Below are 44,603 nucleotides of genomic sequence, written 5' to 3' on the forward strand. Positions count from 1 at the left end.
TTGGCGGGGGTCTTGGCAGCCGCCTTCTTGGCCGTGGCGGCCTTGGCGACGCCCGCCAGCACCTCGGCGGGGGCCTTCACGGCCGGCTTGACCTCAGCCTTGGCGCGGCTGGCGCGGGGCTTGGCCACCGGGGCGGACGCCGCCTCGGTCTCGACCGGACGGAGCGCAGCGGCCTGTTGCAGCTCGGCCTCGGCCCGCAGCCAATGGGTTTCGGCCCGGCCGAAGACCCGGCCCTCGTCCTCCCAGATATAGTAGGCGCGCTCGCGCACGCTCGTCTCGCACAGCACCATGAAGCTCTCCTGAGGTCGTCCGACGCGAGCCCGAACGATGGAAGCGCATGGTTAAGGGAGCGTTAATCGCGTTTCGCGGGGCGCGAGAGGCGCCGCTGGTTCGCCCGGACCTTGCGGCGGTAGCCGGCCACCACCGCACCGTGGGAGGCGCCGGTGGCGATCTGCATCGCCGCCTCTCCGGCCGCGAGCACCTTCTCGCTCACCATGCGCTGCGCCTCCGCCTGCGCGCCGCTGCCGCCGGCCGCGAGCTTGGCCATGCGCAGGGCGATCACCGACTGCGCCTCGAAGGCGAGCAGGGTCGTGTCGAATCCAAGCTTCCACCACGATGCGAACATGACACCTGCTCTCCGTCCCGTCCCGATTCGCGATCCGACTTCAGTCGAAGCTGCGGCCCTTGGCGGCGGAGCCGCCGAGGCTGATCTTGACCTTCTTCGGCTGAGCGGCCGGCGCGGCCCTGCCCCGGCCGACGGGAACGGCCGCCTCCGGCGCAGGCGCCGAGGGCTTGAGCCGGGACTGGCCATAGATCACCGAGCCGATTTCGCCGACCGCCTGAATCAGATCCTCGCGCTCGCAGGCGAGGGCCACCTTCAGGCCGAGCTGGTGCATGTGGCTCTTGCCGTAGAGGTAGGCGGCGAGCTTGGCCCGGGTCAGCGCCGGAATGCGCTCCAGGATGTAGGGCAGGTCGTAATCGTCGGCGCGATAGACCTCGCCGAGGAGTTCGAGGGAGACCGGGCATTCCGGATCGACGGTGGCGCCGGTGGTCGGGTGGGCCTGGGTCATGGATCACCTGCTGTCGGTGGTGCGGGCGGAGAGAGGTCGGCGGCGAGCGCGCCGGATGTCGACGAGCCGGAGGCGGCAGCGCCGGAGGCAGGCGCGTCCGTCACGGACGAGGGCATGAACGCACGCACGGCGGAGCGCGTCGCCAGGCAGCCGTCACAGACCGAGGCGATCGCGATCCGGGCACGCCTGTCGCTGCGCTCCCATACGGACTCGCGGGCCGTATCCGCAACCGCCGATCCGGCCGTCGGCGCGGTCCTTTGCCCTTGCCCTTGCCCGGCTCCGGCGGCTCCGTCGAGGCGGGCGGCGGGATTGGCGCGGATGCGCAGGTAGAGCGGTTCCTCGGCGCGGACGGCGTCGGACGGCGCGAGCAGAGCCACGGCGAGGAGCGCGGCACGGCCCCAGGAAATGCCCGATGTCATGCGGATGCGCGGCCTTCGCGGTGGCGGTTGCAGGACACCGAGCCCGCGCATGCGGATCTCCGGGCCGAACAGGATCGGCCGGGATGGTAAACGCGAGCTTAACCGCGAGGTTTCCGGATCGCGAGGCGCACAACGCGAAAAAGCCCGGCGCGGGGCCGGGCTTCTCCGAGCGGTCCGGCGGCTCCTTGCGAGCCGCCGGAGCCTGTCGGTCCTAGTACGAGCCGAACTTGTAGTTCAGGCCGGCGCGGACGACGGCGAACTCGGTGTCGCGAACCTGCTGGCCGCCGCTGACGAGCACGACGCCCGGGCTGGTCACGGTCACGGTGCGGCCCTGGTTGTCCACCGCGAAGGCGCCACGGCCACCGGTGCCGCGGTCGAGGTTCACGTAGAGACCTTCGACCTTCAGCGTCACGGCCGAGGACTTGAAGAAGTTCAGGAAGGAGTCGGTCGGGAGAGCGTACTCGATACCGCCACCCGCGGCCCAGCCGGTCTGGAAGTCGTCGCTCGACACGCCGGTGCCGAACTCACGACCGCCGCCGGAGCCGTAGGCGAAGCCGCCGGTGCCGTACACGAGGGTGCGGTCGAAGGCGTAGCCGAGACGGCCGCGGACGGTGCCGAAGAAGTCGAGGCCCGACAGGCCACCCGGGTTGAACACCTGCTGCGCGGCCAGCGGGCCGGTGGCGAGGAAGCGGTTCCGGTTACGGCCGAAATCGGCGTACTGGGCGTCCGCCTCGACACCGATCACGAAGCCGGAGCCCGGGGTGAACTGGTAGTTGTAGCCGATCTGACCACCGCCGACGAAGCCCTCGTTGGACTCGCGGTTATTGAAGGCGATCACGGTCGGGGCGGTGACGAGCAGGGAGGCCGGGCCGACGCCGAGCACCGTCGGAGCGCGGTCGTCCTGGGTGCCGAAGCCGTAACCGGCGTTGAAACCGGCGTAGAAACCGGTCCAGGTGAAGACCGGCACCGGCTGGAACACCGGCGGGGGAGCCGCGCGGCGCGGAAGGTCGGCGGCCGAGGCGGCCACGGTGGCGGCGACGAGCGCGCTGGAAGCGAGAAGCAGGCTTTTCATCGTGTCGTGTCCTGGTTTGGCGGGAGCCGGTGCTGGTTGAATTGGCCGGGGGACCTCCCCGGTATCCGTCGCCCTCCTGCGATGGAGCGATGAATGCACCGGAACTCGTCAACGAAACGTGAAGCTTACGCGGCCGTGATGCACCGCAACAGATCGATGTGTCGTTCCGCACATCGATCCGCGACTGTGCCGACATCCTGCAACAGTCAAACTGATCGATACGATTTGCGTGGAACAGGGTTAATAACTCGTTAGGGCGCCGAGAAAGACTGCATTAACTCTGTTGGTTCACCCTGCGCGGGCGCCGGCGCTTCCGCTTCCGGAGACATCGGCCCGACGGGTGCGCTCTCGACATGTCCCTCGATTCCGGCTCGCCGACGCCGCGCGGCCCTCTCGCATGGTCGATCAAGACGACGCTGATCGTCGGGCTCGCCGCCACGGCGTTCGCCCACCACATCGCCAAGCCCGTCGACAAGCCGGTCGACCGGGCCGCCGCACCGCGCCCGCAGGCAGCCCGGCCGATCGCCGACCCCGAGACGACGGGCTCGATCGGCCCCCGTCTGCAGGACCGCGCGCAGGAGACGCATCTCGATCCCTGCGCCCTGCGCAGGGGCGGCCGGGATTGACGGAACGGGTCCGCCGGCCGAAAACCGGTTGGAGCGTGCGGCACCGATGCTCCGGGCGCAACCGTGCCCGGACCGCCTCGGCATGTCCCGGGCGCCCGCAATCGATTGACAAGCGGGCGCGTGTCTCTAAGTGTCCCGCGCGTTCGGACGCGTGACGGCGTACCGCGCACGGCTCTCGCGTATCAGCCGCCGGCGCGAGCCCTAGAGCCCCTGCTCGGCCCACCCCACGCGCGCATATGGTTTCCCGTACCCGATGTCTTTCGCCGATCTTGGACTGAGCGACAAGGTTCTCCAGGCCGTGACCGCGGCCGGCTACACCGAGCCGACGCCGATCCAGGCTCAGGCGATCCCCCACGTGCTCGCCCGGCGCGACGTGCTCGGCATCGCCCAGACCGGCACCGGCAAGACCGCCGCCTTCACCCTGCCGATGCTGACCATGCTGGAGAGCGGGCGCGCCCGGGCTCGCATGCCGCGCACGCTGATCCTCGAGCCGACCCGCGAACTCGCCGCCCAGGTCGAGGAGAATTTCGAGCGCTACGGCACCAACCACAAGCTCAACGTGGCGCTGATCATCGGCGGCGTCTCCTTCGCCGACCAGGACGCCAAGCTGACCCGCGGCACCGACGTGCTGATCGCCACGCCGGGGCGCCTGCTGGACCATTTCGAGCGCGGCAAGCTGCTGCTCACCGGCGTCGAGCTCCTCGTCATCGACGAGGCCGACCGGATGCTCGACATGGGCTTCATTCCCGATATCGAGCGCATCGTGAAGATGGTGCCCTTCACGCGCCAGACGCTGTTCTTCTCCGCGACCATGCCGCCGGAGATCGAGCGGCTGGCCGACATGTTCCTCTCGAACCCCCAGCGCGTCGAGGTCGCCCGCCCCGCCTCCACGGCGACGACCATCGAGCAGCGCCTCGTGGCCACGAGCGCCGAGGGCCACGAGAAGCGCAAGATCCTGCGCCACCTCATCCGCTCGGCGGACGAGCTGCAGAACGGCATCATCTTCTGCAACCGCAAGCGCGACGTGGCGCTGCTGCAGAAGTCGCTGGCGAGCCACGGCTTCAACGTCGCCGCGCTGCACGGCGACATGGACCAGCGCGCCCGCACCGCGGCGCTCGACGGCTTCCGCAGCGGCGAGGTTCCCCTGCTCGTGGCCTCGGACGTCGCCGCCCGCGGCCTCGACATCCCGGCGGTGAGCCACGTCTTCAACTTCGACGTTCCCCACCACCCCGAGGATTACGTCCACCGGATCGGCCGCACCGGCCGCGCGGGCCGGGCCGGCAACGCCTTCACCCTGGCCAACCGCTCGGATGAGCGCTCGCTCGCGGCCATCGAGAACCTGATCGGCCAGCCGATCGCGTGGCTCGACGGCGATCTCACCAGCGTCACCGCCTCCGACGAGACGGAGGGCGAGGAGCCGCGCCGCCGCCGCGGCAGCCGCCGGGCCAAGGAGCCGCAGAAGGCGAGCGAGACGAGCGTCGAGCGCGGCGGCGACCGTCCGAGCGAGGCCGCCCCCCGCAGCGGGAGCCGCTCCCGCGGCGGTCGCCGCCCGGCCGCCGAGCGCGGCCGCTCCGATGAGGCGCGGCGCGAGCCGGCGGCGGCCCGCGAGCCGCAGCCGGTCGCGCCCGTCCGCGAGGCCGCCCGGAGCGCCCCCCCGCGCGGCGAGCGGCGTCCGCCGCGCCGCGACGAGGAGGACGACAACACGCCCGTCGGCCTCGGCTCGCACGTGCCGGCCTTCCTGCTGAAGCCGACCGGAATCCGGAAGAGCAAGTAGCGTCTCCCACCCGCGCGGCGGCACGGCTTTGTCGGAGCCGCCTTAACGTCCTGGCGAGATTCTGGAGCGACACTCCAGCCAGCGGACGGTCCCCCCGGTGGGGCTTGCCCCGTCCGGCGGAGCGTACGTCACAGGATGAGCCAGGGCCCCGATCCCGATCGTGAGCGGAGTCTCGTCCTCGCGCAGCGCAGCTTCGAGCTGATGCGCGACTACTGCGCCTGCGCGACGCCGCGGGCCTACGCCGTGTGGTATCTCTACGTCGCCGGCACGCAGCCGCTGATGAACGACGCGATCAAGCGCCTCACCACGCAGAACGGCACGCTGACGGCCGCCGACATCGACGGGCTGCACGACGCCTACATCGACGCGCGCCGCCTCGCGGTCGAGGTGGATCGGATGAATTCCGGTCTCATCGCCGAGGTCGAGGGCATCATGGAGATGATCGACGTCTCGATCCACTCCACGACCCAGTACGGCGAGTCGCTTCAAGCCCTCTCCCACGACATCGCCAACACCTCCACCAGCCGGACGCGGCTGCGCGAGGTCGTCACCACGCTCATCGCCAACACCCGCGACGTCACCGCCAACAACCGCACCCTCGAAGCGCGCATGCGCGAGAGCCGCGGCGAGATCGAAGCCCTGCGGGAAACCCTGGAGGCGGCTCGCCTGGAGAGCCTGACCGACGCCCTGACGGGCCTGGGCAACCGGCGCTGCTTCGAGGAGGCTCTGCAACGGGCCGTCGATGCGCCGACCTCCGGGCGCCGGCCGACGAGCCTGATCGTGGTCGACATCGATTCCTTCAAGCGCTTCAACGACACCTACGGTCACCTCACCGGGGATCAGGTGCTGCGCCTCGTAGCGATCGTCATGCGCGAGCATGTGGGTCTGGCCGGCGCGACGCTCGCCCGCTTCGGCGGGGAGGAGTTCAGCATCGTCCTGCCGGAGACGGGGCTGGCCGAGGCCCGGGCCATCGCCGAGCGGGTGCGCGCCGGCGTGACCGGCCGCGAACTCGTGAAGCGCTCGACCGGTGAGTCGCTCGGCAAGGTCACCGTCTCGCTCGGGGTGGCGACCCAGCACGGGGACGACAACGCCGTCTCCCTCTTGGAGCGGGCGGATGCCTGCCTGTTCGCCGCCAAGCGGGCCGGCCGCAACCGCACCCTCGACGAGACCGAGGCCGCCCTGCGCGACGTGGCGTGAGGCGGGGCGAACGCACCGGCCGTTTCCGGCCGGCGGCTTTGGATATGGGGCGTGCCTCGCCGTGACCGGGGGCGGACAACCCTCCCCGATCAGGCCGGGGCGCCCGCCCCGAGCCGGTCCGGCGTCGCGGGGGTGATCGCCACGGACTCGCCGCAGCCGCAGGCCGACGTCTGGTTCGGGTTGTTGAACACGAACTGAGACGACAGCTTGCTCGTCTGGAAGTCCATTTCGGTGCCGAGCAGGAACAGCACCGCCTTCGGATCGATGAACACGGTCACGCCCCGGTCCTCGATCATGTCCTCGCCGGCCTTGCGCTCCTCGGCATATTCCATCGTGTAGGACATGCCGGCGCAGCCGCCGTTCTTCACGCCGACGCGAAGCCCCGCGATGGGGCGCTCGGCATCGGCCATGATCGCCTTGATCCGGTCCGCAGCGCGGTCGGTCAGCGAGATCACCTTGAAACCTGACATCGTCGTCTCTCTCCTGCGGCCGGGTTCAAGGCCCGGGCGGGTGAGGGGTTTTGGTACACCGCAAAAGATAAGCACTCCCCCGGCGCCGGTCCACCGCCAGACCCGATGCGCCGGCCGATTGCAGCCATGCTATGCTGAATCGGTGACGGAGGCTGCGATGGCCGATCCTGCGCGGCGCCTGATGACGCCGGAAGAGTTCTTCGTAGGGCAGACCGCCCAGGACGGGCTCTACGAGCTCGTCGATGGCATGCCGGTGCCGCACGTCGAGATGATGAAAGGTGCGAGTGCCCAACACGACCGCGCTACCGTGACGATCATCGCCGCGCTTCACGCCCAGTTGCGTGGCTCCGGCTGCCGGCCGACCACCGACGACTTGGCGCTCCGCACCGGCATCGCGACGATCCGGCGGCCCGCCGTGACGGTGGAGTGTGGGGACCTCGTCCGCGACATCGACGAGAACCGCACCCCGCGCCTCGTGGTCGAGGTCCTGTCGCCCTCCACCACCGACATCGATCGCTTTCGCAAGCTCGACGAGTACCGGCGCCACCCGAGCCTCGCCTACATCCTCCTGGTCGAGACGCGCTTTCCGAGCACCGTTCTCTACCGGCCGGGAGGGCGGCGGCTCGCGCTCGCCGACCTCTACGAAGGACGTGGCCTTCGAGCCGGACCGACCGGTCCGCTGAGGCGCCGCTACCACATGTCCAGGGCGACGCGGGCCTCGTCGGACATCCGGCTCTGGTCCCACGGCGGGTCGAACACCATCGTGACGGAACAGGATTGCACGCCCTGAACCGCCGAGACCGCGTTCTCGACCCAACCCGGCATCTCGCCGGCCACGGGGCAGCCGGGAGCGGTCAGGGTCATGTCGATGAGCACGCGCCGGTCGTCCTCGATCTGAACCCGGTAGATCAGACCGAGCTCGTAGATGTCGGCGGGAATCTCCGGGTCGTAGACGCTCTTGAGCGCCACGACGATGTCGTCGGTCAGCCGGTCGATCTCCTCGGGCGGGATCGCGGAGGCGGCCGCGAGGGCGGGGGTGTTGGTGCCGCCGGTGATGGTGGCGTCGGTGCTCATCGGGTTTCTCCTTCGGCCGCCGCGCGACGGCTGAAACTCCCAAAAATCAGGCGAACAGCATCTCGGCCTTGGCCAGAGCCGCGGCCAGGACATCGATTTCCTGCGTCGTATTATACAGACCGAACGAGGCGCGACAGGTCGAGCTGACACCGAAGCGCGTCAGCAGCGGCATGGCGCAATGGGTGCCCGCCCGCACCGCAACGCCCTGGCGGTCGATCACGGTGGCGATGTCGTGGGCATGCGCGCCCTTCACCTCGAAGGCGATGACGCCGCCCTTGTCGCGGGAATTGCCGATCTGGCGGATCGAATTCATCGCGCCGAGCCGCTCCTGGGCGTAGGCGGTCAGCATCGCCTCGTGCGCGGCGATCTTGTCGCGGCCGAGCTTCATCATGAATTCCAGCGCCGCGCCGAGGCCCACCGCCTCGATGATCGCCGGCGTGCCCGCTTCGAAGCGGTGGGGCGGATCGTTGTAGGTGATCGCGTCCTGGCTCACCGTGCGGATCATCTCGCCGCCGCCCTGGTAGGGCGGGAGCCGGTCGAGCCACTCCTTCTTGCCGTAGAGCACGCCGATCCCGGTCGGGCCGTAGACCTTGTGGCCGGTGAAGACGAAGAAGTCGCAATCGAGCGCCCGCACATCGACCGGGCGGTGCACCGCGCTCTGCGCCCCGTCGAGCAGCACCGGCACGCCGTGGGCATGGGCGATGCGCACGATCTCCTCGGCCGGCGTCACCGTGCCGAGCACGTTCGACATGTGGGTGATCGCCACCATCTTGGTGCGCGGCGTGAAGAGCTTCTCGTATTCCTCGACCAGGAAGTTGCCGTCGTCATCGACCGGCGCCCACTTGATGACCGCTCCGCGCCGCTCGCGCAGAAAATGCCAGGGCACGATGTTGGAGTGGTGCTCCATGATCGAGAGGATGATCTCGTCCCCCTCCCCGATCAGCCCGGCCCAGCCCATGGAGGACGCCACGAGGTTGTAGGCCTCGGTCGCGTTGCGGGTGAAGATGATCTCGTCGGTCGAGGACGCGTTGAGGAACTGGCGCGTGGTCTCGCGCGCACCCTCGAACCCTTCGGTCGCGGCATTGGCCATGTAGTGCAGGCCCCGGTGCACGTTGGCGTAGCCGGTCTCCATGCAGGAGACCATCGCGTCGATCACGGCCCGCGGCTTCTGCGTCGAGGCGGCGTTGTCGAGATAGACCAGCGGCTTGCCGTAGACCTTCTCCGAGAGGATCGGGAATTCTCGGCGGATCGCCTCGACGTCGTAGGGGGTGGCGGGGACGGGTGCGTTCATGAAAAGGCGCTCGCGAATTCCCCACCGGCGAGGGAGGGTGCCTCGCGCAGCGAGGCAGGAGAGGGAAAACCCCGATCCGCGATGGCCGCCCCGATGGCGTCCATCACCACACCGAGATTGCTCAGAACGAGATCGGTGGAGAAGCGCAGGATGAGGAAGCCCTGGGCTGCCAGCCACGCATCGCGGGCCTGGTCGCGCCGGCGACGCTCCTCCGCTTCGTGCACCGGTCCGTCGATCTCGACGATCAGACGAGCCGATGCGCAGTAAAAGTCAGCGATGAAGGGTGCGATCGGCACCTGACGCTTGAACTTGACGCCATGAAAGCGACCACCGCGCACCTGCTCCCAGAACAAAGCCTCGGCGTGCCGCATGTCTTGGCGCTGCGCGCGAGCGAAGCGGCGCAGGCGGGGGGATACCTTGTTGAGCTTGGGACGCTCGTCCATCGCCAATCCCCCATCGTGCGCATCGCCCTCTCCCCTCCGCGGGAGAGGGTGGCCCCCGAAGGGGATCGGGTGAGGGGCTGGCTCAGGTCCGTCCTGAAACGTCGCTCCCCTCTCCCGCCTGCTTCGCAGACACCCTCCCCCGCAGAGGAGGGAGGGTTTCTCTCACCCCCGCGCCTTGAGCCACGCCTCGATCCCGCCGATCAGCACCTCGCGGGCACCCTCGTGCGTGACCGTCTCCACCGCCTCGCCGACGAAGGCCTGGACCAGCAGGCTCTCGGCGGTGGCGCGCGGCAGGCCGCGGGCCATGAGGTAGAACAGCAGGTCCTCGTCCGGCGCGCCGCAGGTGGCGCCGTGGCCGCAGGCGACGTCGTCGGCGAAGATTTCCAGCTCCGGCTTGTTCATCATCTGACCGTCGTCGGTCAGGAGCAGGCAGTCGGACTTCATCTTGCCGTCGGTCTGCTGCGCGACCTGGCGCACGATGATCTTGCCCTGGAACACGCCGGTGGAATCGCCGTCGATCACCGTCTTGAACATCTCGCGGCCGACGCCCCCGGTCGCCGCATGGTCGGCGAGCAGGGTCGAGTCCGCGAGCTGGCCGTGGCCGAGCAGCGTCGCGCCGTTGACCACGGCGTTGGCGTCCTCGCCCGCGATGTGCAGGTAGATCTGGTGACGCGAGAGCTTGGCGCCGGTGACGAGGTTGACGGTCTCGAGCTGCGCGCGCGCATCGAGGCGCACCGACAGCGTCGAGAGGGCGACGGCCGCGTCCCCTTCCCGGTTGAGCCGGGTGTGGCGGAAGGCGGCCTCGGCGCCGATACGCACGTCGAGCGCGTCGTTGGGCTGGTAGGTCAGCCCGGACGGTCCCTCGTGGCTTTCCAGCAGGAAGAACTCCGCCTCGGCGCCGACATCGACCAGAACGCGCGTCGCGGTCGAGAAGGCGGCCTCACCCGTACCGACGAAGCGCAGATGGATCGGCGTCTGCGGCTTGGCGCCGGGCGCGACCGAGATCAGGGCGCCGTCCGCCAGGAAGGCGGTGTTGAGCTGATAAATCGGGTTCTCGCGCACCTGCTCGACGGGGGCGAGAAGCTTCAGGCGGGCGTCGCCCTGCGCAAGCGCCTCGTTGAGCGGCGTGACCGTCACGCCCTCGGGCACCCGGTCGAGATCCGACAGGGACGCGACGAGATGGCCGTTGACGAAGGTGAGGCGGACGGCCTCGACCGCGTTGAAGCCCGTGGTTCCGGCGACAGCGGCCCGGGCCGCGTCCTCGCTCGGCGCCTCGGCGGGCGGGGCGGCCTCGGTGATCGCGGCGCGCAGATCCGTGTACTTGAACGCCTCGACCCGGCGGCTCGGCAGGCCGGTCGCCTCGAAGAAGCGGAACGCTTCCTCGCGGCTGATCGCCTGCTCGCTGGCGAAGCCTTTGCGCGCGGACTCGAACAGCTTCGAGAGGCCGGCCTCGGCGGGGGAGCGGAGATTGGTGACGTCGGCCATTACGCAGCCTCGCTCGTGCGGTACTCGGCGTAGCCGGAGGCCTCGAGTTCCAGCGCCAGCTCCTTGCCGCCGGTCTTCACGATCTGGCCCTTCGACATGACGTGCACGGTGTCGGGCACGATGTGGTTCAGGAGCCGCTGGTAGTGGGTGATGACGAGGAACGAGCGCCCTTGCGCGCGCAGCGCGTTCACGCCCTCGGAGACGATGCGCAGGGCATCGATGTCGAGGCCGGAATCGGTCTCGTCGAGCACGCAGAACTTCGGCTGCAGCAGCGCCATCTGGAGGATCTCCATGCGCTTCTTCTCGCCGCCGGAGAAGCCGACGTTGAGCGCGCGCTTGAGCATCTCCTTGTTGATCTCGAGCTTGTCCGCGGCCGTGTTCACCGCGCGGATGAAGTCCGGGGTCGAGAGCTCGGCCTCGCCGCGCGCCTTGCGCTGCGCGTTGAGGCAGGCCTTGAGGAAGGTCATCGTGCCCACGCCCGGGATCTCCAGCGGGTACTGGAAGGCGAGGAAGATGCCGGCGGCGGCGCGCTCGTCGGCCGCCATCTCCAGCACGTTCTGCCCGTCGAGCAGGATCTCGCCGTCGAGGACCTCGTAGTCCTCCTTGCCGGCGATGACGTAGGAGAGCGTCGACTTGCCCGAGCCGTTCGGGCCCATGATCGCGGCGACCTCGCCGTCGTTCACGGTGAGGTTCAGGCCGTTGAGGATGCGGTTGTCCTCGATCTGCACGACGAGGTTTTTGATCTCAAGCATGTTCCAGTAGTCCTGTTCGTGTCCGACATCCCTCCCCCCTCTGCGGGGGAGGGTGGCCCCCGAAGGGGGTCGGGAGAGGGAAAACCCGCTTCCGGAGATGGCTGGTCAACGGCGGCCAAGCGGCACCGTCGCGCTGCCCCTCTCCCGCCTGCTCCGCAGGTACCCTCCCCCGCAGAGGGGGGGAGGGCCTTGTGCTTTTATTGAACCGTCAGCCCACCGAGCCTTCGAGGCTGATCGAGATCAGCTTCTGGGCCTCCACCGCGAACTCCATCGGCAGCTGCTGCAGCACGTCGCGGACGAAGCCGTTGACGATGAGCGCGGTCGCCTCCTCCTCGGAGAGGCCGCGCTGCAGGCAGTAGAACTTCTGGTCCTCGGAGATCTTCGAGGTGGTGGCCTCGTGCTCGAAGACGGCCGACGCGTTCTTCGACTCGATGTAGGGCACGGTGTGCGCCCCGCACTGGTCGCCGATCAGCAAGCTGTCGCAGTTGGTGAAGTTGCGCGCACCCTTGGCCTTCTTGTGGGCCGAGACGAGGCCCCGGTAGGTGTTCTGCGAGCGGCCCGCCGAGATGCCCTTCGAGATGATCCGGCTGGTCGTGTTCTTGCCGAGATGGATCATCTTGGTGCCGGAATCGACCTGCTGCATGCCGTTCGACACCGCGATCGAGTAGAACTCGCCGCGGGAATCGTCACCGCGCAGGATGCAGGACGGGTACTTCCAGGTGATCGCCGAGCCGGTCTCGACCTGGGTCCACGAGATCTTCGAGCGGGCGCCGCGGCAATCGCCGCGCTTGGTCACGAAGTTGTAGATGCCGCCCTTGCCCTCGTTGTCGCCGGGGTACCAGTTCTGGACGGTCGAGTACTTGATCTCGGCATCCTCCAGGGCGACGAGCTCGACCACCGCGGCGTGAAGCTGGTTGTCGTCGCGCTTCGGGGCGGTGCAGCCCTCCAGATACGAGACGTAAGAGCCCTTGTCGGCGATGATCAGCGTGCGCTCGAACTGGCCGGTGTCGCGCTCGTTGATGCGAAAATAGGTCGAGAGCTCCATCGGGCAGCGCACGCCCGGCGGGATGTAGACGAACGAGCCGTCGGAGAAGACGGCCGAGTTGAGCGTGGCGAAGAAGTTGTCGGTCACCGGCACGACCGAGCCGAGGTACTTCTTCACGAGGTCCGGGTACTCGCGGATGGCCTCGGAGATCGGCATGAAGATCACGCCGGCCTTCTCGAGCTCCTTCCGGAAGGTGGTCGCCACCGAGACCGAGTCGAACACCGCATCGACCGCGACGCGACGCTCGGGCGCGATACCTTCCAGCACCTCGACCTCGCGCAGCGGGATGCCGAGCTTCTCGTAGGTCTTCAGGATCTCGGGATCGATCTCGTCGAGCGATTCCGGCCCCTTACGCTTCGGCGCGGCGTAGTAGTAGATGTTGTTGTAATCGACCCGGTCGTACTCGACCCGAGCCCATTCCGGCTCCTTCATCGTGAGCCAGCGCTTGTAGGCGTCGAGGCGCCATTCGAGCATCCATTCCGGCTCGTTCTTCTTGGCCGAGATGAAGCGGACCACGTCCTCGGAGAGGCCCTTCTCGGACTTCTCCATCTCGATCACGGTCTCGAAGCCGTACTTGTACTGGTCGAGGTCGATCGAGCGGACCCGATCGATGGTCTCCTGCACTGCAGGCATTCAGCGTCTCCTGACCTACTCCGGCGTCAAGGACCGGGGGTTTCCAACGACACGGCGGGTTTGCCGCCGAAAGAATGGCTTGGGCGGGCGGCGCTCAGGCTGCCTGCCCTCGCCGCTGATATAGGGACGACGCGACCCGTTCGAACCCCGCGGCGAAGCGTTCGAGGTCTTCCGGGCGCGAATTCCAGCCGAAACTGACGCGCAGCGCCCCCGCAGCGAGCGCAGGGCTCACGCCCATCGCCGCGAGCACGGGGGAACGGGCCACCTTGCCCGAGGCGCAGGCCGAGCCCGACGAGACGGACAGGCCGGCGAGATCGAGGGCGATCAGGGCCGTGGCGGCCTCCAGCCCCGGCAGGGCGAAGCTGAGGGTGTTGGGCAGGCGCGGCGCGCCCTCCCCGAACACGACGATGTCCGGCACACGCGCCCGCAACCGCGCTTCGAGCGCATCGCGCAGACCCGCGAGACGGGCGGCCTCGCCGTCGAGGGCCGCGCGAGCGATCGCTGCCGCCTCGCCCATGCCGACGATCCCCGGAAGGTTCTCGGTGCCGCCGCGCAGGCGCGCCTCCTGGCCGCCCCCGCGCAGGAAGGCGGCCTCCAGGCTCACGCCGTCGGCGAGCACCAGGGCGCCGACCCCCTTCGGCGCGGTGAACTTGTGCCCGGACAGGGTCAGGGCGTCGAGGCCGAGGGCGGCGACGTCGAGCGGGATCTTGCCGACCGCCTGCACCGCGTCGCTGTGGACGAGGGTGCTGCCGTGGGCCCGGGCGAGCCGCACGATCTCGGCGAGCGGCTGCACCACCCCGGTCTCGTTGTTGGCCGCGTGGACCGAGACCAGCACGCTCTCGCCGCGACAGGCGTCGAGCCGGGCCGCCAGCACGTCGAGCCGCAGCAGGCCGGCTCCGTCCACCGGCAGCACCTCGATCGTCTCCGCCGCGAAGCGGTGGCCCGCGGCGACGCAAGGATGCTCGGTCGCCGAGATCATCAGCCGGGTGGGGGCGGGAAGACCGGCCTTCCGCAGCGCGCCGGAGAGCACGGCGTTGGCGGCTTCCGTGCCGCCGCTGGTGAAGGTGACCTGTTCGGGGCGCGCGCCGACGAGGGCGGCGAGCTGCGCCCGCGCCGTCTGGAGGGCGTGGCGGGCGGCGCGGCCCTCCGCATGGATCGAAGAGGGGTTGCCGGGCAGTTCGAGCGCGCGCGCGACCGCCACCGCGACCTCCGGACGCACCGGCGAGGTCGCATTGTGATCGAGGTAACTGCGCATCGCCGAGTTCATCCCGCCGTTCCGCTCCGTATCGTCCTGTCGAATCCTGATTTTCTTGATTTCGCCCCCCTCCCCCGTGCTAAGCCGCGCGAAACGCGCGCTTCCACACCGCAGGTCGAGGTTCGACGACTAGTTTAGAATAGCTCTAATCGCCTAGAATTATTCTAAGAGCGCTTGTAGGTGGCGCGCGCAACGAGTCAAGCCGTGACCGGCTCAAGCCCCAAGCCATCGCGAGAGCGCGCGAGGTGAGGGTCGGATCATCTCGAGGACACCATGCCCGAAGTCATCTTTTCCGGCCCCGCCGGCCGCCTGGAAGGCCGCTACCAGGCCCCCAAGAAGAAGGGCGCACCGATCGCGATCGTGCTGCACCCGCACCCCCAGTTCGGGGGCACGATGAACAATCAAATCGTGTACAATCTTTTCTACACCTTCGCCAATCGCGGATTCGCAGCCCTGCGCTTCAATTTCCGCGGGGTCGGGCGCAGCCAGGGCGCCTTCGATCACGGCTCGGGCGAGCTCTCGGACGCGGCCGCCGCCCTCGACTGGGTCCAATCGGTCAACCCGGAGGCGAAGTCCTGCTGGATCGCGGGCGTCTCGTTCGGCTCGTGGATCGGGATGCAGCTCCTGATGCGCCGCCCGGAGATCGAGGGCTTCATCTCGATCGCCGCCATGGCCAACCGCTACGACTTCACCTTCCTGGCGCCCTGCCCCTCCTCCGGCCTGTTCGTGCACGGTTCCGAGGACCGGGTGGCGCCGGCCCGCGAGGTGATCCCGGTGATCGAGAAGGTGAAGACGCAGAAGGGCGTCATCATCGAGCACCAGATGGTCGAGGGTGCCAACCACTTCTTCGACGGCAAGGTCGACGAGCTGACCCAGACCGTCGACACCTATCTCGACAAGCGCCTCGGCGCGAAGACGGAAGCCGCGTGAGGGTGAAGAGCGCGGCGGCCGCGAGCCTGAGACGGTCGCCGTGACGTCGGACCGTTGCCGGGCGTGCAGAGTGCAGACCAGGAACGGGCACCGAGGCGAGGCTTTCAGTGCCGCGACGGCTGCGAGCAGCTTCGCCCGATCCTCATCGCGGCCGACGTAGCGGCCCCCATCCGCCGACGATCCGCCGCCTTCGGCTCAGCGACACCGACGCGCATGGCGTGAAACTCCCGCGGCGCCGAGACGCCGCGGCGTTCAAGCCGCCCGCGCCACCGGCTCGCCCGCCGCATGCACCACCGGCACGGCGGGCGCACCCTCCCACTCGGAATGGGCCGGGATCGACTCGCCCTTCATGACGATGGTGAGCGGGCGCAGCCGCGCGTAGTCGCCGACATGGCTGTCGTAGAGGACGGTGGAGAAGGCGCCGATCGAGACGCCCCGGCCCACCACGACGCGGCCGACCTTCATGATGCGGTCCTCGTAGAGATGGGTCTGGAGCGCCGCCGAGCGGTTGATCGTGGCGTAGTCGCCGATCGTGACGCAGTCGAACTCGGTGATGTCGGTCATCAGCAGGCAGGCACCCCGGCCGACCTTCACGCCGAAGAGGCGCAGCACCCAGGGCAGGAAGGGCGTGCCCATCAGGTGCTCCAGCAGCACCTTGCCGGCCAAGCCCCAGTAGGCGACGGCGATGGCCTCGGTGCGCATGGCCCACCACGACCACATCGGCCGCATGCCGGGGCGGTAGCGCCCCATCAGGAGCCATTTGAGGGTGATGACGCTGCTCGTCTGGATCAGCGCGATGACCACGCTCGCGAGCACGAAGGCCAGCGCCAGCCCGCCCCAATCCTCGGCGAGGATCGCGGGATAGAACACCCAGTCGATCGCGCAGATGGCGAGCGAGATGTAGAGCATCGGCGAGAACGAGGTGGCGAAGGCCTCGAACAGGCCCCGCCGGAGTTTGGCCCACACGCTCGGCTCGAAGGTCTGGGCGCGGGAGCCGAGATCGACCTTCTGGCGCACCGGCAGGCGGATCGGCGGCGAGCCGAACCACGTCTCGCCGGGGCCCATCTTCTCGTTGGCCGGCGGCTTCGACTTGATGCCGATCAGCACGTCGTCGGGGATGTTCGCGCCGGGCGGCAGCACGCCGTCGTTGCCGACGAAGACGCGGGCGCCGGTCTCGACCGGGTGCAGATGCATCCAGCCGCGGCGGATCTCCTCCTCGCCCACCACCACCTCGTCGGCGACGAAGTTGTTGGCGCCGACGGAGACGAGGTCGTGGCGGGAGCCGAGATTGGTCGAGATCTCGGCGCCCCGGCCCATCTTTGCCCCCATCAGCCGGTACCAGGCCCGCATGTAGACGGTGGCGAACAGCGAGGAGAGCGTCTCCAGCGTCACCTCGGAGGCGAGCGCGACGAGCCACTTGCGCAGGTAGAAGCCCGACCAGATCGAGTAGGTGCCGTGCGTGACCCGCGGCAGCACCGCCCAGCGGATGGCGGCGATGAGCAGCACCGTGCCCGCCGTCATCAGCATGGCGGTGGGCCAGGTCAGCAGCGGCAGGTAGGCGTGGTAATCGACGTCGGTCAGTTCCGAGAGCCGGTCGGAGATCTGGTCGAAGATGTAGAAGGCCGGGAAGATCGGCAGCAGGCCGACCGCCGGCACCGCCGCGAGCAGGAAGGCGTAGACCGCGCCGAAGGCCGCCCGGCGGGCAGGCGAAGCGGTGGCCGGCTCGGGCAGCGCGGAGAAGTCGACGGTGCCGACCCGGCGGCCGGGCGAGCCGTCCCAGGCCTCGGCCGTGCCGACGACCGTGCCGGCGGGCACCGTGGTGAGATCGGCGATCTCGGCGTGGTCCTCGATCACCGCGCCGGGGCCGATCACGCAGGAGGCGCCGATGGCCACGTCCTCGCCGATGGCCACACGGCCGATGACGAGTTCGTTTCCGACGACTTCCGCGTTGGCGATGACGAGGCGTCCGCCGAGCGACGAGCCGCGGCCGATGCTGAGCAGGTCGGCCGCGCCGACATCGAGGTCGGAGATCAGCACGTCCTCGCCGATCCGCGCGCCGAGCAGGCGCAGATAGGTGACGATGACGGGCGAACCCTGGAGCCACTTGATGTGCACCAGCGGCGCCAGGCGCTGCGCCAGCCACCAGCGGTAATAGTAGACGCCCCAGAGCGGGTAGCGCCCGGGCTTGGTCCGCCCGAGGATCAGCCACTTGGCGGCGATCGCGATCGTCGCGGTCACGGCGTTGATGCCGATATAGACCAGCAGGAGGACGCCGAGTTCGCCCCAGAAGCCCAGGCCGCCGCCGGTGAGCAGCAGGTAGGTGACGAAGATGCCGAGCCATTGCGAGGTGGCCAGCGCGATGACGAAGGGCAGCGCCAGGCCTTGCGCCAGCCCGCAGAGCGCCCGGCGCAGCAGCGGGGGCGGATCGAAGCTGAGGTCGCGGATCGCGGTCTGCGCGCCGGCCCCGCCCGTGCGCTCGATCAGCTTCTCGGCCATCACCCGCAGGGTGCGGCCGTTATAGACGTCCTGCAGGGTGATGCCGGCCAGAGCCGGCGTCTCACGCACCGCGCCGACGAAGCGGGCGGCGAGCAGCGAGTGGCCGCCGAGCTCGGAGAAGAAGTCGGCCTCGAGCCCGATCGGCCCGTCGCCGAACACCTTCTTGGCGGCGGCCAGCAGGGCGGCCTCGGTCTCGTTGTCGGGGGCCTCCTGCTCGCCGTCGGCCACCGCGACGGTCAGCGGCGCGATCCGCAGCGCCTTGCGATCGACCTTGCCGGAGGTGAGCCGGGGCAGGGTCTCGACCGTCTCGAAATGGCCGGGCACCATGTAGGGCAGCATCTGCGCCGCGAGGTTTTTTCGGAGCGCCGCGCGGTCGAGATCGGCGCCGCGCTCGGGCACGAGGAAGGCGACGAGGCGATCCACCTCGTCGTCGCGGCGCAGCACCACCGCCGCCTGGTTGATCCCGGCCTCCCCCCGGATACGGGCCTCGATCTCGCCGAGCTCCACGCGAAAACCGCGGATCTTGACCTGATCGTCGATGCGGCCGTGGAAGAGGATGTCGCCGTCGGCCGTCATCGAGACGGCGTCGCCCGAGCGGTAGAGCACCGGATCGGTCCCGTCGGACGGGTAGGGATTGGCGACGAACTTTTCCGCCGTCAGTTCGGGCCGCTTGAGGTAGCCCGCCGCCACGCCGGGGCCGCCGATCAACAGCTCGCCCTGCTCGCCGGAGCGTAGGAGGTTCAGGGCCTCGTCGGCGACGTAGACCGAATAGTTCGGGATCGGGCCGCCGATGGTGACGGGCCGGCCCGGCCGCATCTCGGCGGCGGTCGCCACCACGGTGGCTTCCGTCGGCCCGTAGGTGTTGAACAGGCGCCGCTTGTCGGTCGCCCAGCGCGCCACCAGCGGCTCGGGCAGGGCCTCGCCGCCGAGCAGCACGAGGCGGACGCTCGGCAGGTCGCCGGGGATCATGGCGAGCAGGGTCGGCACCGTGTCAAGCACGGTGATCCGGGCCTCCGCGATGATCGCGGGCAGGGATTCGACGTCGCCCATCATGGCCGGGCTCGCCACGAACAGGCAGGCGCCGACGAGATAGGGAACCCAGATCTCCTCCATCGAGAGATCGAAGGCGACCGAGGCGCCCTGGAACACCACGTCCTCGGCGCAGAGGCCGTAGACGGCGTTGCCCGCGCGCAGGAAGTGGCAGATGTTGGCGTGGCTGATGCCGATGCCCTTCGGCACGCCGGTCGAGCCCGAGGTGTAGATCAGGTAGGCCGGGTGCTCCGGCCCGAGGCCGGCGACCGCGAGATCGGGCGCGGAGGCACCCTGCCCCGCCGCCAGAAGCTCGGCGGTGGTGAGCGCGGGCGTGCCCTCCGGCGCCTGGGGCCGCAGCGCCTCGGACACGAGGAGCGCCTTGGCCTCGGCGTCGTTCAGGCAGACCGCGACCCGGTCGGCGGGCGCCTCGGCGTCGAAGGGGAGCCAGGCGGCCCCGGATTTCGTGATGCCGATCTGTGCGATCAGCAGCTCCGTGCCGCGGGCCATCCACAGGCCGACCACGTCGCCGGGACCGACGCCGCGGGCGAAAAGCCCGGCCGCGACGGCGTCGGAGCGGGCATCGACCTGCCCGTAGGTCAGGACCGGGCGTCGCCCGTCGGGCGCGGGCGCGGCGGCGTCGATCAGGCAGGGGGCGTCGGGGCGCGCGGCGGCACTCGCCCGGAACAGCTCGGCCAGCGTCTCCCGGCGGATCAGGTCGGGACGGGCCTCGCCCCGCAGCACGGCCCGGTCGCCGCCCCATCTCTCGTCCGCCCGCGTCCGGCTCTCCTCGGCGAGACCGCTCATCCGATGCTCCGCTGCCGATTCCACGTGCTGCCCATTTCCGGATGGCCGAGACCCGCCGCGCCTGCGACGGGTGTGCGGCCCCCGCCGCGGTATCGCCCCATGCGCAAGACCCTTGGCGGTTTTGCGACGGGATTGGGCCGGTACGGGTGATTGTGGCCCGGCATCCCCCGAGCCGGCCACGGAATCGTCCCATACACGGGATGGGCGCACAGGAAAGGTGCGTCCGCAAACGCCGCGCACCGGCCCGGGCACATGGGCCCGTTTTCGGGTTCGGCTCGATGCGCGGCACCGGCCTCGCGAGCGCCCGCGAGGCGACCTGGCGGCAGGCCGTCTCCGGCCACGCGGCACCCGGGATCGCTACAGCTTCGCTCGCGAGGGCGGAGAGGCCTCCCGCGACCCGCGGCATCGATGACCCGAGGCCTCGATCGGAGCCCGTGTCAGCCCGTGACGAGGTGCAGCGCCCGCGAAGCGGGGGCGATCCGCACCCGCTGCCCCCAGCCGAACCCCAGGAAGTCCTGCTCGATGCCGTCGGCGAAGACCACGCCGCCCTCGTTCATCCGCGATGTGACCACGAGGGGCGCCCCGGTCAGCTTGCCGGCCCGCAGCCGGGTGGCGGTGGCGACGCTGGGGAACGGCTCGCGCACCCAGAAGCCGACCGCCCGCTCCTGCGGCGCCAGCGACAGGCCGAGACGGGTCGCCTCGGCGATCGAGCGCGCCCAGCCTGTGGCCCCCGTGCCGGAGGCGACGATGAGGCCGCTGGAGGAATGCTCCTCCGCCTCGGTCTCCGAAGCGTCCCGCGGCACCTCGATCCGGTAGCGGGCGGATTGGTGGCTGCGGTGGCCGACGAAGATCTCGTTGAGGGCGAACAGGCTCTGCCCGCCATCGAGCACCGCCTGGACCATGGTGCGCCGCTCGACCGCCACGTCGCCCGCCGCGCTCGCCGGGAGCAGCCGGTCCAGACGCTCGACGGCGTGGCGCGCCAGCACCCCGTCGTAGAGGTCGGGAGCCGGATTGACCCCGATCACCGGCTGCTCGGCCAGATATTTCGCGACGTTGGCGACCAGCCCGTCCTGGCCCAGGGCGACGACGACGTCGTCGGGGCCGAACAGAAAACGGTCGAGATCGGCCCGCCGCACCAGGGTCTGGCGCCACTCGCCCGGCACCGCGGCCCGCGCCCGCGCCAGCGCGGCCTGGAAGCGCCCGTGGCGGGCCTCGACCTCGGCCAGCCCCTGCCCCCGGCTCTCCAGGAAGAAGCGCGCCTGCCCGCGCGTGGCGTGCCGGGCGATGAGCAGTTCGTAGTCGGTCTCGCGGGTGACGAAGACCGCCCGGGGGGTGATCGCGGCCATGGTCCCTTCCTTCAGCGCAGCGGGATGCCGCCGGACCGGCGGACCTCGCCGAGCAGGGTGGCCAGCAAGTCCGGGTTGATCGTGACGTGCTCGATCGTGTCGAGCTTGCCCGCCAGCGCCTGGGCGGCCAGCCCGAGCAGGGTGCCCGGCGCCACGTCGCGGTAGATCGCGATGCGGGCCTGCTCGGCCTCGGCACGCGCGCCCTCGACCGCGCGGATGCGCTCGGCCTCCGCGCCCGCCGCGATGCCTTCCGCCTCCGCCCGTCCCTGCGCCCGGTTGCGGGCGTTCTGCGCCTCCTCGGCGATCAGCAGCGCCTCGCGCCGGGCCAGCTCGGTCTTGGTCGCGAGTTCGTTCTCGGCGATCGCCCGCTCCTTCTCCACGGCGAGCGCCCGGCGGGCGAAGGTGGCCTCGTCCGCCTTCTGCTGCAGCGCCTCGTAGGTCGGCGTCTGGAGCGCGCGCTCCAGCTCGCTCGACGGGGCGAGGTTGGTGAGCCGCACCGAGACCACGGCGACGCCGATCTCGGCCAGCGAGGGCTCGGCGGCGAGTGCGGCCTGCAACTGCCCGCGCAGCGCCTCCGGCCCGGCATCGAGCAGGGCGCGGACCGGCGCACCGCCGAGGAATTGCAGCACGGTCTGGTTGGCGAGCCCGGCGATGCGCGCCTCGATCCGCTCGATCGGCTCGCCCTGGAGCCGGCCGGTGCGCAGATCCAGCGAGAAATCGACCCGGGCGGCGAGCCGCTCGGGGTCCGCGACGTGCCAGCCGATGCTGCCCTGCACCGCGACCGCCTGGAAATCCTGGCTGCGGCCGCGCACGAACAGGGTCATCTCCCGGTCGTCCATGGGCAATTCGCTGATGCTCGCCGTCTCCGGCCGGAACCAGAAGACGAGGCCGCGCCCACTCTGGCGCGGGCGGCCGTTGCGGTAGCGGACGACGTAGTGGCTCGCCTCGCTCCGCAGCTGGGAGAGAACGCCGAAGCGGCGGATCGTGGCCATGTCAGTCTCCTTGTCGAGAGGGGTCTTGCGGGGCGGGATCGCGGAAGCGGTACAGTTCGGCCGGGCGGTAGGAGGTGCCCGCCTCGTGCCGCCCCGTGGGGGCGAGCCAGCCGCGGTCGAGCATCCGGCGGCGGAAGGCGGGCTTGTTCAGCGGCGTGCCGAGGATCGCCTCGTGCACGTCCTGGAGCTGGCGCAGGGTGAACAGCTCGGGCAGCAGCGCGAAGCCGACCTCCGAATAGTCGAGCTTTCCCCGCAGCCGCCGCAGGGCCATGGCCAGGATCTCGCCGTGGTCGAAGGCGAGGCTCAGCGCCTCGCCCGAGGCTGAGAGGGCCGTCGCCGGCCCGTCCGCCCCGGGCGGCACGAGCGTGGCCGGATGCAGGGCCGGCGCGCCGGCCAGCGCCTCCGAGAACGCGGCCTCCGTCAGCAGCGCGAGATAGGCCACCGTGACGATGCGCATGCGCGGATCCCGCTCCACGGCGCCGAAGGTGTAGAGCTGCTCCAGATGCGCGCGCGCCCCGCCCGCCTTCTCGCGCAGGACGCGCCCGGCGGCCGCCTCGAGCGCCTCGTCGATCCCGACGAAGCCGCCGGGGAGCGCGTGGCGGCCGGCATGAGGGTGCCGGTCGCGCCGCAGCAGCAGGACGGCGGGGCGTCCCTCCCGCAGCCCGATCAGCACCAGATCGACCGCGAGCGCGGGCCGTGCGTAGTCGGCAGGATCGTAGCGCGCCAGGAACGCGGATTCCGGCTCGGCGTCGTGCATGAGATCAGCTCCGGGGCCTGTAATATCTAACCTGCGTATTAGTTATGTGCGTATCAGATATATGTCAAGCCAGGGCGTACCCTTCTCGTCCGGTCGCCGGAGGGTCCCAGGCTTTCGCCCAAGCTTTCGGGGAGCATCGCGATGAGGCCGGTTCCCGGCGGCATCGGGGAAATCGGCGATTGGTGCGTCGCAACCAAGCCGGCCCCCGGATCGTTCGGGATCGCACCACAAACCCGCAAACGGGAGACACCGCCATGTCAGCCATGACCCTCTCAGCCATGACCCTCCGCCTTGCCACCGCCGCCGGCCTGCTCGCCCTGACGACCGGGCTCGCCGCCGCCCAGAATCCCGACCTGACCAAGAACCCCGAGAATACCGGCCGCGCGCCCACCGCGACGCAGGCCACCAAGGACGACAGCAGCCTCAAGGAGTGGCAGATCGCCAAGTCGGCCAAGGTCGATCTGGCCAAGGCCATCGCCGCCGCCGAGGGCAAGGGCGAGGAGAAGGGCGGCAAGGCGATCGATGCCGACTTCGAGAAGGCCGACAGCAAGAACCCGGCCCATTACGCGATCAAGGTCGTGTACCCGAGCGGTAAGCTCGTCGAGCACGGCGTCAACGCCGATACCGGCGAGGTCTACAAGTCCGAGAACCAGCCCTTCGAGCGCTACTTCACCCGCCTGAAGGTGAGCGACTTCCAGAACGCCAAGGTCTCGCTCAAGGACGCGATCGCGCTGGCCGAGAAGAAGGCGCCGGGCGGCAAGGCCTACGAGGCCGAGGTCGAGCGCGAGGGCAACGCCGTCGAGTACGAGATCAAGGTCGCGCTCGCCGACCGCGAGCAGGAGATCAAGGTCGGCCCGGACGGCACGGTGAAGAACGACTGATCCAGGCTCCGGCCGGTCCGCCCGGCCGCAGCTTCCAGGGCCATTCCGCAGGGTCATCCCCGCACGGCAGGCCGGCTTCCCGATGGGGAGCCGGCCTCTTCGTTCAACCCCGTCGGACGACATCCGATCGATGGCTTCGCAGGGCGGATGTCGCGCGCGGCTCAGGCCCAGCGCCAGCCGCCGGGTTCGACGACGAGGATTTGCCCCTGGCGGATGCCCATGCGCGGGGCGGCGTAGATGTCGAGATGGCCGAGGACGACCAGGAGCGCCCGGGCGACGCCGCCATGGGCGACCATCACCGTCGGGCGGCGCAACTCGCTCACCGCCTCCTCCACCCGCGTCTCGACCATGGCGTAGCTCTCGGCCGTGTCGCCGCGGGGCCGGTAGCCCCAGCGGTCGCGGTCCCGCGCGGCGGCCCCCCCGGGATCGCGCCGCCGGATCTCGGCCCAGGTCCGCCCCTCCCAGGCGCCGAAGCCGATTTCCCGCAGCCGGAGATCGGTGCGGTAGCCCGCCGCCGGCAGGCCGATGCCGACGCGGATCGCTTCCATGGTGCGGCGGGTGCGGGTGAGCGGGCTCGCGACGTAGTCGGCGGTGGGCAGGGCCGCCCCGGCGATGCGGCGCAGGCGCTCGGCGGCCTCCTCGGCCTGGGCGAGGCCGCGGGCGTTGAGGTCGGTGTCGCGGTGGCCCTGGAGGCGCCCCTCCGCGTTCCAGTCCGTCTGGCCGTGGCGCACGAACCAGATCGTCGGAGCCCCGCTCACGCGACGGCTCCGCGGCATCCCCGCGAAAACCCCGACGCGCCGGATCGGGAACGGCGAAGGCGGCGCATCTGTTGGGGCTCCAAGCTTTTCCCTTCCTGCGGGGCCGCGCATCACGGTTCCGCGATCGGCTCGTGAGCGGGTAATCTTCGGCATGGCGCGCAAGAACGGCAAGGACGGCACCGGCCCGGGACCGGAGAAAGCGCGGGAAAGAAAGTCGCAGGCGGCGTTGCGCGACCATCCCCCCTCCTTCGCCGGTTGGGCGCGGGCGGCGATCGCGGGCTCCGGCACCGCGCCGAGCCTGTCGCCGCATCTCCACCCCGTTCCGCCGCCGGCCGCGCCGGGCATCGTCACCGTCGAGCCGGGCGCGCGCTTCACCCTCGCCGCCGTCGATCCCGAAGCCAGCGGCGGCCTCGACAAGGCGGAGGCCAAGACGCTGCTGGCCGCGCAGCGCGACCGCATCCGGACGCTTCAGGAAAAGCTCTACGCCGAGCGCCGCCGCTCCCTGCTCGTGGTGTTCCAGGCGATCGATACCGGCGGCAAGGACGGCACCATCCGCAACGTGCTGGAGGGGGTGAACCCGCAGGGCTGCCGGGTCACCTCGTTCAAGGTGCCGAGCGCGGAGGAGCTCGATCAGGACTTCCTCTGGCGCTACCACGCCCACGCCCCCGGCCGCGGCCTGATCGGCGTGTTCAACCGCAGCCACTACGAGGACGTGCTGGTGGTGCGGGTGAAGGGCCTGGTGCCGGAGGAGACGTGGCGCGAGCGCTACGGCCTCATCAACGACTTCGAGCGGCTGCTGACGCTCTCGGGCACGGTGATCCTGAAGTTCTTCCTGCACATCTCGAAGGACGAGCAGAAGGAGCGCCTGGAGGCGCGCCTCGCCGACCCGGAGAAGCACTGGAAGTTCGACCCCGCCGACCTCGTGGAGCGCAAGAGCTGGGACGCCTACCAGACCGCCTTCGACGACGCGCTGACCCGCTGCTCCACGCCCTACGCCCCCTGGCACGTGGTGCCGGCCAACCGCAAATGGGCCCGCAACGTCATGGTGGCCAAGACCATCGCCGACACGCTGGAGGCGATGGACCCGCGCTTTCCCGAGCCGCGCGAGGGGCTGGAGGGGATCAAGGTGCCGGATTGATTCGTGCTCGGTCGCGGGAACCGGTCTCCCCGAATCGCCCTCCGAACGGTCTAGATTGCCGCCGTTCAAGCCCTCGGGAGAAGCGCCGATGCCCGTCGTTCGCGAGATCGAGGCGGCCGGCTACCGCTCGCTCAAACACATTCGCTTTCCGGTCGGGCCGCTCTCGGTCTTCGTGGGCGGCAACGGCACCGGCAAGACCAACCTCTATCGCGCGCTCAGCCTGCTCCAGGCGGCGTCGGCCGGCACGCTGACCCGGGCGCTCGCCGCCGAGGGCGGGATGGAATCGGTGCTCTGGGCCGGCACCCGCCGACGGGGCGAGCCCGCACGGGTGCGGCTCGGGGCCGAGCTTTTCGACGACGCCACCGGCCAGAGCCACACCTACGCGGTGGAGGTCGGCCTCGTGCCGCAGGCGGGCGAGGAGATCTACGGGGCGGCCTTCGCTCGGGAGCCGCAGGTTAAGACCGAGCGCCTCGTCCTCCAGGCGGGCGCGCGGCCGGTCACCGTGCTCGACCGCGACGGCCCGGCGGGCTTCGTGCGCGACGAAGAGGGCCGCAAGCGCCCCTTCGGCACCGACCTGCTCCCGACCGAGACGGCGCTGGCCTCGCTTCAGGACGCGGCGCGCTTCCCCGAGATCCAGATCGTCCGCCAGGCCATGGGCGCGTGGCGCTTCTACCACGACGTGCGCACCGATGCCGGCTCGCCCCTGCGCCGTCCCTGCCTCGCGGTGACGACGCCGACGCTGTCCTCCGACGGCGCCGACCTCGCCGCCGTCTTCGCCACGCTGGCCCATATCCGCAGCGACACCGCCGACCTCGATGCGGCGGTCGCCGACGCCTTCCCCGGCGCCCGCCTCGTTCTGCCGCCGCCGGAGCGCGAGGCCCGGTTCGGCCTGATCTTCTCGGAATATCCCAAGCGGGTGTTCGAGGCCTCCGAACTCTCCGACGGCACGCTGCGCTTCCTCGCCCTCGCGGGCGCGCTGCTCGCCTACCGGCTGCCGCCGTTCCTGGCACTGAACGAGCCCGAGACCAGCCTGCACCCGGACCTGATGGAGCCGCTGGCGCGGATGATCGCGCGGGCGGCGCAGCGCAGCCAGGTCTGGCTGGTGACCCATTCCGAGCGCCTCGCCGCGGCGGTGGCCGCGTATGGCGGCGTGCGCCCGCGCGTCGTGCTCAAGCGCGAGGGCGCGACCTGGATCGAGGGTCTGCGGCTTGCCGGGGATTTTTCGCAGGACGAGGAGGATTGAGAGATGCGGGTCGCGATTCTCAGCCTGCTGACCGGGCCGGTCGCCCCGCTCGGGGACGGGGGCGCCACCAGCGCCATCGCCAAGGGGCCGGTGGCGGGTCCGATCGCGGTGGGGCGGCTGGGTCTCGCGGGCGACGCGCAGGCCGACCGCCGCTTCCACGGCGGCCCGGAAAAGGCCGTGCACCACTACGCCCTGGATCATGCCGCGGCCTGGCGTGCGGAGCTGCCCGGTTTGCCCGACCTGCTGGAGCGGCCCGGTGCCTTCGGCGAGAACGTTTCGACAAGCGGCCTCACCGAAGCGGAGACCTGCGTCGGCGACCTGTGGCGGGCGGGCAGCGCCCTGCTTCAGGTCTCGCAGGCGCGCCAGCCCTGCTTCAAGCTCAACCTGCGCTTCGGCGTGCCGGACATGGCCCGGCGGGTACAGGCGGGCGGGCGCACCGGCTGGTACTACCGGGTGATCGAGACCGGCACCGTGGCGGCGGGCGACACTCTGGACCTCGTGGAGCGCCCGCACCCGGACTGGCCGCTGTCGCGGCTCCTGCACCACTTTTACGTGGACCGCCTCGATGCGGCGGCTTTGCGGGCCATCGCCGCCCTGGAGCCGCTCTCGGAATCCTGGCGCGCCCTGGCCGCCCGCCGGTTGGCGAGCGGGGCGGTGGAGGATTGGCGCCGGAGGCTTGGGGAAGCGGGGTGAGGCCTAGTCGCGATCGCGGGTGATGTCGGGCGCGTCCGGGTTCTTCATGCCGACGACGTGGTAGCCGGCATCCACGTGCAGGATCTCGCCGGTCATGCCGCGGGACATGTCGGAGAACAGGTAGGCCGCGGTCTCGCCGACCTCCTCGATGGTCACGGTCCGGCGCATCGGCGCGTTGTACTCGTTCCACTTCAGGATGTAGCGGAAGTCGCCGATCCCCGAGGCCGCCAGGGTCTTGATCGGACCGGCCGAGATCGCGTTGACACGAATCTGCTTCGGGCCGAGATCGGCGGCGAGATAGCGCACGGACGCTTCCAGCGCGGCTTTCGCGACGCCCATCACGTTGTAGTGGGGCATCCACTTCTCGGCACCGTAATAGGTCAGGGTCAGCATCGAGCCGCCCTCGCGCATGATCTTTTCCGCGCGCTGCGCCACCGCCGTGAAGGAGTAGCAGGAGATCAGGAGCGACTTGGTGAAGTTCGCCTCCGAGGTCTCGAGGTAGCGGCCGGTCAGCTCGTCCTTGTCGGAGAAGGCGATGCAGTGGACCACGAAGTCGATCCCCTCGGGGAAGGCTTCCGCGGTCGCGGCGAAGGCGGCATCGATCGAGGCCGGATCGGTCACGTCGCAATGGCCGACGACCCGGGCGTTCAGCTCCTTCGCCAGCGGCTCGACGCGCTTCTTCAGCGCCTCGCCCTGGTAGGTGAAGGCGAGTTCCGCCCCGTGCGCGGCGGCGCTGCGCGCGATGCCCCAGGCGATCGAGCGATTGTTGGCCACCCCCAGCACCAGCCCGCGCTTGCCCGCGAGCAGCCCGCCCGGCTTCTGATCCGACATGCCTCACCTTCGCTTCGGCCGCGCGGGCGCCTCCCGACGGGAAGGGCCCTGCGCCGGGGCCTCCTTAGCGGAGGGCCGACGGAGGGGGAAGCCTGCTTGGTTTCTTCGCGGGCCGAGTGCCACGCTCGATCGCCGACGCCGGGGCCAAGTCTCGGGGTCCGTCTATCCAAGTCTCGGGGCCCGTCTGCCTTGAGACGGGCCCTGCGCCAGCCGGCCGTGGGACGGGTCCGACGGGCGCTCAGGCCGTGCCGGCCTTGGCCTCGCGGCGGCGGCGGGCGTAGTCGGTCAGCGCCGCATCCTCGCCCGCGGGCAGGACGATGGCGGTCGTCGCGAACAGGTCGCCGGACGTGCCGTCCTTCTTCGGCAGGCCCTTTCCGCGCAGGCGGAAGGTGCGGCCGGAACTGGTCATCGGCGGCACCTTCATCTCGACCGCCCCGGTCAGCGTCGGCACGCGCAGGGTCCCGCCGAGCACCGCGTCCTCCAGCGGCAGATCGACGGTGGCGCGCAGATCCGCCCCCTCCAGCTTGAACACGGGATGGGGCTGGATGCGGATGGTGAGCAGCACGTCGCCGGGCTCCCCGCGGGGGCCGCCCGGGCCGCCGAGGCCCCGCAGGCGGATGGTCTGGCCGTCGACGACGCCCTTGGGGATCATCACGTCGACGTCGCGTCCGCCGGGCAGGCCGATGCGCATCTTCTCCTCGCCCGCGACCTGCTCCAGCGAAACGCTGAGTTCGGCCGCCACGTCGTCGCCGCGCACGGGACCGCCGCGGCCGGCACCCGGCCCGGCCCCGCCCGCGCGAAAAGCCTCGCCGAAGATGTGGCTGATGAAGTCCTCGCCGATGCCGCCGGGCCCGGCCCCGCCGGCCCCGCCCCGCGCGCGGGTAAAGCCTTCGAAGTCGAAGCCGCCGCCACCGCCGCGTCCGCCGCCGAAGCCGGAAAAGCCCTCGAAGCCGGTCGCCCGGGGCTTGCCCTCGGCATCGATCTCGCCGCGGTCGAACTGGCCGCGCTTCTCCTTGTCGCCGAGAATCTCGTAGGCCGTGTTCGCCTCAGCGAAGCGCTCCTTGGCCTTCGGGTCCTTGTTGCTGTCGGGGTGGTAGGCCTTGGCGAGCTTGCGGAAGGCCTTCTTGATTTCGGCCTCGCCCGCGCCCTTGGGCACACCCAGAACGTCGTAGGGGTTTCGCATCGGGGCTCTTTTGAAGGGATCGCAACCGTACAGGGATACGGCCTCTGCCGCTCGGCGACAACGTGGGAAGGGCGTTGCGGCTCTGCAACACCCCGGCGGGTCGCATTCACCGATCCGTGCGTGTTTTTCGCGCGAGCATCGGCCAGGGGAGCGCAGCCCGCGCCTGGAAGCGGGCCGGCCGGAACACCGGAGCGATCGCTTCGAGGAATCCCCTCGGGGCGGCAGGATGGCGACATGACACCCTCCCCGGGGGGCCGTATAACGGCGAACGCCAAGCTCCGCCGCCGGCCGCAATGATCCACCGCCCCGAGAGCTCCCTCACGCCGGATACTTCCGATCCGGACCGCCTCGCCGAGCTCGAGGCCCTCGAGATTCTCGACACGGTTCCCGAGGAAGGCTTCGACGATGCGGTGCAGATCGCGCGACTGATCTGCCATGCCCCGGTGGCCCTGATCAGCCTCGTCGCGGCCGACCGGCAATGGTTCAAGGCGCGGGCCGGCTTCCCGGACTGCGAGACCGATCTCGGCCGCTCCGTCTGCGCCTACGCGCTGAGCGCGCCCGACCTGCTCGTCATCCCCGACCTCTCCACCGATCCGCGCACCCGCAACAACCCCCTGGTGACGGGCGAGCCGCATATCCGCTTCTATGCCGGCGCGCCCCTGCGCACCCCGAGCGGGCACGTGATGGGGAGCCTGTGCGTGATCGACCACCGGCCCCGGCCGGAGGGGCTGACGGAGGCGCAGCAGGACGGCCTGCGCCGGCTGGCGCGCCAGGTGATGATCCTGCTGCGCGAGCGCCGCCAGCTCGCCCGGATGCAGGCGGCCGAGGTGCTGACGCGGGCCGCCGCAGCCCGCCGAGCCGCGCTGATCGAGCTCGGCGACCATCTGCGCGACCGCGGCACCGTCGAGGAGATGACGGCGACGGCCGCCGAGATCGTCGGCCGGACCCTGAACGGCAGCCGCGCCGGGTACGGTGAACTCGACGCGAGCGGCCGGTTCGTCTCGATTCCGCGGGACTGGTCCCTGCCCGGCGAGCTCAGCCTGGTCGGCCGGCACCGCCTCGCCGATTACGGCAGCCTCGGCCCGGTGATCGAGCGCGGCGACACCCTCGTGGTCTCGGATGTCGGGACGGACGGGCGGACCGCGGAACACGCCGCACCGTTCGGCGCCATCAACATCACCGCCATGCTCAACGTACCGGTGCGCGAGCGCGGCCGCACGGTCGGCCTGCTGTTCGTTCACAGTCCCACGGTCCGGTCCTGGGCGCCGGAGGAGATCGCCTTCGCCCGCAACGTGGCCGACCGCGTGCAGGTCGGGCTCGCGCGCCTGCGGGCCGAGGAGCAGCAGGCCGTGCTCAACAAGGAGCTCGCCCACCGGCTCAAGAACACGCTGGCCATCGTGCAATCGATCGCGACGCAGACGCTGCGGGGCGTCGCCGAGCGCCCGCTGGTGGAGGCGTTCGAGCGGCGGGTGCTGGCCCTGTCGCGCGCCCACGACGTGCTGATGCAGAGCAGCTGGACCGCCGCCCGGATGCGCGCCGCGATCGAGAGCGTCCTGGCGATGCAGGCCGACCACGACAGCTACGCGCTCGACGGGCCGGATCTCGACATCTCGCCGCAGGCGGCGCTGTCGCTGTCGCTCCTGCTGCACGAACTGGCCACCAACGCGCTCAAGTACGGCGCCCTGTCGGCGGGCACGGGGCGGGTGCGCGTCACGTGGCACGTCGAGGAGGGCCAAGCCCCCTCACAAGCCCCCACCCTCGTGCTCGGCTGGACCGAACGGGGCGGCCCCGGCGTCACCGCGCCGAGCGGTCGCGGCGGCTTCGGCTCGAAATTGATCCGCATGGGCCTCGTGGGAACGCGGGCCGCCGACATCCGTTACGACTCGGTGGGCCTCAGAGCCGAGTTCCGCGCGCCGCTCGCGGACATGCAGCCTCAGGCCGACTGATTCCCCATGGCGCAGGTCCAAGCTCCCCCGTCGGTCGCGCCGTCGGCCCATGTCCTCGTCGTCGAGGACGATCCCATCCTGATGATGGCGCTGGTCGAGTTCGTCGAGGATGCCGGCTGCGTCGCGATCGAGGCGTCCACGGCGGCCGAGGCGATCGGCATCCTGGAAGCCCGCCTCGACATCCGCGCGGTGCTGACCGACCTGGACATGCGCGGCTCGAGCGCCGGGATGACGCTGGCCGCGGCGATCCGGCACCGGTGGCCGCCGATCGACCTGCTGATGGTGTCGTCCCAGCCCTGGGATGCGGCACAGGTCCCCGCGCGCGGCCTCGTGCTCGGCAAGCCGTTCGACCGGCGCCGGATCGTGGCCGCACTTCAGAAATTCGCCGCTTAGCGCCCGTCCCGTGAACGGCCTTCAGGGCGCGTCGGGTCCGGCGGAGCGATAGCCAGGCGTGCCGGCCGCGCGTGCCCGCACGGCGGCGATCAGCGCCTCGAGGGCCGGGGCGGTGAGGGTGCGGCTCGCCGCGAGATAGTAGGTCTCCCAGCCCACCGACAGGAAATCGAGGCCGAGCCGGTCGGCCGCCGCCCGCACGCCGAGTCCGGCGTCGGCCGCCCCGCAGGCGATCACGGCCGCGACCGCCTGATGCGTGAACTCCTCGACCGCGTAGCCCTGGATCGCACCGGGGGCGAGGCCGGCCTCCGCCAGCATGCGGTCGAACCAGTTGCGCGTGCCCGATCCCCGCTGGCGGTTGACGTAGCGCACGCCCTCCGCGGTCAGGTCGGCGAGGCTGCGGATGCCGAGCGGGTTGCCGGGGGCGAGCAGCAGACCCTGCTCGCGCTCGAACAAGGGGTGCGACACGAGCCCGGCGCTCGCATCGAGGCCGGAGAACGGCACGTCGGCCTGCTCGGGCGTCAGGGCTCCGCAGTGGAAACCGGCCGCATCGACGCCGCCGTCGAGGAGGAGCTTCACCGCCACGCTGCTGCCCATCACCGACAGCTCGATCTCGCCGTGCTCGGCCGGGATCTCGCGCAGGATCTCGATCAGCAGCGGGTCGTGACTGGCCGCGAGTCGCAGCGCTCCGGCCCGGCCGGTGAGCAGACGCCGCAGACGGTGCTCGATGGCGCGGGTCTCGCGCCCGAGGCTCGCATCCAGCCCCGAGACCGCGGACGCGAAGGCCTCCGCCAGGGCGGAGCCGAACTCCGTGAGTTCGGAGCCCTGGCCGCGGGTCTTGCGCACGAGCGGCTGGCCCAGGGCCGTTTCGTAGGCCTGCAGCCGCGCCCAGGCCGCGCGATAGGACAGGCCGAGGGTCTCGGCGAAGCCCTTGATCGAACCCGTCCGCTCGATGGCCTCGAACACCACCATCAGATCGCGCACCTCGAGCACGTTCGAACAGATCTGCACCGTGCCGCCGAGTCGGAAGGCCACGGCGACCGAGACCTTATCGGCAGTTCCGTTCATATTGATGGCCCTCCAATAGTCGTACACATCAGATAGCGCGAAAGCCGGAGACGTGTCGCGGCCCGGCCGACCGATGTCCCCGCGCTTCGCCACACAGACGCAGCGCGGCCGACCTCAGATGCCCTCAGACCTCTTCGTTTCCTATCTCCATGCCGGCCTTGCCGGATCGGACCGTTCCGGCTCCCCCTTGGCCGCCCAGCGCGCGGCGGTCGCCCGCTACGTCCGCGGACGCGGGCGGCTGGCGGGGGAGGTCGTCGAGACCGGAGCGGACCGTCGGGACTCGGAGCAGCCGGGCCTGCGCGAGGCGCTGACCCTGTGCCGCTTGCGCGGCGCCACGTTGCTGATGGCCGAACTCGGCGCCTTTAGCGAGGACCCCGCCTTTCTGCGCCACCTGAGCGCCGAACTGCGCCGCCTGGATCTGCGCTTCGCCGCCGCCGACAGCCCCGAGGCCAGCGAGTTGACGCTCGGCATCATGGCGGCGCTGGCCGAGGCCGAGGACCGATTGGGCGTGAGCCGCACCCCGGAGACGATGGCGCGCCGCCACGAGTTCTACGCACGGGTCACAGCCGAATGGCGGGCGCAGCCGCCGGCCGGAAAGGGCGGCACGCCTGCCTCCATGTCTACCTCCATGCCTGCCGCCGGGACCGCTCGGCCCGCCGCTGCGGCGGATCACGGGAGCCTCGCGGCGCCCGCGCAGCGCAGCCGCGAGAGGGCGGAGCAGGTCGCGCCGATCCTGAGCGAGATCCGCGCCGCCGGCGCCCTGACGCTGGAGCAGGTCGCCAACGCGCTCAACGCCCTGGGCGTCCCCTCGGCGCGGGGGAACCGCTGGTACCCGATGCAGGTGACGCGGGTCGAGAAGCGCCTGGCCGCCGGGCGCGAGGCACACGTCGTCGAACACGCTCTTCACGCCTGATTTCCTCACCGAAATCGGGGTCGATCCGGAACTTCGAGGGATGGCTGCTTCTCTGACCGTCGGCGACCTCTTCAAGGCCAAGGCCGTCACCGACGAGCAGGTGAACACGGCGGTCGAGACGTATCTGACGAGGCCCGAGACATCGGCCCATCCGATCGCGGAGGGCTACACGGTCGACCTCGCCGCTGCCGTCGAAGGGCATGGCTGGGCGAGCCAGATCGCGGCCAACCCCGCGATCAACCCCGTGCTGAGGCGGGCGGCGGTCCAGACGGCGATCCTGCTGGCGCGGGCGCGCAAGGCGCGAACCGTGCGCCGGAAGGATCGAACCGCCCCTCTGGCCTGAGGCATGACGCCGGCCCGGCCCGCCGGGACCGAACCGTTCCGGGCGGGGATGGAGCCGGATCAGGATTTGGCCGAGCGCAGCCGCTTCAACTCCCACTCGCCCCCGGAGGGCTTGCAGCCGGTGCCGCGCACGAAGCGGCTTTTGACGCCGCTCGCAGCGCCGCCGACCACGGAGGCGAGGAAGTCGCGGCAGATCTCGTCGCCCGCCACGTAGGGCAGGCCGGTCGGGTTGACCGAGCCGCGCATCGCGGATTCCGGGTTCTCCCACTTCACCGGGCGCCCGTTGCCCTGCGGATCGAGGGCGACCGAGAGCGCAGCGTGGGCGCGCCGCCAATCCTCGGTGTCGAGGTCGCCGCCGAAGCTCGCGGGGCGCTTGAGAATGCTGCCGGTGACCAGGGGTTCGGGCGCGGTCGGCGCCTCCTCCGCCCTGAAGGACAGGATCGGCCCGCTGCAGCCCGCGCAGGCGGCGACGAGGCCGGCCGTCAACAGGCGCCCCACGATCCCGGACACGGATCGGGAGGCGGGCGCCGCCGGCTGGACTTTGCGAGGGACTTTACACAGACGCAGACGCATTACACCTGAACTCGAGGCATACGGGGAGTCCGACAGGGTGTGCCGCCCAACGTCGGTGCCCCCCGACCCGGCTGCCACAGGGAAGAAAATGGCCAGCGATCGGTTAAGAGACGGTGATCCCGACGGACATGCGGTCCACCCTGAGGATTTCACGTTGTCGTCAGATCCCTGGGCGCTGTTCGCCGCCTGGATGGCGGAGGCGGAAGCCTCCGAGCCCGTGGACGCCAACGCCATGGCGCTGGCCACCGCCGGCCCCGACGGCCTGCCCGACGTGCGGGTGGTGCTGCTGAAGGGCCTCGATCCCCGCGGACTCGTCTTCTACACCAACGCGGAATCGGCCAAGGGCGGGCAGCTCGCCGCCAACCCGCAGGCCGCGACCGTGCTCTACTGGAAGTCGCTCGGCCGGCAGATCCGCACCCGCGGCCCCGTCTCCCCGGTCACGCCCGAGGAGGCCGACGCCTATTTCGCCAGCCGCCACCGGGACAGCCGCATCGGCGCCCATGCGAGCCGGCAGTCGCGCCCGCTCACCGACCGCCCGACCCTGATGGCCGAGGTCGCCGCGCTCTCGCAGCAATACGAGGACGGCCCGGTGCCGCGCCCCGAGCACTGGCTGGGCTACCGCATCGCGCCGGTGCAATTGGAGTTCTGGCAGAACGGCGCCTACCGCCTGCACGACCGGGTACGCTTCACCCGGGCGGGCGACGGCTGGACCCGGTCGCGGCTCTATCCCTGAGATTTCTTCGCGAGGGGCGGCCGGTCAGGCCATCACCGAGCGGATCGCCGAGACCAGCCCTTCCTCGGAATAGGGCTTGCGGATGAACAGGCCGTCCGGCGGTATGTCGCCGGGCGCGGGCCGCACCTTGCCGGAGGTGATGATGATGCCGATCCCCGGCCAGCGCCGGGCGATGCATGCGGCGAGCTTGATGCCGTCGATGCCCAGCGGCATGTCGATGTCGGTCACGACGACGCGCACGCCCTCCCCCGCATCCTCCCCCTCGTCGAGCACACGGATCGCCGCGTTGCCGTTGGAGGCCTCGCAGGTCGCGTAGCCGGCATCCTGGATCATCTCGACCGCGGCCTGACGGGTGACGACGTCGTCCTCGACGACGAGCACGACCGGCCTCGCTTCCGCTTCGCTCACGCGCTTCATGCCCCCCGAAATGCCCGCAAGCCTCGTCCCCCGCTCGCACGAAGGCCGGACGGGGGCAAGCGCACGATGGCCTTCGCGGGCCTCCGTGCGAGCGGAGGTAACGGACGCGGAGCCCGGGGCGTTTCGTGAAAACGGCTTTTCGGGCGCCTTTCGCAATGCAGCGCCGACCCTGGATTTCCGGCAGGGCGCGGCTTAGACCATGTGTCGAAGGCCCGCGCTCGCGCGCTCACCGCGGCGCTTTTTTCGAAGCGGGCAGCGAGGAACCGGCCTTGGCCTCATCCAACGACCGTCGACGGGTGATGCTGCTCACCGGCGCCAGCCGGGGCATCGGGCACGCCACCGTCAAACGCTTCTCCGCCGCGGGCTGGCGGGTCATCACCTGCTCGCGCCACCCCTTCCCCGAGAACTGCCCCTGGGAGATGGGACCGGAGGATCACCTCCAGGTCGATCTGGCGGATGCGGCCGACACCGTGCGCGGCGTGCGCGAGGTGGCCGAGCGTCTCGCCGCCGAGGGCGGCCTGCTGCACGCGCTCGTCAACAATGCCGGCATCTCGCCCAAAGGCCCGGAGGGCGAGCGCCTCGGCGCGCTCACGACCGAGTACGAGGACTGGGCCCGCGTCTTCCAGGTGAACTTCTTCGCGCCGATCCTGCTGGCGCGGGGCCTGTGCGACGAGCTGACCCGGGCGCGCGGCTCGATCGTCAACGTCACCTCGATCGCCGGCTCGCGGGTCCACCCCTTCGCGGGCGCCGCCTACGGCACCTCGAAATCGGCGCTCGCCGGGCTGACCCGGGAGATGGCCGCCGATTTCGGGCCGCTGGGCGTGCGCGTCAACGCGATCTCGCCGGGCGAAATCGACACCTCGATCCTCTCGCCGGGCACCGACAAGCTCGTGCAGCAGATCCCTCAGCGCCGGCTCGGCACCCCGGACGAGGTGGCCAAGGCGATCTACTTCCTCTGCACCGAGGCCTCCTCCTACGTGAACGGCGCCGAGCTCCACATCAACGGCGGCCAGCATGTTTGACCGCCGGGCGGCGCTCGCCGCCCTGCTGTGCCTGGTGACCCTCCCCGCGGGGGCGGAGGCCGCGCGGGTCGAGCCGGTCGCCCTGCCCTTCGCCGTCAAGGCAATGCGCGGCCCCGGCAGCGAGGTCGCCCTCTCGGTCGCGACCTCGGGGCTGCTGCCGCTCGCCCGCGCCCCCGCCAGCGCCGACCCGAAGGCCGCGGGCCCGGCCGGGCCGCCCCCCATCGTCGTGGTCTGGGGCGAGGGCGGCGGGGCCGTGCTCAGCCTGGAGGGCGAAACCCTGCGCACCACGCTGATCGGCGCGGAAGCCGTCGAGGGCTTCGCCGCCGCCGAGACGCCGCGCGGGGCCGTGCCCGGCTCGCGCCGCGCCCTCGACGGCCCCTTGAGCGCCTACCTCACCGGGCCGACCCGGGCGCTCGGCGGCGCGCCGGGCCAGGGCACGGTCCTGACCCTGCGCGAGCGCCAGCCTCTGGGCGTCACCGCCGAGCCCAAGGCGGTGCCGGTGACGACCCACACCCTGGCGCCGGGCGAGGCCAGCGTCTTCGCCGGCCGTACGCCCCGCATCACCCGCCTCGACGGCCGCCCGGCGGTGGTTGCCGTCACCGCCCAGGGGCCGGCGGGCTCCGCCCTCGCGCTCGCGCGCAAGCAGGCGGATGGCGCCTGGACGCTCGCGGCCGCCTCGCCGCCGCAGGCCGGCCGGGGTCCTGAGGGCGCGCCGCTCGCGCTCGCCGGGCTGGCCGACTTCGCCGGGACCGGCACGCCCCAGATCGCCGCGATCCGCGCCCCCGAGGGCGAGGGCGTGCTGCAGTTCTGGCGCATCGCCGACGGGACTTTCAGCCTCGCGGGCGAGCTGCCGGGCTATGCTGGCCCGGTGGCGGGCGAGGAGGCCGACCTCGCCGCCGCCGTGCCCAGGGGCGGCAACCCGCCCGAACTCGCCCTGCCGGTGGCGGGCCGCGGCGCGCTCGCCCTCGTCTCCGCGAAGGGCGGTGCCCCCCGGGAGCGGCTGCGCTTGCCCCTGCCCGCTCCGGCCGCCCACGGCGTCGCCGTGCTCGACGCGAGCGGGAGCGCCAAGAAGATCCTCGTCGGCCTCGCCGACGGGCGCCTCGTCGCGGTGGCGGCGGACGCACCATGAGCGGGTCGTCCGAGGAAGACGGGCGGCTGTTTCCGGCCCGTCCGCTGATCGGCGTGTCGGTCGCGGTGATCCGCGAGGGGCGCGTGCTGCTGGCCGCCCGGGCCAACGAGCCGATGCGCGGCGTCTGGACCCTACCGGGGGGCCTCGTGGAGGCCGGCGAGTCGCTCGCCGCGGGCGCCCTGCGCGAGTTGCGCGAGGAGGTCGGGTCGCTCGCCGAGGTGGTCGGCCCGAGCCTGACACCCACCGAGATCATCCTGCGGGACGAGGCGGGCCGTGTCCGCCACCATTACGTGATCCACCCCCACGCCGCGCTGTGGCGCGGGGTCGAGCCGGAGCCGGGGCCGGAGGCGCTGGCCGTGCGCTGGGCCGCCCTCGACGAGATCGCGGGCTTGCCCACCACCCCGGGACTGATCGACACCCTGCGCGAGGCGTTTTCACGGGTGGAGCACGGTTGACGATGGCGGGAGACGGCACGGCATGAGGCGCGGCGAATGGGGCGTTCGCGCGGGCGGGGCGAGGCTGCGGCTCGCCGCGTTGCTGGCGCTCGTCCCCCTGACGCTTGTCCCCCTGGCCGAGGCGACAGCCCAGCGCTCGGCGCCGGCCCGCGCCGCGACGAAGCCGCAGGAAAAGGAGAAGGAGCCCCCGCCGCCCGCCGAGCCGCCGCCCGCGCCCTACGATCGCGACCTGCTGCGGCTCTCCGAGATCGTCGGGGCGCTGGCCTTCCTGCGCAATCTCTGCACCGCACCCGACGCCGCCGAGTGGCCGGCCCGGATGAAGGCGATCCTCGACACGGAAGGGGTGACGCAGAGCCGCCGCGACCGGCTGGCCGGCGCCTATAATCGCGGCTTTCGCGGCTACAGCCTGACCTACCGGGTCTGCACCCCGGCCGCGGGCGAGGCGGCGCGCCGCTACATCGCCGAGGGCGAGCGCCTCTCGCACGCCATCGCCGGGCGATTCGGGGGGTAGGCGTGGCCGCAGAGCCGCGCCTGTGGCGGACGCGACACAGGACCGGGTCGTTGCAAAAATCGATCGCAATTGCACATCGGCGTTAACCTCTTCGCAATTCCCGGCTTCCCGGCCCGTCAAGGCTGCCGTATCGTGGCGATGTCTTGCCGGCACCGTTCCGGCCGAGAAGCGAAGCCGCCCGCCATGATCCACGATACCGACACCGCTGCCTTCGACATCGATGCGGAGAGCAAGCGCCTCGCGCTCGGCCTCGTGACGGAGGCCTTCGCGGAAGGCTGCCTCGATGGGATCGACGGCGACTGCATGGCCCAGGCCGCCCTGTTCGCGGCTTTCCAGGAGCTGGTCGCCACCTACGGCGAGGACGCGACCGCCCGCTACGCCGAGACCCTGCCCGAGCGCATCCGCGGCGGCGGCTTCACCACGACGCTGCAGCATTGAGGAAAGCGATGTCGGCCACCCCGGCATCGACGACGAGAATCTCATAAACCGTCCTCCCCCTGAGGCGCCGCAGCGCAGCGGCGGCCTCGAAGGGTGGGATGACGTCCGGCTGATCCCCTCGGCTTCTTTGGTCATTGCGAGGCGAAGCCGTGGCAATCCAGGGCGCGGCCTTTCCTGAAATGCCGCGCCGCTGAATCGCTTCGCTGTCGCTCGCGACGACGGAGCAGGGCCAAACCCGAAGCGTTCGGCCGGCGATGGGAAGAGGCGGCGCGAAGGAGACCCGACCCGTCACCGCGCGGCGGGCAACGCCTCCTCGAACACCACCGCCTCGCCCCGCGAGGGGTTGGCCAGTTCGCCCTGCCACATCACCGGCGTGCCGCGCACCACCGTGCCCACCGGCCAGCCGGTGACGGTCACGCCGTCATAGGGCGTCCAGCCGCATTTCGAGGCGATCCACTCGTTGCGGATGGTCTCGCGGCGCTTGAGATCCACCACGGTCACGTCCGCGTCGTAGCCGAGCGCCAGCCGCCCCTTCCGGGCGATGCCGAACAGGCGCTTGGGGCCGGCGCTCGTCAGGTCCACGAACCGGGCGAGCGAGAGCCGTCCGGCCGCCACATGGTCGAGCATGATCGGCACCAGCGTCTGCACGCCGGTCATGCCGGAGGGGGAATCCGGGTAGGGCTTGGCCTTCTCGTCCAGCGTGTGCGGCGCGTGGTCGGAGCCGAGCACGTCGACCACGCCCTGGGACAACCCGCGCCAGATCCCTTCGCGGTGGGCCGCGTCGCGCACGGGCGGGTTCATCTGCACCAGCGTGCCGAGCCGGGCATAGGCTTCCGTGCCGTCGAGCGTGAGGTGGTGCGGCGTCGCTTCCACGCTCGCGACATCCTTGGCCTCGGCGAGGATCGGCATCTCGTCGGCGGTCGAGATGTGCAGGATGTGGATGCGGGCCCCCGTCTCCCGCGCCAGCGCGATCAGGCGCTGCGTGGCCTTCACCGCGACCTCGGGCGAGCGCCAGACCGGGTGCGAGGCGGGATCGCCGGGAACGCGCAGACCCTTGCGGTCGCGCAGCATCGGCTCGTCCTCGGAATGGAAGGCGGCGCGTCGGCGGATGCGGCTCAGGATCTCGCGCACGCCGGCATCGTCCTCGACCAGGAGCGAGCCGGTGGAGGAGCCGATGAACACCTTGATCCCGGCCGCGCCCGGCAGGCGCTCCAGGTCGGCCACCGCGCCCGCATTCTCGTGGGTGCCGCCGACCCAGAAAGCGAAGTCGCAATGCATCCGGTGATGGGCGCGGGCCACCTTGTCGGCGAGCGCCTGCGCGCTCGTCGTCTGCGGGTTGGTGTTGGGCATCTCGAACACCGCCGTGACGCCGCCCATCACCGCCGCGCGCGAGCCCGTCTCCAGATCCTCCTTGTGGTCGAGGCCGGGCTCGCGGAAATGCACCTGGCTGTCGATCACCCCGGGCAGGAGGTGCAGGCCGCGGCAATCGCACCGCTCGGCGGCCGAGGTCCCGGACAGATCGCCGATGGCGGCCACGCGTCCGGCGCGGATGCCGAGGTCCGCGCGATGCTCGCCATCATGGTTCACCAGCGTGCCGCCGGACAGGACGAGGTCCAAGGGGGCTTCGATCGGCGCTTCCATCGGGCTCTCCCGGTTCGTTTGTCGCGATTGAGACGCGGATGGGCGCGGCTTATGTCAGGCGTCCCACGCGCGCAACGCCGCCGTCCTTTTGCTGCGCCCCGAGGAGATGCCATGCCGATCGCCCTGCTGCCGGACCGCGCCGTCATCGCCGTGTCGGGGCCGGAGGCGCTGCCCTTCCTGCAAGGCATCCTCACCTGCAACGTCGAGACGCTGCCGGAGGGCGAGGCGCGGCTCGGCGCGCTGCTGACGCCGCAGGGCAAGATCCAGTTCGATTTTCTGGTGTCCCGCGCCGGGGATGGCTTCCGCCTCGACGTCGCCGCGGAGCGGGTGGCCGACCTCGTCAAGCGGCTCGGGCTCTACCGTCTGCGGGCCAAGGTGAGCGTGGCCGCCGAGCCGACGCTGGGTGTGGCCGCCGCCTGGGATGGGTCCGAGACCGCCGCCGAGACGGCCCGCATGCGGGACGGGCGCCTGCCCGCGCTGGGCGAGCGGCTGTATTTCGAAGCGGGCGCCTTCTCGGCGGATGCGACGGAGGACGATTACCACGCCCACCGCATCGGCCTCGGCGTACCAGAGGGCGGACGCGACTTCACCCTCGGCGACGCCTTCCCGCACGAGGCGCTGATGGACCAGCTCGGCGGCGTCGACTTCAAGAAGGGCTGCTATGTCGGCCAGGAGGTCGTCTCGCGCATGCAGCACCGCGGCACCGCCCGCACCCGCATCCTGCCCATCGTCTACCGCGACGGCCCGGCGCCGGCCCCCGGCACGGAGGTGACCGCGGGCGCGCGCAGCCTCGGCGTCACCGGCAGCGCGGCCGGCGGGCGGGGCCTCGCCGCGATCCGTCTCGACCGCCTCGGCGATGCGCTCGCCGCCGGCGAACCCGTGCGGGCGGGCGGCACCATCGCGGGCGTCTACAAGCCCGATTTCGCCACCTTCGCCTTCCCCGCCGACACGGCCGCCGCCGGATGAGCGCCGACGCCTCCGGGCTGATCACCACCCATCCCGACGGCTGCCCGCGCTGCGGATGGGCGGGGCTCGACCCCATCTACGTCGCCTATCACGACACTGAGTGGGGGGTGCCGGAATTCGATTCCCGCGCCCTCTACGAGAAGCTGATCCTCGACGGATTCCAGGCGGGCCTGTCCTGGATCACCATCCTGCGCCGCCGCGACGGCTTCCGCCGCGCCTTCGAGGGGTTCGAGCCGGAGCGCGTCGCCCGCTTCACGGACGGCGATGTCGAGCGGCTGATGGGCGATACCGGCATCATCCGCAACCGCGCCAAGATCCGTGGGGCGATCAGCGGTGCGCGGGCATGGCTCGCCATCGAGGAGAGCGGCCCCGGCTTCTCGCCCTTCCTCTGGGATTTCTGCGACGGTCGGCCGATCCAGACCAACGCAACGAGCCGCGCCGACATCGCCACCGAGACGGAGGTGTCGCGCAGGATGGGCAAGGCGCTGAAGGCGCAGGGCTTCACCTTCTGCGGCCCCACCATCGTCCACGCCTTCATGCAGGCGGTCGGCATGGTCAACGACCACCTCACCGGCTGCCACCGCCACGGGCCTTGCGCCGCATCGGCCGAGGGCCGCCATCCGTGAGCGCCGCCGCGGACATCCCGAAAAAGCCGGCACGGGCCTGGCAGCGGATGCTGTCGGGCCGGCGGCTCGACCTGCTCGACCCCTCGCCGCTCGATGTCGAGATCGGCGACATCGCCCACGGGCTCGCCCGGGTCGCCCGCTGGAACGGGCAGACGGCGGGGCCGCACGTCTTCTCCGTGGCGCAGCACTCGCTGCTGGTCGAGGCGATCGGCGGCGCCCTCGACCCGCGGCTCGGCGCGCGCGAGCGGCTCGAACTCCTGCTCCACGACGCGCCCGAATACGTGATCGGCGACATCATCTCGCCGCTCAAGAACGCCATCGGCGACGCCTATCGCAGCGTGGAGCGGCGCCTGCTCGCGGCGATCCGCCAGCGCTTCGGGCTCGAGGCGCCCTCCCCGGCGCTGGCCCGCCTCGTCAAGCGCGCCGACCGGATCGCCGCCGCGATCGAGGCGACGCGGCTCGCCGGCTTTTCGAGCGCCGAGGCCGACGGGATCTTCGGTCGCCCCCCGGCGCTGCCGCCGGAGATCCAGGCCGAGATCGAGCGGCTGATCGCGGGATGGCCGACCGCGGACGCGCAAAGCTGCTATCTCGCCCGCTTCGCGACCCTGCAGCGCGAGGTGTGAGACGCCGGTCCGCCCGGGCGGCCGAACACCGTTTCGAGAACCGACCAGACGACAAATGCCCACCCTTCATGTCTGCCCGCTCTCGCGCCTGCGCGACACGATCGCGGCGCACCGCGCCGGCCATCTCGTCACGCTGGCCACGCTCGGCAGCGCGGTGGAGCGCCCGGCCGCGATCCGCCCCGAGCACCATCTGCGGGTGGGGTTCAGCGACATCGTCGCGCCGCTGGAGGGGCATCTGCCGCCGGGAGAGGCGCATGTGCGGGCCGTGCTCGACTTCGTGGCGGCGTGGCCGCGCGAGCGGCCGCTGGTGATCCACTGCTACGCCGGCATCAGCCGCTCCACCGCCGCGGCCTACGCGGCGGTCTGCGCCCTGCGCCCGGATCGGGACGAGGCGGATGTCGCCCGGGAGCTGCGGCAGCGCGCGCCCAGCGCCACGCCCAACCGCCTGTTCGTGGAGATCGCCGACCGCCTGCTCGGGCGCGAGGGCCGGATGAGCGCGGCGATCGCCGGGATCGGACGGGGCGCGGAGGCCTTCGAGGGAACGCCGTTCCAGCTCGACTTGGAATAAGGTAGGAGAGCCGCCCGAACCGCTCCGATCGGTCGCACGCAATCGACCCGGGCTTGTGCGACCGGACCACGCCCGTCATAACCCGCCCCAAAGAGGATCCGGGATGAACGCTCATACACCCGACGCGCCCGCCGCGGGGACGACGGACGATCTGCCGTTCGAGCGTGCGCTGGAGCAGCTCGAGGAGATCGTACGCCGCCTGGAGCGGGGCGACGTGCCCCTCGACGAGTCGGTGGCGATCTACGAGCGCGGTGAGGCGCTCAAGCGGCATTGCGAGACCCTGCTCAAGCGGGCCGAGGCGCGCATCCAGAAGATCGCGATCGGGCCGGAGGGGCAAGCCGCCGGCACCGCCTCGCTGGATATCGAGTGAGCGGGCGGGGCGCTTGATTCTCGAACATCATCATATCGTGCAAAGCTTTGCACGGATTCTTTCACTTCGGGCATGAGGCTGGTCCGGTGGCACTAGCGGACACGACGATCCTTGAGGGTCTTGAGACGCCGGATCGTCTCCGGCTTCTGCCGGAAGGCGAGCTGCGACGGGTGGCCGACGCC

Annotated in this window: 48 protein-coding genes (1 of these 48 running past the window's edge); 24 read left to right on the forward strand and 24 right to left on the reverse strand. The window is 71.1% G+C overall.

The window, feature by feature from the left end; all coding sequences use genetic code 11:
• The 5 genes from BY998_RS10900 to BY998_RS10920 form a co-directional block, all read right to left on the reverse strand.
• Nucleotides 1–290, reverse strand: the 5' portion of a protein-coding gene (locus BY998_RS10900) for a DUF2934 domain-containing protein (protein WP_110351641.1). It extends 133 nt beyond the left edge of the window; the window shows 290 of its 423 coding nt (coding positions 1–290); its start codon is at nucleotides 288–290; its stop codon lies off the left edge, out of view.
• Between the two features lie 62 nt (nucleotides 291–352).
• Nucleotides 353–625, reverse strand: coding sequence for a hypothetical protein (locus tag BY998_RS10905; protein ID WP_110351642.1), 273 nt, complete (start codon nucleotides 623–625; stop codon nucleotides 353–355).
• A 40-nt stretch (nucleotides 626–665) separates the two neighbouring features.
• Nucleotides 666–1,070, reverse strand: coding sequence for a hypothetical protein (locus BY998_RS10910; protein WP_110351643.1), 405 nt, complete (start codon nucleotides 1,068–1,070; stop codon nucleotides 666–668).
• Complete coding sequence (locus tag BY998_RS10915) at nucleotides 1,067–1,540, reverse strand: hypothetical protein (RefSeq protein WP_146221764.1); 474 nt, start codon at nucleotides 1,538–1,540, stop codon at nucleotides 1,067–1,069. The genes BY998_RS10910 and BY998_RS10915 overlap by 4 nt, the downstream gene beginning before the upstream one ends.
• 160 nt (nucleotides 1,541–1,700) lie before the next feature.
• Entirely contained in the window at nucleotides 1,701–2,561 is an 861-nt protein-coding gene (locus tag BY998_RS10920) for an outer membrane beta-barrel protein (protein WP_110351645.1), read from the reverse strand.
• Between the two features lie 353 nt (nucleotides 2,562–2,914).
• Between BY998_RS10920 and BY998_RS10925 the strand changes: the two genes are divergently transcribed.
• The 3 genes from BY998_RS10925 (at nucleotide 2,915) to BY998_RS10935 (ending at nucleotide 6,158) form a co-directional block, all read left to right on the forward strand.
• The gene (locus BY998_RS10925) at nucleotides 2,915–3,187 is read left to right on the forward strand and encodes a hypothetical protein (protein WP_110351646.1); all 273 of its coding nucleotides are present in this window, start codon (nucleotides 2,915–2,917) and stop codon (nucleotides 3,185–3,187) included.
• Nucleotides 3,188–3,440: 253 nt separating this feature from the next.
• Entirely contained in the window at nucleotides 3,441–4,961 is a 1,521-nt protein-coding gene (locus BY998_RS10930; protein WP_110351647.1) for a DEAD/DEAH box helicase, read from the forward strand.
• Between the two features lie 135 nt (nucleotides 4,962–5,096).
• Nucleotides 5,097–6,158, forward strand: coding sequence for a GGDEF domain-containing protein (locus BY998_RS10935; protein ID WP_110351648.1), 1,062 nt, complete (start codon nucleotides 5,097–5,099; stop codon nucleotides 6,156–6,158).
• 89 nt (nucleotides 6,159–6,247) lie between these two features.
• Here BY998_RS10935 and BY998_RS10940 read toward each other — a convergent pair whose 3' ends face one another.
• The gene (locus BY998_RS10940) at nucleotides 6,248–6,628 is read right to left on the reverse strand and encodes an iron-sulfur cluster assembly accessory protein (protein WP_110351649.1); all 381 of its coding nucleotides are present in this window, start codon (nucleotides 6,626–6,628) and stop codon (nucleotides 6,248–6,250) included.
• A 157-nt stretch (nucleotides 6,629–6,785) separates the two neighbouring features.
• Between BY998_RS10940 and BY998_RS10945 the strand changes: the two genes are divergently transcribed.
• Entirely contained in the window at nucleotides 6,786–7,418 is a 633-nt protein-coding gene (locus BY998_RS10945) for a Uma2 family endonuclease (protein WP_245421551.1), read from the forward strand.
• Here BY998_RS10945 and BY998_RS10950 read toward each other — a convergent pair.
• The 7 genes from BY998_RS10950 to BY998_RS10980 form a co-directional block, all read right to left on the reverse strand.
• The gene (locus BY998_RS10950; protein ID WP_110351650.1) at nucleotides 7,319–7,702 is read right to left on the reverse strand and encodes an SUF system Fe-S cluster assembly protein; all 384 of its coding nucleotides are present in this window, start codon (nucleotides 7,700–7,702) and stop codon (nucleotides 7,319–7,321) included. The two genes, BY998_RS10945 and BY998_RS10950, sit on opposite strands and share 100 nt — an antisense overlap.
• A 46-nt stretch (nucleotides 7,703–7,748) precedes the next feature.
• On the reverse strand, nucleotides 7,749–8,993 hold the full coding sequence (locus BY998_RS10955; protein ID WP_110351651.1) for a cysteine desulfurase: 1,245 nt from the start codon (nucleotides 8,991–8,993) through the stop codon (nucleotides 7,749–7,751).
• A complete protein-coding gene (locus BY998_RS10960; protein WP_110351652.1) occupies nucleotides 8,990–9,436 on the reverse strand; it encodes a DUF559 domain-containing protein in 447 nt (148 codons plus the stop codon). The genes BY998_RS10955 and BY998_RS10960 overlap by 4 nt, the downstream gene beginning before the upstream one ends.
• Before the next feature lie 162 nt (nucleotides 9,437–9,598).
• Entirely contained in the window at nucleotides 9,599–10,921 is a 1,323-nt protein-coding gene (locus BY998_RS10965) for a SufD family Fe-S cluster assembly protein (RefSeq protein ID WP_110351653.1), read from the reverse strand.
• A complete protein-coding gene (sufC, locus tag BY998_RS10970; RefSeq protein WP_056201074.1) occupies nucleotides 10,921–11,673 on the reverse strand; it encodes a Fe-S cluster assembly ATPase SufC in 753 nt (250 codons plus the stop codon). Before sufC ends, BY998_RS10965 begins: the two co-directional genes overlap by 1 nt.
• Before the next feature lie 208 nt (nucleotides 11,674–11,881).
• A complete protein-coding gene (gene sufB, locus BY998_RS10975; RefSeq protein WP_012255147.1) occupies nucleotides 11,882–13,351 on the reverse strand; it encodes a Fe-S cluster assembly protein SufB in 1,470 nt (489 codons plus the stop codon).
• A gap of 94 nt (nucleotides 13,352–13,445) precedes the next feature.
• Nucleotides 13,446–14,618, reverse strand: a complete 1,173-nt coding sequence (locus BY998_RS10980) for a cysteine desulfurase family protein (RefSeq protein WP_110351654.1) — start codon at nucleotides 14,616–14,618, stop codon at nucleotides 13,446–13,448.
• Nucleotides 14,619–14,879: 261 nt separating this feature from the next.
• Here BY998_RS10980 and BY998_RS10985 point away from each other — a divergent pair, with 261 nt between their 5' ends.
• Nucleotides 14,880–15,536, forward strand: a complete 657-nt coding sequence (locus BY998_RS10985; protein ID WP_017484188.1) for an alpha/beta hydrolase — start codon at nucleotides 14,880–14,882, stop codon at nucleotides 15,534–15,536.
• Nucleotides 15,537–15,788: 252 nt separating this feature from the next.
• Here the strand turns inward: BY998_RS10985 and BY998_RS10990 are convergent, their stop codons facing one another.
• The 4 genes from BY998_RS10990 to BY998_RS11005 form a co-directional block, all read right to left on the reverse strand.
• Nucleotides 15,789–19,868 (reverse strand): Pls/PosA family non-ribosomal peptide synthetase, encoded by a 4,080-nt coding sequence (locus tag BY998_RS10990; RefSeq protein ID WP_110351655.1) that lies wholly within the window; start codon nucleotides 19,866–19,868, stop codon nucleotides 15,789–15,791.
• Nucleotides 19,869–20,305: 437 nt separating this feature from the next.
• Entirely contained in the window at nucleotides 20,306–21,214 is a 909-nt protein-coding gene (locus tag BY998_RS10995; protein WP_110351656.1) for an NAD(+)/NADH kinase, read from the reverse strand.
• Nucleotides 21,215–21,225: 11 nt separating this feature from the next.
• On the reverse strand, nucleotides 21,226–22,206 hold the full coding sequence (locus tag BY998_RS11000) for an SPFH domain-containing protein (protein WP_110351657.1): 981 nt from the start codon (nucleotides 22,204–22,206) through the stop codon (nucleotides 21,226–21,228).
• A 1-nt stretch (nucleotide 22,207) separates the two neighbouring features.
• Nucleotides 22,208–22,963, reverse strand: coding sequence for an NUDIX domain-containing protein (locus BY998_RS11005; protein ID WP_110351658.1), 756 nt, complete (start codon nucleotides 22,961–22,963; stop codon nucleotides 22,208–22,210).
• A gap of 278 nt (nucleotides 22,964–23,241) precedes the next feature.
• Here BY998_RS11005 and BY998_RS11010 point away from each other — a divergent pair, with 278 nt between their 5' ends.
• The gene (locus BY998_RS11010; RefSeq protein WP_110351698.1) at nucleotides 23,242–23,844 is read left to right on the forward strand and encodes a PepSY domain-containing protein; all 603 of its coding nucleotides are present in this window, start codon (nucleotides 23,242–23,244) and stop codon (nucleotides 23,842–23,844) included.
• A 161-nt stretch (nucleotides 23,845–24,005) separates the two neighbouring features.
• Here BY998_RS11010 and BY998_RS11015 read toward each other — a convergent pair whose 3' ends face one another.
• Nucleotides 24,006–24,602 carry a histidine phosphatase family protein gene (locus BY998_RS11015; RefSeq protein ID WP_110351699.1) on the reverse strand — a complete coding sequence of 199 codons (597 nt, stop codon included), beginning with the start codon at nucleotides 24,600–24,602 and terminating at the stop codon, nucleotides 24,006–24,008.
• A gap of 151 nt (nucleotides 24,603–24,753) precedes the next feature.
• On the opposite strand from BY998_RS11015, the gene BY998_RS11020 reads away from it, so the two are divergent.
• From BY998_RS11020 to BY998_RS11030, 3 genes are all read left to right on the forward strand, one after another.
• Nucleotides 24,754–25,740 (forward strand): polyphosphate kinase 2 family protein, encoded by a 987-nt coding sequence (locus BY998_RS11020; RefSeq protein WP_110351659.1) that lies wholly within the window; start codon nucleotides 24,754–24,756, stop codon nucleotides 25,738–25,740.
• An 88-nt stretch (nucleotides 25,741–25,828) separates the two neighbouring features.
• A complete protein-coding gene (locus BY998_RS11025; RefSeq protein WP_110351660.1) occupies nucleotides 25,829–26,983 on the forward strand; it encodes an AAA family ATPase in 1,155 nt (384 codons plus the stop codon).
• Between the two features lie 3 nt (nucleotides 26,984–26,986).
• Nucleotides 26,987–27,676, forward strand: a complete 690-nt coding sequence (locus tag BY998_RS11030; protein WP_110351661.1) for an MOSC domain-containing protein — start codon at nucleotides 26,987–26,989, stop codon at nucleotides 27,674–27,676.
• A 3-nt stretch (nucleotides 27,677–27,679) separates the two neighbouring features.
• On the opposite strand, the gene fabI is transcribed toward BY998_RS11030, so the two are convergent.
• Together fabI and BY998_RS11040 are read right to left on the reverse strand one after the other, a co-directional pair.
• On the reverse strand, nucleotides 27,680–28,507 hold the full coding sequence (gene fabI, locus BY998_RS11035) for an enoyl-ACP reductase FabI (protein ID WP_110351662.1): 828 nt from the start codon (nucleotides 28,505–28,507) through the stop codon (nucleotides 27,680–27,682).
• 238 nt (nucleotides 28,508–28,745) lie between these two features.
• On the reverse strand, nucleotides 28,746–29,690 hold the full coding sequence (locus tag BY998_RS11040; RefSeq protein ID WP_110351663.1) for a DnaJ C-terminal domain-containing protein: 945 nt from the start codon (nucleotides 29,688–29,690) through the stop codon (nucleotides 28,746–28,748).
• A 293-nt stretch (nucleotides 29,691–29,983) separates the two neighbouring features.
• On the opposite strand from BY998_RS11040, the gene BY998_RS24315 reads away from it, so the two are divergent.
• A complete protein-coding gene (locus tag BY998_RS24315; protein ID WP_110351664.1) occupies nucleotides 29,984–31,636 on the forward strand; it encodes a GAF domain-containing protein in 1,653 nt (550 codons plus the stop codon).
• A 6-nt stretch (nucleotides 31,637–31,642) separates the two neighbouring features.
• On the forward strand, nucleotides 31,643–32,029 hold the full coding sequence (locus BY998_RS11050; protein WP_110351665.1) for a response regulator: 387 nt from the start codon (nucleotides 31,643–31,645) through the stop codon (nucleotides 32,027–32,029).
• 21 nt (nucleotides 32,030–32,050) lie between these two features.
• On the opposite strand, the gene BY998_RS11055 is transcribed toward BY998_RS11050, so the two are convergent.
• Entirely contained in the window at nucleotides 32,051–33,094 is a 1,044-nt protein-coding gene (locus BY998_RS11055; RefSeq protein ID WP_110351666.1) for a substrate-binding domain-containing protein, read from the reverse strand.
• 118 nt (nucleotides 33,095–33,212) lie between these two features.
• Between BY998_RS11055 and BY998_RS11060 the strand changes: the two genes are divergently transcribed.
• Nucleotides 33,213–34,007, forward strand: coding sequence for a recombinase family protein (locus BY998_RS11060; protein ID WP_110351700.1), 795 nt, complete (start codon nucleotides 33,213–33,215; stop codon nucleotides 34,005–34,007).
• Between the two features lie 40 nt (nucleotides 34,008–34,047).
• Nucleotides 34,048–34,350, forward strand: coding sequence for a hypothetical protein (locus BY998_RS11065; RefSeq protein ID WP_110351667.1), 303 nt, complete (start codon nucleotides 34,048–34,050; stop codon nucleotides 34,348–34,350).
• A 59-nt stretch (nucleotides 34,351–34,409) separates the two neighbouring features.
• Here the strand turns inward: BY998_RS11065 and BY998_RS11070 are convergent, their stop codons facing one another.
• Nucleotides 34,410–34,922, reverse strand: a complete 513-nt coding sequence (locus BY998_RS11070; RefSeq protein WP_110351668.1) for an RT0821/Lpp0805 family surface protein — start codon at nucleotides 34,920–34,922, stop codon at nucleotides 34,410–34,412.
• 88 nt (nucleotides 34,923–35,010) lie between these two features.
• Between BY998_RS11070 and pdxH the strand changes: the two genes are divergently transcribed.
• The gene (gene pdxH / locus BY998_RS11075; protein ID WP_110351669.1) at nucleotides 35,011–35,655 is read left to right on the forward strand and encodes a pyridoxamine 5'-phosphate oxidase; all 645 of its coding nucleotides are present in this window, start codon (nucleotides 35,011–35,013) and stop codon (nucleotides 35,653–35,655) included.
• A gap of 24 nt (nucleotides 35,656–35,679) precedes the next feature.
• On the opposite strand, the gene BY998_RS11080 is transcribed toward pdxH, so the two are convergent.
• Nucleotides 35,680–36,063, reverse strand: a complete 384-nt coding sequence (locus tag BY998_RS11080) for a response regulator (protein WP_110351701.1) — start codon at nucleotides 36,061–36,063, stop codon at nucleotides 35,680–35,682.
• Between the two features lie 308 nt (nucleotides 36,064–36,371).
• On the opposite strand from BY998_RS11080, the gene BY998_RS11085 reads away from it, so the two are divergent.
• The 5 genes from BY998_RS11085 (at nucleotide 36,372) to BY998_RS11105 (ending at nucleotide 39,627) form a co-directional block, all read left to right on the forward strand.
• Nucleotides 36,372–37,094 (forward strand): SDR family oxidoreductase, encoded by a 723-nt coding sequence (locus BY998_RS11085; protein ID WP_110351670.1) that lies wholly within the window; start codon nucleotides 36,372–36,374, stop codon nucleotides 37,092–37,094.
• A complete protein-coding gene (locus tag BY998_RS11090; RefSeq protein WP_110351671.1) occupies nucleotides 37,087–38,223 on the forward strand; it encodes a hypothetical protein in 1,137 nt (378 codons plus the stop codon). Before BY998_RS11085 ends, BY998_RS11090 begins: the two co-directional genes overlap by 8 nt.
• On the forward strand, nucleotides 38,220–38,678 hold the full coding sequence (locus BY998_RS11095) for an NUDIX hydrolase (RefSeq protein ID WP_110351672.1): 459 nt from the start codon (nucleotides 38,220–38,222) through the stop codon (nucleotides 38,676–38,678). The genes BY998_RS11090 and BY998_RS11095 overlap by 4 nt, the downstream gene beginning before the upstream one ends.
• A 22-nt stretch (nucleotides 38,679–38,700) precedes the next feature.
• Nucleotides 38,701–39,189, forward strand: a complete 489-nt coding sequence (locus tag BY998_RS11100) for a TIGR02301 family protein (RefSeq protein WP_110351673.1) — start codon at nucleotides 38,701–38,703, stop codon at nucleotides 39,187–39,189.
• 183 nt (nucleotides 39,190–39,372) lie between these two features.
• On the forward strand, nucleotides 39,373–39,627 hold the full coding sequence (locus BY998_RS11105) for a hypothetical protein (RefSeq protein ID WP_110351674.1): 255 nt from the start codon (nucleotides 39,373–39,375) through the stop codon (nucleotides 39,625–39,627).
• 288 nt (nucleotides 39,628–39,915) lie between these two features.
• Here the strand turns inward: BY998_RS11105 and BY998_RS11110 are convergent, their stop codons facing one another.
• Complete coding sequence (locus BY998_RS11110; RefSeq protein ID WP_110351702.1) at nucleotides 39,916–41,256, reverse strand: dihydroorotase; 1,341 nt, start codon at nucleotides 41,254–41,256, stop codon at nucleotides 39,916–39,918.
• Between the two features lie 123 nt (nucleotides 41,257–41,379).
• Here BY998_RS11110 and BY998_RS11115 point away from each other — a divergent pair, with 123 nt between their 5' ends.
• From BY998_RS11115 to BY998_RS11135, 5 genes are all read left to right on the forward strand, one after another.
• Entirely contained in the window at nucleotides 41,380–42,234 is an 855-nt protein-coding gene (locus tag BY998_RS11115; protein WP_110351675.1) for a folate-binding protein YgfZ, read from the forward strand.
• On the forward strand, nucleotides 42,231–42,860 hold the full coding sequence (locus tag BY998_RS11120) for a DNA-3-methyladenine glycosylase I (protein WP_110351676.1): 630 nt from the start codon (nucleotides 42,231–42,233) through the stop codon (nucleotides 42,858–42,860). Before BY998_RS11115 ends, BY998_RS11120 begins: the two co-directional genes overlap by 4 nt.
• The gene (locus tag BY998_RS11125; protein ID WP_110351677.1) at nucleotides 42,857–43,483 is read left to right on the forward strand and encodes an HD family hydrolase; all 627 of its coding nucleotides are present in this window, start codon (nucleotides 42,857–42,859) and stop codon (nucleotides 43,481–43,483) included. Before BY998_RS11120 ends, BY998_RS11125 begins: the two co-directional genes overlap by 4 nt.
• Nucleotides 43,484–43,538: 55 nt before the next feature.
• Nucleotides 43,539–44,051 carry a protein tyrosine phosphatase gene (locus BY998_RS11130; RefSeq protein ID WP_110351678.1) on the forward strand — a complete coding sequence of 171 codons (513 nt, stop codon included), beginning with the start codon at nucleotides 43,539–43,541 and terminating at the stop codon, nucleotides 44,049–44,051.
• Nucleotides 44,052–44,154: 103 nt separating this feature from the next.
• Complete coding sequence (locus BY998_RS11135; RefSeq protein WP_110351679.1) at nucleotides 44,155–44,421, forward strand: exodeoxyribonuclease VII small subunit; 267 nt, start codon at nucleotides 44,155–44,157, stop codon at nucleotides 44,419–44,421.
• The last annotated feature ends 182 nt before the right edge of the window (nucleotides 44,422–44,603 follow it).

Origin of the sequence: Methylobacterium sp. B4 (assembly GCF_003201865.1) — a bacterium.
GTDB lineage: Bacteria > Pseudomonadota > Alphaproteobacteria > Rhizobiales > Beijerinckiaceae > Methylobacterium.

Bases quoted from the DNA above. Each gene is read 5' to 3' on its own strand.
- BY998_RS10905 (WP_110351642.1), bottom strand. From the start codon at position 625: ATGTTCGCATCGTGGTGGAAGCTTGGATTCGACACGACCCTGCTCGCC.
- BY998_RS10910 (WP_110351643.1), bottom strand. From the start codon at position 1,070: ATGACCCAGGCCCACCCGACCACCGGCGCCACCGTCGATCCGGAATGC.
- BY998_RS10915 (WP_146221764.1), bottom strand. From the start codon at position 1,540: ATGCGCGGGCTCGGTGTCCTGCAACCGCCACCGCGAAGGCCGCGCATC.
- BY998_RS10920 (WP_110351645.1), bottom strand. From the start codon at position 2,561: ATGAAAAGCCTGCTTCTCGCTTCCAGCGCGCTCGTCGCCGCCACCGTG.
- BY998_RS10925 (WP_110351646.1), top strand. From the start codon at position 2,915: ATGTCCCTCGATTCCGGCTCGCCGACGCCGCGCGGCCCTCTCGCATGG.
- BY998_RS10930 (WP_110351647.1), top strand. From the start codon at position 3,441: ATGTCTTTCGCCGATCTTGGACTGAGCGACAAGGTTCTCCAGGCCGTG.
- BY998_RS10935 (WP_110351648.1), top strand. From the start codon at position 5,097: ATGAGCCAGGGCCCCGATCCCGATCGTGAGCGGAGTCTCGTCCTCGCG.
- BY998_RS10940 (WP_110351649.1), bottom strand. From the start codon at position 6,628: ATGTCAGGTTTCAAGGTGATCTCGCTGACCGACCGCGCTGCGGACCGG.
- BY998_RS10945 (WP_245421551.1), top strand. From the start codon at position 6,786: ATGGCCGATCCTGCGCGGCGCCTGATGACGCCGGAAGAGTTCTTCGTA.
- BY998_RS10950 (WP_110351650.1), bottom strand. From the start codon at position 7,702: ATGAGCACCGACGCCACCATCACCGGCGGCACCAACACCCCCGCCCTC.
- BY998_RS10955 (WP_110351651.1), bottom strand. From the start codon at position 8,993: ATGAACGCACCCGTCCCCGCCACCCCCTACGACGTCGAGGCGATCCGC.
- BY998_RS10960 (WP_110351652.1), bottom strand. From the start codon at position 9,436: ATGGACGAGCGTCCCAAGCTCAACAAGGTATCCCCCCGCCTGCGCCGC.
- BY998_RS10965 (WP_110351653.1), bottom strand. From the start codon at position 10,921: ATGGCCGACGTCACCAATCTCCGCTCCCCCGCCGAGGCCGGCCTCTCG.
- sufC (WP_056201074.1), bottom strand. From the start codon at position 11,673: ATGCTTGAGATCAAAAACCTCGTCGTGCAGATCGAGGACAACCGCATC.
- sufB (WP_012255147.1), bottom strand. From the start codon at position 13,351: ATGCCTGCAGTGCAGGAGACCATCGATCGGGTCCGCTCGATCGACCTC.
- BY998_RS10980 (WP_110351654.1), bottom strand. From the start codon at position 14,618: ATGAACTCGGCGATGCGCAGTTACCTCGATCACAATGCGACCTCGCCG.
- BY998_RS10985 (WP_017484188.1), top strand. From the start codon at position 14,880: ATGCCCGAAGTCATCTTTTCCGGCCCCGCCGGCCGCCTGGAAGGCCGC.
- BY998_RS10990 (WP_110351655.1), bottom strand. From the start codon at position 19,868: ATGAGCGGTCTCGCCGAGGAGAGCCGGACGCGGGCGGACGAGAGATGG.
- BY998_RS10995 (WP_110351656.1), bottom strand. From the start codon at position 21,214: ATGGCCGCGATCACCCCCCGGGCGGTCTTCGTCACCCGCGAGACCGAC.
- BY998_RS11000 (WP_110351657.1), bottom strand. From the start codon at position 22,206: ATGGCCACGATCCGCCGCTTCGGCGTTCTCTCCCAGCTGCGGAGCGAG.
- BY998_RS11005 (WP_110351658.1), bottom strand. From the start codon at position 22,963: ATGCACGACGCCGAGCCGGAATCCGCGTTCCTGGCGCGCTACGATCCT.
- BY998_RS11010 (WP_110351698.1), top strand. From the start codon at position 23,242: ATGACCCTCCGCCTTGCCACCGCCGCCGGCCTGCTCGCCCTGACGACC.
- BY998_RS11020 (WP_110351659.1), top strand. From the start codon at position 24,754: ATGGCGCGCAAGAACGGCAAGGACGGCACCGGCCCGGGACCGGAGAAA.
- BY998_RS11025 (WP_110351660.1), top strand. From the start codon at position 25,829: ATGCCCGTCGTTCGCGAGATCGAGGCGGCCGGCTACCGCTCGCTCAAA.
- BY998_RS11030 (WP_110351661.1), top strand. From the start codon at position 26,987: ATGCGGGTCGCGATTCTCAGCCTGCTGACCGGGCCGGTCGCCCCGCTC.
- fabI (WP_110351662.1), bottom strand. From the start codon at position 28,507: ATGTCGGATCAGAAGCCGGGCGGGCTGCTCGCGGGCAAGCGCGGGCTG.
- BY998_RS11040 (WP_110351663.1), bottom strand. From the start codon at position 29,690: ATGCGAAACCCCTACGACGTTCTGGGTGTGCCCAAGGGCGCGGGCGAG.
- BY998_RS24315 (WP_110351664.1), top strand. From the start codon at position 29,984: ATGATCCACCGCCCCGAGAGCTCCCTCACGCCGGATACTTCCGATCCG.
- BY998_RS11050 (WP_110351665.1), top strand. From the start codon at position 31,643: ATGGCGCAGGTCCAAGCTCCCCCGTCGGTCGCGCCGTCGGCCCATGTC.
- BY998_RS11055 (WP_110351666.1), bottom strand. From the start codon at position 33,094: ATGAACGGAACTGCCGATAAGGTCTCGGTCGCCGTGGCCTTCCGACTC.
- BY998_RS11060 (WP_110351700.1), top strand. From the start codon at position 33,213: ATGCCCTCAGACCTCTTCGTTTCCTATCTCCATGCCGGCCTTGCCGGA.
- BY998_RS11065 (WP_110351667.1), top strand. From the start codon at position 34,048: ATGGCTGCTTCTCTGACCGTCGGCGACCTCTTCAAGGCCAAGGCCGTC.
- BY998_RS11070 (WP_110351668.1), bottom strand. From the start codon at position 34,922: ATGCGTCTGCGTCTGTGTAAAGTCCCTCGCAAAGTCCAGCCGGCGGCG.
- pdxH (WP_110351669.1), top strand. From the start codon at position 35,011: ATGGCCAGCGATCGGTTAAGAGACGGTGATCCCGACGGACATGCGGTC.
- BY998_RS11085 (WP_110351670.1), top strand. From the start codon at position 36,372: ATGCTGCTCACCGGCGCCAGCCGGGGCATCGGGCACGCCACCGTCAAA.
- BY998_RS11090 (WP_110351671.1), top strand. From the start codon at position 37,087: ATGTTTGACCGCCGGGCGGCGCTCGCCGCCCTGCTGTGCCTGGTGACC.
- BY998_RS11095 (WP_110351672.1), top strand. From the start codon at position 38,220: ATGAGCGGGTCGTCCGAGGAAGACGGGCGGCTGTTTCCGGCCCGTCCG.
- BY998_RS11100 (WP_110351673.1), top strand. From the start codon at position 38,701: ATGAGGCGCGGCGAATGGGGCGTTCGCGCGGGCGGGGCGAGGCTGCGG.
- BY998_RS11105 (WP_110351674.1), top strand. From the start codon at position 39,373: ATGATCCACGATACCGACACCGCTGCCTTCGACATCGATGCGGAGAGC.
- BY998_RS11115 (WP_110351675.1), top strand. From the start codon at position 41,380: ATGCCGATCGCCCTGCTGCCGGACCGCGCCGTCATCGCCGTGTCGGGG.
- BY998_RS11120 (WP_110351676.1), top strand. From the start codon at position 42,231: ATGAGCGCCGACGCCTCCGGGCTGATCACCACCCATCCCGACGGCTGC.
- BY998_RS11130 (WP_110351678.1), top strand. From the start codon at position 43,539: ATGCCCACCCTTCATGTCTGCCCGCTCTCGCGCCTGCGCGACACGATC.
- BY998_RS11135 (WP_110351679.1), top strand. From the start codon at position 44,155: ATGAACGCTCATACACCCGACGCGCCCGCCGCGGGGACGACGGACGAT.